Consider the following 56192-nt stretch of genomic DNA (forward strand, 5'->3'; position numbering starts at 1 on the left):
TCGGCAGGTCTGGAATCGGGGTGAGTGCCTGTCTTGTCCTGTTTACCCGGTTCGCATACGATCCCGCCCTCGTGAGCACAAGCGCGACGCTGGAATCGCGTCGAACGAGATCGATCTGGGGGGCGGTGACCGCGCTCGGCGTGATCGCGGGCTACGCCGCGGTACTGCTGGCCGACCCGCGCCACTTCTACACCGACGACACCGAGGCGCAATACGCGCCCATGTGGGTGATGCTCGGCACCGAACTGCGCGAAGGACGATTCCCGGCCCTGGTCCCGTGGGAATGGATGGCGGGCAACTACTCCCTCGAGGAGGCGGGCCTCTACAACCCGCCGCAACTACTGGTGCACTTCCTCGCGCCGTCGATGGACAACATCGCGCTGTACGCGACCCTGGTGAAACTGGTCTTCTCGATCATCGCGGGCATCGGGGTGTACCGGATCTGCCTCGCCTACGGCGCCAAGGCGCCATGGTCGGCGCTGGCCGGTGTCGCCTTCCCGCTCAGCGGCTGGTTCCTGTTCTTCGACCAGGCCAGCTGGATGACCTCGCACACCGCGACCGCCTGGCTGGTCAACGCCTGGGCCTCTGCGGTGCTCTACGCGCGCGGACGCGGCGGGCCCATCCCGCTGTTCGTCTTCCTCTATCTCACCCTGACCGTGCAGTACGCGTTCCCGGCCGTACTGGCCGCACTGGTGATCCTCTCGGTCGCCGTGGGCGAATACCTCCACCAGCGCAGCGCCAATCCGTCGCTGCGACTGCTGCTCGCCGCGAGCTGCGCCGCACTCGCCGCGCTCGCCGCCAATCTGCCCGGCATCCTGTCCTCGCAGGTCACCTGGCGCGGCAACGCGAAGATCCACAACGACCCCTTCCTGACCGTGCCGTGGTCGGAATCGCTCAACGCCAGCCTGCCGAGCACCACACCCGCGTTCACGGCCTGGTGGGGTCACGTGCAGCCGCTGCCTATGGTCTACATCGCCTGGTTCCTGATTCCCGCGCTGGCCTTCATCGCCTGGCGGGCCGCCGCCGACTCGATCCGCGAATACAGCGGCATCGCCTTCTTCGCCGTCGCCGTGCTGATGTGGACGGCCGGGCCCGGCGCGATCGGACCGCTGCGCTGGCCCGCACGCGTGCTGCCGATGCTCGCCGTCGCCCTGCTGGTGCTGGTCTGCGTGCTGCTCAGCCGCCACGGCAGCTTCGCTTCGTCGCGGCGGCGGACACTGGCCGCGGCCACCCTCGTCGGCCTGCTGTTCATCCGATCCTTCTCGGCCGCACCGCAATTGGTGCTGCGCCATCTGCTCGCCGTCGCCGCGGTCGTCGCGATCGGCGCCGCCGCGGTGTGGCTGGCGCGCAACAGGGGCGCCGCGGCGGCCTGCGCACTCGGCGTCGCCGCCACGTTCCCCATCGCCTTCGCGCAGGTGCAGAGCGCGCCGACCACCCCGTTGTCCTACAACTATCCGACGAACCGGTCGGCGATGGCGGCCGCCTTCCCCGACTTCGACGGCCGCACACTGCAACTCGCCGACCGCGCACTGCTGCTGCCCGAGGACAGGAAACTCTCCGGCGCGTGGGGTTCGCTGGCGATCGGCAACTACGCCAAGCACCTCGGACTCGAATACGTGCACGGCTACACCCCCATCGGGCACGCCGCGTTCGCGGGCCTGCTGTGCATGGCGTGGGACGGCAGCACCTGCCCCGACGCCTACCGGCGCGCCTTCGAGACCGAGGCGATCACCGGACGGACCATCGTCGACCTCATGAAAGTCGACCGGGTGGTCCTGCACACGGCCCAATATCCGGGAGTGCGCGACCAGCCCGCCCCCTCGGGCTGGAAGTGGGTCGACTACCCGGGCCACGAACGCTACATCCGGGTGCTCGAGCGCGTCGACGGACTCCGCTCCACCCGCGACGGCATGATCGCCGACGCCGACGGCGTGCTCGCGACCTCCACCGCGAACAACACCTTCGGTTCCGCCGCGCGGGTCACCTCACCCGAGGGCGGGTGGGTCGTGCTGTCGAGGCTGAACTGGCCAGGTCACCGAATCACACTGAACGGCAGGGAATTACCGCTGAAGACCGTCGCGAAGACCTTCCTCGCGGTCGACATCCCGGCGGGCACCTCCGACGCCGAACTCGTGCTGAGCTGGCGACCGCCCGGCTGGGAGCTGAGCATCGCGGGCGCGTCGGCGGGACTGGCCGGAATCGGCTTGCTGCACTGGACATATCAGCGCAGGCGCCATCGCGACCTGGAGATCGCCCGGCCCGCCGCGGGCCTACCTCGCGACGACGACGCCTCCGAACGTCCGCTGGTCGGCGCCAGTTGAGGTCGGCTCAGGTCAGCATGCCGTCCACGCACAGTGCGTCCGTCCGCCAGGTCGGCGCGGGACGCGGGTCCTCGGACGCGAACCGCCACTGCGAGATCGGGGCGGCCGCCTTCCACAGTCGCGTGCCGTCGGACAGTGCGACGACCTGGTAGATGTCGTCCGATCCTGGGATCAGTTGGGCGCCGACGCAGTAGTCGGTGTAGCTGGTCCCCGGCTGTCGCGCGCCGGGGCTGAACCGGCCCTCGGGTGCGGCGTCGGCGCCGGGATTCGCGGCGACGGCATCGGCCGCCGCCGGGCCGCGCAACCAGTACGGCCCGGCGTGATCGACGCCGCAGGTGAAATTCGATCCGCCCGCGGCGACCGTCGTACCCCGCGGATACGGCGCGCCCGCCCAAAGGCAGGTCACCGGAAGGGCAGCGGTCCCGTGACGCGGTTCGGCGACGGATTCGGCCGCGCCGACCATCACCGCGCCCGCCGCCAGGACGGCCGCGGTCGCCGATCGGGCGAAGATCGCGCGGCCGGTCATCGTCCCTCCCGGCACCAGCTCGCCTGCGGTCGGCAGACCGTCCAACCGGAGTCGTCGGCGCGCGGCACCCCGGTCCATGTCGAGGCGCCGCCGTTGTCCCCGTGGTTGTTCGGCGGTTTCGGCTGGTTCGGTCCGCCGCGGTATTCGCGCAGCGCGTTCTGATGTTCGCGCTGCCGCAACGGATTCGGATCGCGGTGCCGGTAGCCGAACGGGTCGGTGTGATGCGCGCCGGTCGAGTCACCGCCCTGACCTGCCTTCGAATGACCGTTGCGTGCACCGGGATTCGCCTCGGCCGTACCGACGCCCGCCAGCAGCGCCGTGGTCAGCGCGCCGAGGGTCAGTACGGTCGCGCGTCTTCGCGAACGTCGTGATCCGGTAGGAAGAACACGGTCAGCCATGGCCTCGTTGCCTCGCTCTCGGGTGCTCCGGTCACCGAACCCCTCGATGACCATCTACTGATCTGAACAGTAGATGAACAACCTGAGACCATCACGTGCGTTTTCTCAGGAACGCATTACCACTACGAAGAACAGGTCACGATCGCGGTTGATTACGTAAGCACCACGTATTCAGTCGACCGAGACCGTGCTCCGCGCTCGACTCGCACCGGCATCGTCCGGCGACTCGACCGAAAGTCCCATTTCCGCGCATCCCACATCGACAGCGGATTCGTCGACGCCACGCTCGATCCGCCGCACCAGCACCGTGCACCCGATCATCAGCGCGAAGTAGACGATCACATAGATGTTCGTCAGAATCGGCGACACCGGCCACGACGGCGGCAACAGGAACACGCCGATGGAAACCCACGTGGCACTCCAGTGATACGCCCACGCACACGCCGCCAGATACAGCGCGCCCGCAGCCGCCCACCACAGCCGCCGATACTGCGCGCGATGCACCAGGTACACCAGCAGCGGCACGAACCAAACCCAATGATGTCCCCACGAATACGGCGAAACCACACACGCGGTGAGCCCGGTCAGGATCACCGCGAGCAGCCGCTCACCACAGCGCGACAACGCGAGCACCAGGCGCAGACTCGCCGCCACCACCGCGCCCGCCAGCAGCAGCCACAACCACATCGGCGCGGGCCCGCCGACCAGATGGGCGATCGTACCGCGCAAGGACTGATTCGCCGGATGGGTGTCGTCGGCGATCCGACTCGACTGGAAGAACGTGGAGGTCCAATACTTTCGCGAATCCGCGGGCAACACCACCCAGCTCACCACCACCGTCGCGGCGAACACCGCGACCGCCGTCGCCGCCGAACGCCACTGCCGCAGCGCGAGGAACTGGACAACGAAGTAGCCGGGCACCAACTTGATGCCCGCCGCGATCCCCACCCCGACACCGCGACCGACGGCACGCTCCCCGCGCGCGGAATCCCACAGCACCAACAACATCAAGACGAGATTGATCTGCCCGTAGTAGAGGGTCGTCCGCACCGGCTCCAGAAACAGGCAGGTCAGCGTGAGCAGCACACTGACGCCGACGAGCGAGCGAGTGCGGCGATAGCCGAGGATGCGCCAACTCATCAGCACACACCCGAACAGCACCGCCACATTCACCGCGAGCCAGGTGTCGGTGACCGCCGACCACGGCACCCGCTCGATCGGCAGGAACGCCAGCGCCGAGAACGGCGTATACGTGTAGAGCAGGCCGTAGAACGTCGGCTCGGTGTACAGCGGGCGGTCGTGCAGTATCCGCCACGCCCCGTCGCGATAGACGTGCACGTCCAACCCGCCGACGAGGATGCCCGACTTGTCCAGCCACGGATCCACGGTGGTGAACAACAGCGTCAACGCGAGGATTGCGCCCGATAACAGCACGAAAAACGTTGGCCTGGTTCCGGGAAAGTCCAGTGGCCGCGAATTACGCACGAACACTGAACTTACCCAGCGACCGGATCTCAAACCTGTGACGAACATCCCCCCGGACATAGCTCACATCACGTTTGCGCCCCCGACCTGGCTAACGTCCGAGCCGAGGACGTGTCACCGCTCCGGCGCGCCCAACTCGGGAAAACTGACACGCAGATTGTCCAGACATCGATGGACCTCGCGAAGTTCACGACGCAGCAACTGCGACTCCGTAGTCGCGCGCGGGGTGCCGCGACTGGTCACCCCCATGGCCCGGATCGCGGAATCGAGGGTCTCGGCTTCGGTGCGCAGCAGGTCGTAGAACACCCGCGCCTGTTCCACATCGGATAGATCCCGCACAAGTCCCTCACCGTCACGCAGCATCCGGTCGGCACCCCGTGCCCGGCGCACCGCATCACTGCCATTCATGGTTACGCGCAGGTGAATGATCGTCAAACGGCAGCGAAGCTGCACGCTGTCGGCGTCGCGCGATACCGAGTGTCACCCTCGGCACGCCGCGAGCGCTCACGACTGGCTGTCCGATACGTCCCATCCTCGATGACCTGCCACCGACCTCGCATACGCCAGCTAGCCTTGACCCCGAACCCGCCGAACCCGTGGAGGAATATTGCGCACCCTCGGTCGATTCCTGATCCTCGTCCTCGCGCTCACCGGCTGTTTCGCCCTCACCGGCCCCGCCGCCACCGCGGACCCGGTCACCATCGACGAGACCACCGCCCGGGAAATCGACGACATCCTCGCCCAGCGCGCCGCCACCCCCGGCCTCGGCAAAGCCGACCTCGTAGAACTGCTCTCCCGCAAATTCCTCGGCACCCCCTACGGCGCGAACATGCTCATCGGCTCCGCCTCCCGCCCCGAACAACTCGTCATCGACTTCCGCCGCGTCGACTGTTTCACCTACCTCGACTACGCGGCCGCACTGGCGGACTCCACCACCCGCGACGATTTCGTCGCCAACCTCATCCGCACCCGCTACACCGACGGCCGCGTCGAATTCACCCAACGCCGCCACTTCTTCACCGACTGGTCGCGAACCCCCAAACCCAACGCCACCGACATCACCGCGACCCTCACCCCCCGAGCGTCGACGATCACCAAGGACCTCAACGCCAAAGCCGACGGCAGCACCTACCTCCCCGGCCTCCCCGTAGTCCGCCGCGCGATCACCTACATCCCCAGCGAATCCGTGGACGCCGACGTCCTCGCCCAACTCCACAACGGCGACTACATCGGCGCCTACACCCCCCAACCCGGCCTCGACGTAACCCACGTGGGCATCTACACCACCACCCCCACGGGCCCCGCCCTCCGCAACGCCTCCTCCCTCACCGAAAACAACAAGGTAGTCGACTCCCCTTTCCTCGACTACCTCCGAACCATCCCCGGAATAGTCGTCCTCCGCGCCCAGTAACCCCACTCCTTGCACACATCCTGTCGGACACCCACGGCCGACAGAAGTTCCGCCACGACGGATCCATTCGCACGACACAGTCAGAGCTCGTGCGGCGGTAGATCGTAGGAATCTGAGAACAACTCACGGTCGCGCTTGCGAATCGCGCCTGACTTCCCCGTGCTCGGCGGCCCCTGATGGCCGTCATCTCACTGCCCAGCGCTTGTTCGACGGCTTGTCGCTGACGCTCGTCGAGGGTGCGGCCAAGCCAGTCCGCTGACGTGGTTTCGACCACCGCCCCCAGCGCCTTACCGTTGTGCCCCTACAACATAGCGTCCCGATACCTCGACGACTCCGGGGCGTTCGTCGTCGAGGACGAGTTCGCCCAAGCCGATCTTCTGTTGGATCTTCTTCATCCAGTTCGGCGCCCACCAGCAGCGGTCACCGAGCAGTTTCATCGTCGCGGGCACGACGAGCATGCGCAGCACGGTGGCGTCGATGAGCAGCGCGGCGATCATGCCGTAGGCGATGTACTGCATCAACACCAGATCGGAGAAGGCGAAGGCGCCGGTGACGACGAGCAGGATCAGTGCGGCGGCGGTGATGATGCGGCCGGTGTGCGCGGTGCCGACGCGGATCGCGTCGGTGGTCGACGCCCCTTTCGCGCGTGCTTCGACCATGCGGGAGAGCAGGAAGACCTCGTAGTCGGTGGACAGGCCGTAGATGAGGGCGACGATCAGGACCAGCACGTTCGCCTGGATGGGTTGGGGGGTGAAGTTCAGCAGCCCGGCGCCGTGGCCGTCGATGAAGATCCAGGTGAGGATGCCGAGGGTGGAGCCGAGTCCGAGCGCGCTCGTTATCGCCGCCTTGATCGGCAGGATCAGCGAGCCGAAGGTCAGGAACATCAGCAGGGTCGTGACGAGCAGGACGAGTCCGATCATCAGCGGTATGCGTTTCTTCAGCCCGTCGAGACTGTCCTTCTGAACAGCGGGCACCCCGCCGACGAACATCCGCACCCCGTCGGGACTGCGGATCGAGCGCAGGTACTCGATGGTGGCGCCCGCCCGGCGGGAGTCCGTCAGCAGCGCTCTGGTCCGGTAGATCTCCGGTCGTGCGGTCGATCGCTGTGGAACATCGAATTTCCCCGCCAGTCCCGGCGCGTCGTTCGCCTGCTTCCACGCGGCCCCGACCGCGAAGCTGTCGGCGGCGACGAAGACCAGTTCGATCGGGTCGGACCTGCGAACGGGGAACAACTCGTCGATCCGCTCCTGCGCGAGGCGAGTCTCGTTGTCCGGTGGCAGGTATCGCTCGCTGTATCCGCCGAAGGCCAGATTCCGCACGGGCAGGATCAACAACAGCAGCAGAACACACAGAGTGCCGCCGACTCGCAGCGGATACCGCATCACCCAGCGCGCGGTCCTGCCCCAGAAGCTGTTCTCGACCTCCGCCGCCGTCCTGGTTTTCCGCAATCGCCTCGAGCCCAACATATCCACGCGCGGACCGAGGATGGCCAGCAGCGCGGGCAAGACCGTGACCGCGGTGAACGCCGCCAACGACACGGCGGAAATAGCACCGTAGGCAATCGATTTCAGGAACCCCTGCGGGAAGATCAGCATGCCACCCGCACTCGCGATGATCATCGTCGCCGAGAACACCACCGTGCGCCCCGCGGTCAGCACCGTGCGCCGCACCGCCGCCGGGGTGTCGTATCCCTCGGCGAGTTCTTCCCGGAAGCGACTCACGACGAACAGGCCGTAGTCGATGGCCAAACCAAGGCCGATCATGGAGATAACCGGTGCCACAAAGGAATTGATCTCGGTGTATTCGGCTGCGAATCGGATGATCCCGTTCGCCCCGATCATCGTCAACCCGCCGACGACGAGCGGCAGCGCGGCGGCGACCAAGCCACCGAAGACGACGATCAGCAGCACCGCCACCAGGGGGAACGCGAGAAGTTCCATGCGCCGGATGTCGTCGGCCATGGTGTCGTTGAGCGTGCCCGCCACCGGCCGCAGACCACCGACCTGGACCACAACGCCGGGAATGTCGAAGGCGCCCTCGACCTCTCGATAGTTGCGGAGCATCTCGTTGTCGTTGTCGCCGCGAATGGCGATCGTCGCCACGGCGTACTTCTTGTCGGGCGTCGCGAACGGCGATCCGCTCGCCCTGCCGGTTTCGGTGCGCCAATAGGCGCCGTTGATCCCGGTGATCTGTCCGGGGTGTCGGCGCGGCAGGCTGTCGAGATGCTCGACGACCGTCCGACCGAACTCTGGATCGTCGACGGTCGACCCGTGCGGCGCGGTGTAGAGCACGACCACGTCGACATCGTGGCCCTGCGCGAATGCCGCGCCGATCAGTTGCGCGGCGCGCGTTGAGTCCGACCCCGGATCGTCGAGCCCCCCGGCACTGAGATGTTCTCCGAGACCGAGGCCGTACGCGCCCAACGCGAGCAGTCCGGCGACCACGGCGCCGAGCACGGCGAACCGCAGCCGATGCACCAGATCACCCCAGCGCGCGAACACCATTGGCCCCGTTTCGTTCCGCTCAGCGAGTAGGTCGAGTCGTGGCCTTGGGGTCGCGCCAGAGGCCGAGGTCGAAGTACAGCGTGGTCATCGAGTCCCACGCGACGGACCAGCGCTGCTTCGGCCCTCGACATTTCCAGACGGCGACCATGCGGTCGATACCGGGTATCCCCATGGGATCGTCGACCTGCGCCACCCGCTCCACCCGCTCGAAACGGTTTCGCAGTTCGGGCTCCGCGGTGTCCAACCCGACGTAGATCACCGATGTCGCCGAATCCGGTGGCGGGCCGAAGAATCCGAAACCACGGCTCGGACTGTAGGTGGCGGGCAGGTCGTATTGCCCGCCGAACTGCTCGACAGCGCCCGCCTGCCAATAACCTTGAGCGATGATGACGGCGTGCGCCTTCTCGGCGGGCGTCAAGGTGTCATATCCCGCATCGACGGCGGCGACCATCCGCGTCCAATTGGTGGTGCCCCAGAACGCCGACCGGAAGCCGAGATCGATGGCGTTCTCGGGCACGGTGCGCCAACCGGGCGGCAGCGGCAGGACGGTGAGCGAGGCGATGAACGTCAGCACCGTGAGCACGACGGTCGGGATCATCGCCAGGTTCATCCACCGCTTCCGGTCGTAGCGCCACAGGGCGACGGCGCCGAGAGCGAACATGGCCGGGAAGAAGCCCGTCGGATAGTACGGCCGACCGTGGGTGATGATGACGAACGTGGTCATGATCACCAGCGCGACCGCGATGAAGCGATACGGGCGCAGCGCCTCCTGCCTGCACACACCCCAGAACCCGACCGCGATCAGCAACGATCCGAGAAAGCCCGCCAAGCCGAGCCACTGCGGCAGGAACCCGATCGGACCGTAGCCCGTCGCGTCCTGCTCCGCGCCGATGATCGCGCCCATGGCCAACTGCGGCCAATTGTGTTGTGACTGCCAATACAGAATCGGGATCAAGGACGAGGCGAGGATTCCCGTCGACACCCACAGCGCCGGGCGGCGCAGCATTTCCCTCGGACCGCAGAGGATCACGCCGAGACCGAGGCAGGCCCAGACCAGCGGGATCATCCATTTCACCTGCATATCCAGGGCGGCGACCAGTCCGGCGATCACGATGAGCCGATCCTGGCGAGTACGAACCCAACGGATGAACAGCCATGTGATCACCGCCGTGAGCGTGGCGTCGAAGGAGAAAGTGCTCAACGCGACCTGGGTGGCCAGCAGGTAGGACGTGGCGTAGGTGCCCGCCGCGAGCAGCTGCACGCGACGACTGCCCCGGAGTTCGTAGGCGATCAACGCCGCGACCACGATCGCGCCGACGCCCATGATGACGGCCGGAAACCGCAGCGCCGTCACCGATCCCGGTGCGAGCAGGTCCGCGATCCGGGCGAAGAGCGGCACGATGACGCCCTGGTCCGCGTAGGTGTAGTCGAGCCGCCGTCCGGCTGAGAGGAAGTAGAGTTCGTCGCCGAAGAAGTCGTAGCGCCCGGCCGTGGCCGTGAGCGCGATCGTGGAAATCAGGGCCATCAGCGCGACACCGCGAACCGCGAACTCCGGATGCCCGTCCGAAATGGCCATCGGCTCGGTGCGCGCCGCAACGACCGCCGTCATGAACTGCCCCCAAGAAATTTCGACAGATGCGCCGAAGACACCGGGCGATTCCCCGCAGCCGACTTCAGCCGCGCGGGCCGTCGTGGTCGTGCTCGGCCTGTGTAACCGTGGGAATGCTAGCTTCGCATCACCGGAACTCGCAAATTCACCGGTAAATCTGCGATAGCGCATCGCTTTTAGTACCGGCAATTAATTGGCGATCGGCTGCCGCTACCGGCGTGAACAGGGTTCCTAAATGCGGATATCCAAGATACGTACCGGTAATTATCGACTTGCCGACCCGCTGCGGCAGGCACCGGACTCGGAAGCCTCTAGGCTGGTAATTCGAGTCACCCGAGAAGAAATCACCGGTTCCGAGTCACGCGATCTCGACACACTCGATACGAGTCATGCAAAGAGCAGGTCATCGCATGGATATACGCGAGCTGGAGTTGCGCGCCGAGTCCCCGCAGGCGGACCTCGGTCACCGCCGAGCATGGTCTCCTACTACCCACTTCGGGGACTCGCCGCGAGCCGATCGGACACCAACTATCGGGCATCGACCTTCCGCGGCATCGACTCGATCTGCGCCCGGGATCGGATCCGGCGGCGACCACCACATCCTACGAAGGCGATTATCGTTCCGGACAAGCCGAGCAACCGACGAGACACATATACCAATCCCGTACTCGCCGTTTAGCCTATCGGGAGTTGCCGGCGGATTTTCATACGTCATTCACTGCAACGAATTGAATCGACACACCGAACGCATCATGCAGCCTCAAGAAATTCGAATACGGGTACTAGAACCATCTTCGGAGGAGGCCGGACCTGAGCTTTTTTCGCCGTCTATTACGCCCGGTCGGGTCGAGCCAGCCAGGCAGCGGTTCTCGAGCGGCGAGCCATATGCCAGGTATTCCGGCGAGCGCGGACCGGTCACCGACACCGGTGTGAGCCGCGACGATACCGCCGACAATGGCGCCGGTGGTGTCGATATCTCCGTCCGCGGCGACACACGTGAGGATCGCGGTCGGGAAATCGCCCAGATGCGTTGCCGCGACCCACATGGTGAACGGCACCGTATTCTGCGCGGTGACCAACGACCCGTTGCCGAGTTCCGCCGCGGCTTCTTCGGCGGAGGCGCTGAGCATTCCGCGAGCGCGGCGTATCAGTCGGGCGGTCTCACCGTCGCCGAGGCGATCCAGGACCGCGGTGATGAACTCGCCTGGCGTAGGCCGAATCCCGGTGACCCGCGCGTGCGCGGCGAGACCAGCCGCCAAAGCCACCGCGACCGCCCCGCTCACCCCTTCCGGATGCAGATGCGTCACCTGCGCCGACCGGATCGCCTCGACGACAATCTTTTCCGGATCACCGGCGAAGAAGGCGCCTAACGGCGCGACCCGCATGGCCGCGCCGTTACCACACGATCCCTGGTCACCGAACGCGGCCGCGGCGGCCTTCCGCCAGTGCATACCGTCGCGCACCCGACGCAAGGTGTCGACCGTCGCGAAACCGTAGTCACGATGCGGCTGAAACCGCCGAGCGAACGCGACAGCCAGCCGATCCTGATCGATCCCGCCGTGCCCACACAGTTCGGCGACCACCGAGCAAGCCATCTCGGTGTCATCGGTCCACCCCAACGGCCCCGCCGTCGAATCCACCGTCCGCAGATCGGAAACCGACCGACCCATGATCGGAAAATGCTGCCCCAACGCATCCCCCACCGACAACCCATCCAAGGAATCGAACATCAAGTCGACGTGCACCCTCCCGACAGTAGCCGCGCCGAAACACCGCCCTTCGCCGAGCGCTGACACAGGTCGGCGCGCACGGTAGCCGCGCAAGGCGAGCCGGCCATCATCGCGAGTACGGTCTGTCGGATAGCCTGAGCGCTCGGGCCGAAGTCGAAGGGGGCTGCAAGTGGCAGAAGCGTCGTTGTCGATCGAGCTAGCGGAAGTCCAGGCGTTGGGGCGCTTGGCCTACACCATCGCGACGGAATGCAAGTCGGGGTATTCGACGCTGGTCGCCGATACCCGGTTCACGATCGACAGTTGGTCCGGGAACAACTCCGATACCTTCGCGGCAGGCTGGTCGGAGTTCCACGAGGGCGCCGATCAGGTATGGGATGCGTTGTTCGAGTTGGCGGAAAAGCTGGGCGTCACAGCTGAAACCCTGGCTACCACCGATCAGACCCGCGCGACGGGACTCAGTTCTCTCGACCTGCCCTGAACGGAATCCGGTCTTCATGACATCCGAAACACCCGCGTTCTCGGTCGATCTCGACCAACTCGACGATCTCGCCGCCCGAATGCGCGGCTATGCCGACGCGGTCGCCGAGCGGCTGAGCGAACTCGAGCAGAAAGCCAAGGAAGCCGAAGCCGTGTGGGCCGGGTCAGCGGCGGTCGCATATCGCCAGGCACACACCGAATGGGTCGCCGGAGTGACCGATATGCGGGAAGGTCTCGCGGCGTTGGAAGCTGCCGTGAAAACCGCGCACACGGGCTACACCGACGCTGTCACCGAGGGCCGAAGGATCCTCGGCATATGACGGTCGCGGTTGATCCCACCTCCTATTACAAGGCCGCCACCCTCTGCTTCGATTCGGCGGACGCGCTGTGGGACAGCTTCCGATACGTATTCAGCGAACTGTCCGGTTGCGGGGCGATGGCGGGTATCGATGAGGACGGCCGAAAGTGGGCGGCCTCCTACAACCAGTCCGCCGCCGAGGCCGTGACGTTCTTCGAATCCACCTACACCGCGCTGTATTCCTATGGCGTCGCGCTCAACGATCTCGGTTTCACCCATGCCCGATCCGACGCCACGCTGAAGGGCACCGCGCAGCCCGAACGGCCGAAAGATCCGGCAGGCAAAGCGTTCGGGCCCTACGCCGTCCCCGCCGCGGCGGGCGGGGCCGGGATCGGTCTGGCCGAGACCGCCGTCGAAGTCCTCGACGCCATCAACTGCCCACTGCCGGACGGCAACACCGACAAACTCGCCAAAGCAGCCGAAGCGTGGGATCGACTCGGCACGATCTATCAGAACACCAACGCCAAGGACAAGATCACCATCGCGGGCACGCTGTTCACCGACGTGCTGTCCGACGACGTGATCCAGGTCCGCGAAGACCTGAAAACGTTGGAGAACTCGATCGGTGAACTGCTCACCTCCTGCGTGACGATCAGCAAATCCTCCACCGATTACCGGGATTCGATCCAGGAACTGCGTAACCAGATCAAAGGCTTCATCGAGGCCATCATCACCGAGGCCGCGATCAATGTGGCGATCACCGTCGTCGCGTCGTGCCTGACCGGTGTCGGCGGTGTGATCGCCGGAGCCAAGGCCGTCGAATCCGCCCGCCGCTGGGCGGTGAAGATCCAGGAAGCCGTGAAGGGATGGCGAATACGCAAGGCGTTGCAGCTCAAAGGCGTGGACGAGAACTCGCTGGCCGCGATCGCCAAAAGCCGGAAAACCACCCAGGACCTCCGCGATCGGCTCGGCACACCCACCGGCGGCCGACAACCGAAAATCGTGCCGTCCAACACACGGGCACTGACCGACGAGGATCGGTGGGCGCTACTGCAAGGGCCGAGCGACCGCAGCGGCAGATCTTTGACCGAAATGCTGCGCCGCGGCGAAACCCTCACTCCCGACCAGCAGCGTCAGGTCGACGCGTTCAACGAGGCGCTGAGTAAGCTACCCGCACACGAGGGCCCGGTAACCCGACACACCAACCTCACCCAGCAGCAACTCGACCAATACGTTCCGGGACAGGCGCATTCCGAGGTCGGTTTCACCTCGACCAGCACCAGACCCCAAGGCTCGAACGAACTGCTGGTGAACGGCTCCAACGTCGAGTTCCAGATCGCATCCAAGACCGGCCGCGACTACACCGCATACGGAACCCCCGACGAGATCCTTTTCCCATCGGGCACGAACTTCTTCGTCAACAGCAAAACCATCGATCCGGCGACCGGCAAGGTTGTCATCCGAATGTCCGAGATGTGAGAGGGAACGATGCCGAAGAAAATCGGAGGCAAAATCTTCTACACCGCCGAGGAGACCGAGCAATTGGGCCTGCGACCCTCCGCGGAGGAAATCGCCCGCACCGAGCAGATGTTCGCGGAATGGGAGGAACGTAAACGCGCCGCAGGCCCGGCGCCGGAGGGCACGATTCCCGCCGGTTTCGGCGGCCGATTCTCCGACGATCTCGCAGGCACCGAATACGAAGGCTGGACCCGAGACCCCGGCACGAACCAGTGGTACGACAAGGAAGGTCGACCGGTCTACTACGACCAGAACCGTGGATGCTATCTCGACGAATCCGGTCGCCAGATCGACTCGAAACGCTAGCAACGCCCCGGGTTCGACGCCAGGACACAGTCAGTGCCGGAGGTGAGAAGGAAACCGGATGCTAGACTCCGAAAACTGTTCGCTGTTGTCATCAGTAACTGGGGGAGGGGGCCGCATGCCGTCGCAGTGGTGTGATCGAGGGGTGTCCAAGCCCGCGTTGGGGACGGGTTTTCGGTGAATCTCGAGCAACTCCGTCACGCCGATCCGGGAAAGTGGCAAGCAGCTGCGGATGATCTGCTCGCCGCTGCGAAGGACTGCGAAGAGGCGGTGGCCGAGATTCACGCCAATGGCACGAAACGGCTGGAGGAATCATGGCCGGATTACCTCGGCGATATCGTTCGCAGCCGGATCACCGAGGTGACAGGCAAACTGGAAGAGATCGGTGTTCTGCTGCGCGGAGCGGTAACCGCGCTCGACACGTTGGAAGATGCCGCGCGGATCGCTCAGTCACAAGCAGGCGCGGCTATTTCGGCCGCAGTGGTGGTGGGCCTCCAGGTGACAGGAGATTTGGTCTCGATACCCGCCGATCATCACGATCCGGATTCGGTGGTCGATGACAGGGATCGATGTGCCGCCCTGATCAAGGATGCCGTCGACGCCGCCACCAAGGCCGACGAGGAAGTGGCGGGCGCTCTCCGCAAACTCGCTATCAGTGTCGACAGCAGTTTGCTGGATGAGGCACGCAAGCAGCAGGCAGCGGCAGTCGAGGACGCGCTCGACGCGATCCGAGAGACACTACCGAAGGGACAGTCACCCGAGGCCGTGAAACAGTGGTGGAACTCGCTGCCAGTCGATCGACAGCAAGATCTTATGCTTGCGGTCCCGGTGGAGTTGCACGATCTCGACGGAGTGCCCGACAGTGTCAAGAAAGAACTGGAAGGATCCAACGGCTACAACGCGGTCAAGGCAGTCCAGTTCGCGCGAGAACACGCCAACGACACCTCGATCGATATCTTCGACAACAACTGCGCCAACTTCGTTTCCACCACCTTGGCCTCCGCCGGGCTGGAATACAAGGGCGGTTCGACGTTGGATTCGGACGGGTGGGGCCGAAGCAGAGCAGCCGGGATCAATTTCGATCCACCCGGCCCAGGATCACTGCAAGGTTTGAGCCATACCGATACCTGGATAAACGCCGAAAAACAGAAGAAATTTTTTCTCGATAACGGCGCCCAGGAAGTCGGTACCACCGGTGCGAAACCCGGAGATCTCGTCTATTGGGAGCACACACAGAACGTGGGCGACTACACGGCGGGACAAGCGCACCACACGGCCGTGGTCACCGCTGTGCTCCCGAACGGCGATGTCCTGTATTCCCAGCACACGACGAACGGCAAGGATCTGAGCCTCACCGACCGGGTCGGCTTCGCGAATCAAGACGGCGGCACACAGAATGTCCGGATCATTCGCCCGAAGGAGACATGGTAGGTGAAGCTCTCAACCCGCTCCGCCGTTGGCGTAGCGGTCGCCGCCATCGCGGGCGCGCTCATCGCGCTCGTCGTGGCCGACAGGCTACTCGACGACCGGAAGAAAGAACTGCTCGCCACCGGATGCAAAAAGGTGGTGGATGTTCCAAGTGCCGCGACCCTGCTCAATTATCTCGGTGTGACACTACTGGTTGTCGCGCTGGTATCGCTCGTGATCGTGGTAGTGACGGTAGCCAGGGGTACTGCTCGCTTCAGGGCGCTGTCGATCGTCGCAACGGCATTCGTCTTCGTCGTCGTGGGTCTGTATGCCGCCTTGGTCGCGGCGGGAACGGTTTCGCCGAGTTCAGACGAGCCGAGTGCCCGCCATTATCACCCCTGCGGCTCCGGTTTCTGAAAGGACAGGTCTGTAATGGGCGACATTTGTGTGGATCCTGATGGTGCTCGACAGGCCGGTGCTGCCATTTCTGCGAATACCGCCGATTCGAGAGCGCGGGTGGAGACGCAGTTCGATGAAGCAGCGCCTGCCGCGCAAGCGAACGAGGGCTGGAAAACCGGGCCCGCACTCGTCGACTTCGCCTACATTCGGAAAAGGGACATCCTGTCCTGCCTCGATGAGTTGGACAGTATCGGTCAGAAGATCATCGAGACGATCACGGTGCGGGTTCGGGTCGACCAGAGCTACGCGACAAGTCTGGATCGAGTCGGGAAAGCCGTCGATGCCATGTCGGAATAGGTTGTGTCAGCACGGTCATTGGTGGCCGACTTGCCGCACCGAGTGGCCACCGTGCGCCAGTTGCAGCGCCGAGGAGACGGAAACGAGGGCCTGCGCCGCACCGCATCACTCTCGATGACACCCGACGCCACCACATAGCCTGGAGCTCGGCGACGAGCGTGGCGTCGGAACAGCGGAGCGTTGTGCGTCAACGCTCAGAGTGTTCACGCAGTCCGATCCAGCTGGTACCCAACTGCTCCCAAATTCGTTGGTACGCATCGAAGGTTTCGCGGACTCGCTGAGGATCGAGCTGATCGGAGGCAGTTGTGGCGACATAGAACCCCAACTCGTCCCTGAGCCGATTGAATCGATATGAAGCTTCCTCCATGGCAACCCACAGGGGCCGCCACGCGAAGAACGACTCGAGCGCACTGAACGTAGTGACCACGGCTACCAGCGCGAAAGCCGTGCCGGTCCACGGATCGAGGTTTTGCAGCCCGAGGATGATCGTCGACGCAGCCGAGCAGCCGACCAGCACTACGCGCAGCACGACTGCTCGCCATCGGAATCCGCGCTTGCGACGCCTGGCGTACGCGTGACCGGCATCGATCTGAGCGTGGACGTAGGCAGCAAGTTCTAAAGGTGTTAGCCCAGAAGGCAAGTCGCTCACGCGCTGACAATAGCGGCAGCGGCTCGGTACGCTCGCCTCATTCGGGCCGGCCCACCCAAGCCAGGAGGTCCGGCGCCGGAATCCTCCGAGGGGGACGTGGGCCTATCGTTCCGCGGCCCGAGCCCGTCGACGGGCCTGCGATTCGGGTCCGTGCCGGCAGGTACCCGGCGGGGGTGAGCGGCCGCGCCCGGAGGTGCCGCACCGGCCGTCCTGCCGATCAGTCACTCAGTAGCGGAAGCGCGCATCGACATCTGCGTCGATGATCTACTCGAGCACGCGGGCGAGCAGGGTAGCCAGTTGCTTGCGATCGGTGGCCGACAAAGCGACGAGCAGGTCGTTCTGGACAGTCGAGAGTGTCGAGTCCAGTTCTTCGAGACGCTGTCGGCCCGAGGGGGTCACGGTGATCAGATTGCGGCGTCGATCGCTGGGATCCGAGGTCCGTGCGACGTGGCCCTGCGCGGTCAGCTCCCCGAGCATCGCGTGCATATCGCTCTGGTCGATTCCGCACCGTCGACCGATCCGCACCTGACTGTCCGGGCCGAACTCGTCGAGTGCGGCGAGGATCGCGAAGTGGTAGGCGCGACCGTCGACCGCGGCCATTGCCTCGCCGATGAGCCGGTGCGCCCGCACGGCCGCCTTACTGATCAGCCAGGTCGGCTTGTTGCGTAGGCGCGTTGGCGTCTCCTCCAGCTCCATGCGCGAAAGTCTAGCCAAACTCTTGGTCCGTCCCACGGAATCAGATATCCTTGGCACATCCAAGCTTGGTTGATCCAAGAGATTTGAAGGTGGAACGATGTCACTCACTTCGGAACAGGCGCGAGCCGTCAGCGCCCGGATACGCGCACATGCCACCGGACTCGGCGCGCGAGTCACGGTCGCGATCGTCGACGCGGGCGGACACGTGCTACTCGTCGATCGCATGGACGGCGCACCGCCGCTGTCGGCTCGAATCGCCCCGGCGAAAGCGTCCGGCGTGGCGCTGTTCCATCGCGACGGCAACGAACTGGTACGCCTACAGCAGGCATGGCCCGCACTATTCGCGCAGATGGATCAGGTTGCGGGCGCTCCCGTTATCGCAGGCGCGGGTTCTCGGCTGATCCGACGCGAGGACGCCGTCATCGGCGCGATCGCGGTCAGCGGAGGCATACCCGAACAGGACGACGCGTGCGCCGAAGTCGGCCTCGCCGCACTCGCAACCACCGCGACGGCATAACCGACGCCGACCACGTCGATCTTCCCTGCGATGGCGCTCGCCGAGAGTGTCATCGAGCAGCGTGAACAACCGAACGCCTCGCCGGGTGTCACCGCGACCTTATGGATTCCTGATCACGTACACTATTCTGTACTAGACAGGGTGGCAGTAAGGGAAGGGGGCTGCATGCGGGCTATGCACAGCACCGAGGCACGTCAGAACTGGTCCGAAGTACTGGACGCAGCCACCGAGGACAACGACCAAGTCGTGATCACTCGGTCCGGCGGCAAGGAGCCCGCCGTGGTGATCTCGCTGGCCGAATACAACTCCTTGAAAGAAACCGCCTATGTCCTGTCCACCAGGGCCAACACCCGCCGCTTGGTCGAGTCGATCGCCAACCTGGAATCAGGCAGGGTGGAAGCCCACGAGCTGATCGAACCCGCGGACAACGACGAGTGAGCCGCAAGGCGGTGTTCGACTCCAACGGGTGGGAGGACTACAGCGGATGGCTTGCCCGCGACCGTAGATTGCTCGGCAAAGTCAACCGCCTGATCGAGGACATCCGACGCAACGGCAACGCCGAGGGCATCGGCAAGCCGGAACCGTTGCGGCACAACCTGGCCGGACTGTGGTCACGGCGGATAACCGACGAACACCGGCTGATCTACGTGGCCGACGACGACCACGTGACGATCGTTGCCTGTCGCCACCACTACGACGATTGACCACAACCACAAAGGCACAGGGGAGAAAAGGGCCGCAGATCATTACTCGCCCCGCGCCCCTTCCGCTGTGGACCTCGCGAGAACCTACTACCCGAATCAGAGCCACTCGACGCAACCACGAGCCCAGGGTCCGCGAATCCGAGAAGTACTTTCAGAGCAGTGAGGGATACAACGGCACCGACGACCGCCGCGACGCGTGCAGGCATTGCATCTGGATGGGGATGATGACCGCGTGGGGCACCGCGGGAATTCGCCCGCGACATTGCCGATACACATGAGACAGATTCGCCCGCCGCGCCCAACGATCCGCAATACAGCGCGGCGTCGAAGCGAATGGACCTGTACAACAACGAGACCGGCATCGCGGTCGGACTCCGCCACGACGACGATACCGAAAGCATTGTCAGCGAATGTGTTTCCATCGCGCCCAACGACCAGGACACCCCCAGGGCGCGGTCCCCGACGCGTCACAGAATTCCGGTAAAACACCCTTATCTACTTCAGCGGCCCCGACTGAATGGAGGACAATTCCACCGTGCCACCGCGCGACAGCCGAACCCCGATCGCCCGCACCGTCGAGAGCGCAGTCCAGATCGTGCTGGGTTTCGCCGCGGGCGGACTCCTGTACTGGGCTGCTCTACTGATCGTCTTGTGGGCCGAGACCAGCGTCTTCGACGCCGATCTCCCCTTCGGCATCGATGTCTGGTTCTTTCCCGTCTTCCCGATCCTGGCCCTGGGCGCCTACCTGCGCTACGCACTACCAAGATTCGCGATCGCCTGGATCGCCCTCATCACGGGATGCCTATTAGTCGGCGCGGGATTCTCGGTCCTACTCCTCACCTGGAGCACACCTTCGGACTGATCAGCCACTCCCTTGAAGCGCGGTCGTGGCGCGATTCTTCGCGAGCCACCGTCACGGGCGACGCCTACACCGACCTCGTCACCGCCGGTCCGGAGTTCGTGATCAGCGTCTACCACCAGCTCTGGCACATCGAGAAAAGTTTCCGCATGTCCAAGAGCGACCTCGCCGCCCGGCCCATCTACCACCACAATCGCGAATCGATCGACGCCCACCTCGCCATCGTGTTCGCCGCCTTGGCCGTCTCCCGCTGGATCGAACACCGAACCGGCTGGAGCACGGATCGTGGATGGTTCAGACTCGCCAACCAGAACCACGGATTCTGGACGAACCGACGTATCGATACACCTACTGTTCAAGATCTCTGCGCCCACACGGTCGATCCCCGTCGAGACTGAGTGCAGTCTGAGTGCATTCCGATATCATTGACTTCATGGCGACCATCAAGACACCGAAGACCCAGAAGGCGCGTAGGACGACCACCAAAGATGCCGCGGCCCGCAAAGCGACACCGACCAACCTGAACGTTCGCAACCTCGATCCCGTCATCAAGGCGACCATCCAACGCCGGGCCACTCGTCATGGCAGATCCATGGAAGCCGAGGTACGAGACATCCTCACTCGCGCCGCCACCGAGGACGACACCCCGACAACCAACCCTCTGTCCGGGGCTGCCCTGTTCACCCGGCTGGCCGAGCTTCGACAAGCCCTCGATGGCGACGTGCCGGAAATCGATGTACGCCATGAAAATTCGAAACAGTGATCATTCTCGACACCAATGTCATCGCCGCTGCGATGACACCTGAGAAGTATCCGATCGTCGCCGCCTGGTTGCTCACCCAACCGACCGTCTACACGACTTCCGTCACAGTCATGGAGACCCTCAACGGCATCTACGCGCTCGACACAGGCAAGAAGCGCGCCGCGCTCGACATCGCGGCCGATGCCGTGTTCGCCCCTCTCCAGGCAGCCGGGCGGGTACTGACGTTCGACTACACCGCCGCCTTCTACTACGCGACCTTGATGGTGAAGCGCCCCAAACCCACGGCCGGGGAAGTCCTCGACGCACAGATCGCGGCTATCGCCCTGGCCCACGACGCGACCGTGGCAACCCAGAACGTGAAGGACTTCGCAGGCAAGGGCGTGAAGCTGCTCGACCCGTCCACAGGCACACACCACGGATAGACACACCTCGACTCTTCGATATCGAGTCGACCACCAGCAGGAGGACAGGCCACCATCAAGCTGAGCTTCCACCACCGGAGACTCCGTGATCACTTGACCCATGACCGACCCTCGTGAACGACCGACCACGAGCGCGGTGTTCGCGCAACGCCACACAACAGCGAAGCCGCAGATCCATGACCTGCGGCTTCGCTGTGAAGTGGAGCTAAGGGGAATCGAACCCCTGACCTTCTCGATGCGAACGAGACGCGCTACCAACTGCGCTATAGCCCCGCGGGGCTCCCGGGGGAACCGCGCTGGGTAACTGTAGCAAAGGTTGCGTCCGGAGTCCGAATCGGCTGGTCGGAGGCAGTTTTGTCAGGCGCCTGCGGCGCGACGGAGATCGTTGGCGGCGGCTCGGCGCAGGGCGCGGGCGGTGGCGGGGTCGAAGGGGTCCAGGTGGTGGAAGGACGGGTCTTCGTCGTCGGGTTCCAGGAGGGTGGAGCGGCGGCGTAGGGCGCGGGCGGTGTCGCGGTCCATGTCGCGGCGGGCTTGTTGTTCGGTGTAGCGGGTGTGTTCGGCTTCGGCTTCGTCGCGGTGGCCGCGGTGTAGGCGGGCGGCGCGGCGGCGGCGGATCTCCTCTTCCATGCGGACCTGTTTGCGCAGATACGCGAGGTAGGTGCCGAGGATGAGGAGGGCAAGGCCGCAGGACCACCAGAAGGCGGGGGTGACGGCGATGCCGAGGCCGCCCGCGAGGATGGCGGCGAGGACGAGGGTGAGGACGGCGCGTTGCCGGAAGGTGTAGCGGGCGGCACGGGCCATGGCGTCGGCTTCGGGGTCGTAGCCGCCGCGGCCGCGTCGGGTCGGCACGAATTCGGGGTCGTCGCGGTATTCACCGGATTCGGGGAATTCGCCGGGGTATTCGTCGTCTTCGGGGAAATCGCCGGGTTCGGCGTCGTCGGCGACGCGGGCGGGCGCCATCGACCGAGCGGGCGGAATGCGGGCCGCGGTCGGATCGCGATACTCGTCGGCCACGTCGTCATCATCGGCCGGATCGGCGGAATCCGCAGCGGATCCGTCGGTTACCGCGTCGGTGTCGTCCGAATCGGTATGCCCGGAATCGTAATTCTCGTCGGACGGATCTGATTCGGGCGCTTCGGCGAGTTCGGCGTCGGCGATATCGTCGGCGGTTTCGACGGTGTCGGGCAGGTTTTTTCCCGCCTCGAGCGCGGGCAGACGCTCCAACTCCTGGTCGGCCTCGGTGACTTCCTCGTCGGCCGGTGTTCTCATCCGGTCCTCCGCATCATCGCTGTGTGAGAGCTTTCTCTGCGCTCGGGTCGGCCGATAGTCCGGATCGCTGTCATGTCCGGCGGCCGGTCCTTTCTTCGTGCGCCGCTTGGAACCGCCGCGGTGCAGGACGCGTGTTGCCAGTGCCACATCGGTGGTCTGCCGGATCCGGGGGTGCCGGTCGGCGAGTATCGGGAACAGCACGAAGACCCAGAGCATCACGAGGCCGATCCACAGCAGCGAATTCGGCATACCGTGTCAGCACCTCCGTCCCCGTGTGAATTCTCCGTTCGGCCCGCGAATTTCCGACCCCGTGCCCCCTCTGCCGTGCGTTCGCTCAGTGCAAAACGGACGGACGCGAGTCCGGTCGCCGGTCACCCAGCGGGCGCCTTGCCGGGGGTGCGGAACGCACCTCCGACGTCCGTAGATTAATTCCGGGCCGTGGGACTTTCCGGCAGGCGCGCCGTGCACACAAGTCACACTGGTAACAGAGTTCCCATGTTCGCGACACGTGTGGACACGGGATATCGCCCTCATCGCGGTGCGGCGCCTACGGGAGTACGGCCCGGCCGTCGCGGACCAGACGGTCCACCACGGTGCCACTCAGCTCTTCCACGGTCAGCCCGACCAGCACGTGATCTCGCCACGCGCCGTCGACATCCAGATATCGCTGCAACAGCCCCTCTTCGCGGAATCCGACATTGCGCAGTACGGCTTGGCTCGGGAGATTCTCCGGGCGCACGGTGGCCTCGACTCGATGCAGACCGACCGGCCCGAAACAATGGTCGAGGCCGAGCGCGAGCGCGGCGGTCGCGACGCCCTGGCCGCCGAGTTCCTTGGCCACCCAATATCCGATCCAGGCCGATCGCAGCGCGCCGCGCACGATATTGCCGATGGTCAATTGGCCGCTGAAATGCCCGTCCACCTCGATCACCAACGGAATCATCGAACCGCGCCTGGCTTCGGCTTTCAGACTCGACCACAGCGAAGGCCAGTTGCTCGCGTGATTGCGGGCCTCCCAGGCACCGCGGCCGGTGGGCTCCCACGGTTCCAGATGTTCCCTGTCGTGCAAGCGAATCCGGCTCCACGCCGAGGCGTCGCGCAGGCGCACGGGCCGCAGGGTGACCCGCCCCGCGGCGACGGTCAACGGTCCGAGGTGCGCGGGCCATCCGGGATGTTGGGTCACCCGGAAAACGTTCATAGTGTCCACGCCTCAGCCACGCTGCGCGAGAAAGGCGACTCTGACCTCGTCGCCGGTGCGGATCTCGGTGTCGTCGGGATCGATCACGATCAGGCTGTTCGCCTCGGCCAGGGTGGCGAGCAGATGCGACGACGAACCCGCGGCGCCGCCGAGCGGTTGCACGAGATAGTCGCCGGTGGCCTCGTCGCGCATCAGCTGAGCGCGCAGAAAACCCTTGCGACCGGCCATGGAGGTGATCGGCGTGATCGTCCTCGCACGGATGACCCGGCGCATGGGATGTCTGCGCCCGAGCGCTATGCGGATCAACGGTCGCACCATCACCTCGAAAACTACAAGGGCGCCAACGGGATTGGAAGGCAGCAGGAAGGTCGGCACCTCGTCGCGTCCCAGCCTGCCGAAACCCTGGACCGAACCCGGATGCATGGCGACACGGGCGATCTCCAACTCCCCCAGCCCTTCCAGGGCCTCCTTCACCTGTTCGGAGGCCCAGCCGCCGACCGCGCCCGCGATCACCACGACCTCCGAACGCACCAGTTGCCCCTCGACCACATCGCGCAGCCGACGCGGATCGTCGCTGACGATCCCGACGCGGTTCACATCGGCGCCCGCGTCGCGCGCGGCGGCGGCCAACGCGTAGGAGTTCACGTCGTAGACCTGGCCGGGGCCGGGCGTCCGATCGATATCGATGAGTTCGCCGCCGAGGGAGATGACCGAGAGCCGAGGGCGCGGATGCACGAGCACCTTGTCCTGGCCGACCGCGGCGAGCAGGCCGACCTGGGCGGGCCCGATGATGGTGCCCGCGCGCACCGCGACATCGCCGGGCTGCACGTCGTCGCCGATGCGGCGCACGTAGTCACCCGAGCGCACCGGCTCGTAGACCTTGATCCTGGCGCGGCCGCCGTCGGTGAAATCCAGCGGCAGCACCGCGTCGGCGAGGGTCGGCAGTGGCGCGCCGGTGTCGACGCGCACCGTCTGGCGCGGCTGCAACCGGATGGGCTGGCGCGAACCGGCCACCACCTCGCCGACCACCGGGAGGGTGAGGTCGACCAGATCGCCTTCCTCGTTGCGGATGTCCGAACCGGCCGCCGCGACATCGACGCTGCGCACCGCGTAGCCGTCGATGGCGGCCTGGTCGAATCCGGGCAGCGGCCGCTCGGTCACCACATCCTCGGCGCACAGCAGGCCCTGGGCCTCGGAGATCGCGACCCGGACCGGCCGCGGCGCGACCGCCGCCGCGGTCACCTTGATCTGCTGATCCTCAACCGAGCGCATCCAGCCCTTCCTCGATCCTCTCCACACCTCGACGGTTCACAGCCACCGACGCGGCCCCTCGCGCGTTGCGCGACGCACGCCGCCGCCGGGTGATTCGCACGCCCGTTGGCGGTGAACCAGTAATTCGTACCCGACGATTCACCGCGAGCGAAACCCGACCGCGACCGCTCAGTCGTAGGTCGTCAGCTGCGGATCCCAATCGGGACCGAGTCGATGCTGCAACCACTCCCGCAGGGCCGGGCCGTATTCCTCCCGCTCCAAGGCGAAATCGACCGCAGCACGAAGATAACCTCCGGGGTTGCCCAAATCGTGGCGCGACCCACGGTGCACGACCACGTGCACCGGATGCCCTTCCTCGATGAGCAGCGCGATCGCGTCGGTGAGTTGGAGTTCACCGCCCGCGCCGGGCTCGATGCGGCGCAGCGCGTCGAAGATGGCTCGGTCCAACAGGTATCGGCCCGCGGCCGCGTAGCTGGACGGCGCGTCCTGCAGGGCGGGCTTCTCCACCATGCCGTTGACCCGCATCACATTCGGGTTGACGGCGTCGGGCACGGTCGCCACGTCGAACACGCCGTAGGCGCTGACCTGATCCTTCGGAACGTCGATGGCGCACAGCACGGTTCCGCCGCGTTTGCGGCGCACCCGGCTCATGACGTCGAGCACGCCGACCGGCAGCACCAGATCGTCGGGCAGCAGCACCGCGATGGCGTCCTCGTCGTCGTCGAGCACGCTCTCGGCCTGGGCGACCGCGTGCCCGAGACCGAGCGGTTCCTCCTGCACCACCGAGGTCACCGCGAGCAGCGCGGGCGCCTTGCGCACCTTCTCGAGCAGCTGGAATTTGCCGCGTTCGGCGAGCGTGCTCTCCAGCACGAGATCCTCGACGAAATGCGCGACGACACCGTCCTTGCCCGGCGAGGTGACGATCACCAGCCGGTCGGCGCCGGAATCGGCGGCCTCGGCCGCGACCAGCTCGATACCGGGTGTGTCGACCACCGGCAGCAATTCCTTGGGCACCGTCTTGGTCGCGGGCAGGAACCGCGTCCCGAGTCCGGCCGCGGGGACGACGGCGGTGCGGAAACACGAAACCGGTGCGTCAGCCGCGGACTTTCCGGCCTTTGCTGTCATACGTCTACCCTATCCATCCAGTACTCGGCCCATCGCCGACGCGACAACCGGGCATCCCGGTGAGCTTATGGTGATAAGCATGGAGATGCCCGGTGAGGGCCGTAAAAATGCATGGCGGACGGAAATTCTCGCGCGCCGTGCCGCGGTGACCGACGACACACGCGCGAGCGAGGCCGCCGCGCTGGCCGAGGCGGTGCGCGGGCTCGACATCGTCGACTGGGTCTGCGCCTATGTTCCGGTGCGCGGGGAACCCGGTTCGCTCGCGATGCTGGACGCCCTGCGCGCGATGGGCACGCGGGTGCTGCTTCCGGTGACGGGCCCGGCGGGGCCGCTGCGGTGGGCCGAATACACCGGCGCGGACGGCCTGCGGGACGCGCGCTGGGGTCTGCGGGAGCCGAGCGGCCCCGCGCTGCCGCCCGAGACGGTCGTGCGGGCCGGGCTGATCCTGGTGCCCGCGCTCGCGGTGGATCGCCGTGGCGTGCGGCTCGGGCGCGGAGCCGGGTACTACGACCGCACGCTCGGCGCGGCGCGGGAGAAGGCCGCGCTGGTCGCGGTGGTTCGCGACGACGAAGTGCTCGATCGGCTTCCCGAGGAACCGCACGATATCCGCATGGGGTGGGCGCTCACGCCGGGCACGGGTCCGCTGCGGCTGGAGCACGATTCGCGCACGGAATGAACAGCCGATTGGCAATGTTGGCACTGTCGGCGGTAGAGTGCCAGTTTGACGAACCTTGCGGAGGATGCTGTGCCAACTTACTCGTATGCGTGCACCCAGTGTGACAACCGCTTCGATATCGTTCAGTCCTTCTCCGACGAAGCGCTGACCGTTTGCGACCAGTGCTCGGGCAAGTTGCGCAAGCTGTTCAACTCCGTCGGCATCGTCTTCAAGGGCAGCGGCTTCTACCGCACCGACAGCCGCAGCGGCGGCTCCGGCTCCACCGCGAGCGAGCCCGCGAAGTCGGAGAGTTCCAGCGCCTCGACCACCACGAGCTCGGATTCGAGTTCGTCGAGCTCCACGGGCAACAGCTCGACGTCGAGCAGCTCGACCAGTACCGCGGTCGCGAGCTGATCCGGTGCGCCCGAGCGGCGCACCCACCGATTCATCCACAGGCCGCGTGTTGTGCACAGACGCCCGATCGGCCGGTGACTCGATGGCTTCGTCGCCCATAGGCTGCGGCCATGATCCGATCCCGCACCGACCTCGGCCGAGGCAATACCCTGCGGGCGGCCTTCTGGAACAGGCCGCCCTGGGCCGATCAACTCCTCGCACGCCGCCTGCTCGCCGCCGCGCTCATCGTCGCGGCGATCGTCCTGTCGCTGCGCGGCGATCCTGGTGCGCGCCGCGCGCAAGTCGTGGTCGCCGGGCGCGATCTCGCACCGGGCACATCCCTGTCGGCCGAGGATCTGCGGCTGGCCGCACACGAATCCGGTGGATTGCCCGAAGGCGTGCTTCGAGAACAGGCTCCCCTACTCGGCGCGACGCTGACCGGCGCCATGCGCACCGGTGAGGTCTTCACGGATCTGCGTATCGTCGGCCCGCGATTGGCCGCGGTCGCGGGTGGCGCACGAGACGCGCGCATCGTCCCGCTGCGGCTCGCCGACACGGCCGTCGCCGACATCCTGCGCGCGGGCGACCGGGTCGATGTGATCTCGGCCGAGGAGACGACGGGTCCGGCGGTCCGCCCGGCGCGCACCCTGGCCACCGACGCCGCGGTGGTGTTGGTGTCGGAACCGGGCGAGCGGCGCGCGGCCGACCGGGTGGTGCTGGTCGCGATGGATTCCGACCACGCCACCGCCGTCGCGGCGGCCTCGCTGCGCACCGCGCTGACCGTGGTATTCCACTGACCTACTCCGTGGATGGCGCACCACGAGCGACGCCGAATAAGTTCACTGAACATTTGCCATCGCGGTCAACTAGCATTTCGACCACGGCACATATCCCCACCGCAGAGCGCAGCGAGTCAGCTCCCACCCGAAGGAGACAGCAGCCATGCTCAAAGGTTTCAAGGATTTCATGCTTCGCGGAAATGTCGTAGACCTGGCGGTTGCCGTCGTCATCGGCACCGCGTTCGTCTCGATTGTGACAGCGTTCACCACCGGACTCATCAATCCGATCCTCGCCGTATTCGGCGGAACAGACGAATTGGGGCTCGGTTTCCAGTTGGTTGCCGATAAGCCCGCGACATTTGTCCAGGTGGGTCCGATCATCACCGCGGCGATCAATTTCATCCTCATCGCGGCGGTCCTGTATTTCGTCCTGGTCCTGCCCGCGACACACGCGAAGAAACGTTTCGGCAAGCCCGAGGAGGAGAAGCTGAGCGACAACGACCTGCTCATCGAGATCCGCGACCTGCTCGCCGCGGCGCAGCACGACAGCGGCGGGAAGCACGAGTTCTGATGGCGCGCTTGCCCATCGGAGACTCGCGACGCGACGGCGGAACGAGAACGGGCCCGTCACCGAAGCGACGGGCCCGCTGTTCGGGAGATCGACTATCAGCCGAGGCTGAAGGGCTGGCCCCACAGGGTGACCCAGGTGATCACGCTGTCGGTCTCGACCTCGACGCTCACGAACGAACGCGCCTGGGCGTAGCCCGCGCAGCCGGTGAGGCCGATGGTCGAATCGGCCCAGGTGACCGAGCCGCTCGAGCCACTGAACTTGTTGCGCTTCTTGTGGCTTTCGCTACCGAAGTCGTCGGCCTCTTCGATGTCGAGGATGTAGAAGGAGGTCGCCTGGCCGGGGCCGAGCGACAGGTCGCCGCCGGAGCTGGCGCCGACGCCGGGCTTCACGTTCTGCCCGTCGCTCCAGTCAAGCGAGCCTTCGACGCCACCGCTGGCGCCGCCGCCCGCGATGTTCACCTGGCAGCCGACGGTGTAGCCGGGGTAGATCTTGCCGCCTACGTCGCCGCCGGTGCCGGACAGCTCGACCTGCGCGCTACCGGACACCCACGCGTTGCGGTGCACCGGGGTGGAACCGAGCGACGGGTTGATGTTGGCGGACTCGCCGACGAGGCGGACGGTCACCACGGTGCCGTCGGAGAGGGTCTTGACGATTTCGCCGCCCGGCAGCGGAACGAAGGTGTCGGCGTTGGCAGCGCCGGTGGAGAACAGGCCGAGGGCGACGGTGGCGGCGGCGCCCACGCCGGCCAGCCGTGCCAGGTTCTTGCGGTTGATCATTGGTTTGTACCCCTCGAGGGTTGTATTCGCTTCAGCGAGAAGAATGTTCGTGTTCAGGTGTGCGGCGTCGTCATCCGCGCGGTCGCGCGTGGCGACCGCGTTCGAACGCATCACACACGCGGTGTGAAGGCCCGACGGATATCAGCCGATGCTGAACGGCATCCCGTAGAGGGTGGTCTTCGAGTAGTGGTCACCGATGATCTCGACAACGGTGTACGACCGCGCCTGGGCGTAGCCCGCGCAACCCTGGATCTCGATCTCGGCGTCCTGGTACTCGACCGAGTAGACGCCCGGCTTGGTGATGTCCTTGTAGTTGATCTGCACGAACTTCACTTCACCGGGGCCGAGCTGCAGGCCGATGGAACCACCGAGGCTGCCGCCGTCGAGGGTGATGCCACCGGAAATGCCCGCGGAGACCGCGTCATCCGCGATGCTCACCTGGCAACCGACGATGTAGCCGGTATTCAGCTGCGACGCACCGTGAGTGGACGAGTTGTTGCTGCCCGAACCACCCGCGGGGCCGTTGTTCGGACCGACCTCGCCTTCGGGGGTGACAGTCACGTCGGCGGTGGCGTTACCCGAAACCCACACGACGCGGCCCGCGCCGTTGGCGGCGAGCGACGGCGAAACCAGGGCGCGTTCCCCGGTGCGAGTGATGGTAACGCCGGGTCCAACCTTCTGACCGTCCGGCAACGGTACGAAGGTGTCGGCATTGGCAGCACCGGTCGAAAGCAGGCCCATGGCAACGGCCGCGGCGGCCCCGACGCCCGCGACGCGGACACCGCGGCGCAGACCGTTGGTGCGGTTCTCGCTCATACTTCCCCTCATCAGGTTCAAACAGTCAACCTCGACCATCGAGGTGGACATTGGTCCTCTCAGGCCCAGCTCAGTTTGTCGCCCCTTTGTTGCCGATATGTAACCGGCTGTTATTTCGGCGCAACGGCACGAGCCGGCAATCGGAACCGAGCCCTGTGTTCCGCCGAGTCCGTCACGTACGTGACATCGTCGGGCCCGCGGTCCAGCGTTGGTTGGCTCAGGCGAAGATTAAACCTTCGGTAACAGCCTGGCAACGCGAGCATTCACAGATAGGTGTTGTGACGAGAATCACTAGGCACAGGGGTGGACGTCACTTGAAGTGCGGAAACAATGCGCTGGAAGTGGAAGATTCGACCGTCCGAAACATTCTGTTCGCAAAATATCCATCCGGTATTACTGCGCGAGCCCGGATATGTGACACCCGAATCACCGATGAATCGCGAAAGATGTGAGGTTGAGTACGTACCCGGTAAGTACTGAGCTACCAAGTAGATACGTAGATGGGGGTCAGCCGTGATGGGGTGGAACCTGCGAGCGAAACCACTCGTCAGGGTCGGAATCGGCCCGAACGTCGGTCTCGCGCTCGTCGGAGGTGGTGTCGGGCAGCGCCGTGCCGAAGATTCGGTCCAGTCGCGCGGCATCCCCCGCCCGGCGCGCGGCCGGGCGGGGGTCGTCGGAAGAAGCGGAGGCGGAGATCTACTCGACCAATCCCGAGAGTTCGCCGATCACCTTGCTGGCGAGCGGCCCGAGGGTTGCCATACCGTCGCGGATCGCCGCGCGGGTACCCGGCAGATTCACCACGAGGGTGCTGCCGGACACGCCCGCCAGGCCGCGCGACAGGCCCGCGTCGAGCGATCCGGCGACCCGGCCCGACGCGCGCAACGCCTCGCTGATGCCCTGCAATTCGCGGTCGAGTACCTGCGAGGTGGCCTCGGGTGTGACATCGCGCGGGGACATGCCGGTGCCGCCGACCGAGATCACCAGGTCGACGCCGCCGATCACGGCCGTGTTGAGGGCGTTGCGAATCTCGACCTCGTCGGCCTGCACCGACACCGAGGCGTCGACAAGGAAACCCGCCTCGGTGAGCAGCTCGGTCACCAGCGGACCCAGCGAATCCTCACCTCCATGCGCCGTTCGATCATCGACGACCACAACCAGTGCACGCCCCGCGACCGGAGCATCGATTTCCATGGTGCTCACCGTAGCGCCTGCGCCGAGGAGTTCGACCGCAGCGCTGGTCAACCCCGTTCCGGACCACAGCGAATCGACGCCGTCGACGAGCACCGGGACGCCGTCGCGCCCTCCGGCCCGCATCACCGGCCACCGTCCGCGGGCGCGCCGGACAGGGTGACTTCGACGGTCTTGGGGTTGTTGCCCTGCGCGTCGGTGTAGGTGATCTTCACCTTGTCGCCGGGCTGATGCGAGCGGACCGCCGCGATGAGCGCGTTACCGGAGTCGATGGGCCGGTCGTCGAGCCGGGTGATCACGGCGCCCTCCGGAATGCCCGCCTTGGCGGCCGGGCCGTCCGGCGTGGATTCCAGCACCCGCGCCGCGGTGTCCTGCGGGCGCAGCTTGATGCCGACCTGGGCGTAGGTGGCCCGACCGGTCTTGACGAGTTCGTCGGCGACGCGGCGAGCCTGGTCGACCGGGATCGCGAAGCCGAGACCGATGGACCCGCTCTGCGCGTTCGCGCCGTCGCCCGCGCCGAGGCTGGCGATGGCGGTGTTGATGCCGATGAGCTTGCCCGCGCCGTCGACCAACGCGCCGCCGGAGTTGCCCGGATTGATGGCCGCGTCGGTCTGGATGGCGTCGATGACCGGATTGACCTGGCTGGAGGCGGATTCGCCCTGGGTGGAGACCGGCCGGTTCAGCGCGGAGACGATGCCGGTGGTGACGGTGCCCGCCAGCCCGAGCGGCGAGCCGATGGCGATGACCGGCTGGCCGACCTGAAGACCTTGGGACGCGCCGAGTTCGATGGGCGTGAGGTTGGTCTTGCCCTGCACTCTGACCACCGCGAGATCGGAAACCGGATCGGCGCCGACCAGCGTCGCTGGAGCCGTGGTGCCGTCGGAGAAGACCACCTCCATCTTCGTGCCCGCACCGCCGCCCGCCGCGACATGGTTGTTGGTGAGGATCAACCCGTCCGACGACAGGATCACCCCCGACCCCTCACCTTCGGCACGCGAACTGGCGACCTTGATCATCACCACACTCGGCAGCACCTTCTGCGCCACCGCCTGCGTCGAGCCCGCGGGCGCGTTGGAGACATTGTTGACATTGGGCTTCGGCGCGTCGAGAGCGTTGACGACCGGCACCCGCCCATCGTCACCGCCCGCAACGAGAGCGCCGACCGCGCCACCGACACCACCGCTGACCAACGCCAGCGCCACCGCACCCGCGATCAGCCCGGTGCGAATCGGACGCCGCGGCGCAGGCGGCGCGGCCACGGCCGTACCGGTTCCGGTCGGCGGCACGGGCGGATACGCAGGCCCGCCATAGGCATTCCGCGCCTCGTGCGGACCGTAGGCATGCACCGCACCGGGGGCACCGTAAGCCTGCCCCACACCCGGCTCACCCGAAGCCCCGGCCGCACCGTAAGCCTGCCCGGCACCGGACACGCCAGGCGTCCGGCCCACCCCGAGTCCACTCGGGGACCCGGGCGCACCGTAAGCCTGCCCCGAACCGGGCGCGCCGTGCGTCTGACCGACACCGGGTCCACCCGAAGCCCCACCCGCACCGGGTCCGTCGTTGGCCTGCCCAACGTCTAACGCTCCCGAAGCCCCACCGGACGCACCGTAGGTCTGCCCCGCACCGTGCCCGCTCGATGAATGCGCCGAACCGGACGCACCGTGTGCCTGAGCGGCGCCGGGGCCGCCGTGAGCCTGTGCCGCACCGAACGCACCCTTGGCCTGCTCTGCCCGGGAAGGCTCGGCGCCCGAGGACTGCTGATCGCCGCCGGATGGGACGGCGGGGTTCGCACCGGTGACACTCGGCCCGCCGAAGTGGTCGCCGGGTGCGCTACCCGGTCTGCCCCACACCGAATGCTCGGGTGCGCCCCCGGTCGGGAGTCGCGACGTGGGATCGTGGCCCGCTGTCGCCGGTTCCCCCTGGCGGTTCTGGAAATCCTCGGTCATCGCTTCTCTCGATTCTCCTCAACGTCTGTTCCAAGCTTGGCGACGACGGCTTAGAGCGGACTGAGACCGTGCTTGCAGTTTTCCGAGATGTCAGGCGGGATCATCGACGGGGACGTCGATGGGGACCGCGGCGGCCTCGCCGGGCAGCACCATGCGCATCAGGGTGCCGCCGCGGGCCGAGGTGTCGAGGGTGATGGTGCCGCCGTGTTTGGTGACAACCTGTTTGACGATGGCGAGCCCGAGTCCCGAACCCGGCATGGAACGCGAGACGGTGGTGCGATAGAAGCGTTCGAAGACGAGTTCGCGTTCGGCTATCGGAATACCGGGTCCCGCGTCGTCGACCGATAATTCCAGTAGTCCGCGTCCGGTTTCGCGCATGGTGACGAATACCTGTGCCCCGGATGGACTCCATTTCGCCGCGTTGTCGAGGATATTCAGGACCGCGCGTTCGAGTCCGGCGTCGTGGCCGTAGACGAACCACGGGCGCAATTCCGCGACGAAGTCGATTCCGGCTCGCCGCCTGCGCACTCGCTCGAGTGCGCGTTCGGTGACCTCGCCGAGGTCGACGCGCTCGTAGATGGCTTCCGGCGCGTCCTCGCGGGCGAGGTCGACCAGATCGCCGACCAGCGTCGACAATTCCTCGATCTGGGCCATGACGTCGGAACGCAGTTCGGCCATGTCCTCGTCGGGCACATGCGGCGCGCCGGGCCTGCTGGAGGCGATGAGCAGTTCCATGTTGGTGCGCAGCGAGGTCAGCGGGGTGCGCAGTTCGTGGCCCGCGTCGGCGATGAGCCTGCTCTGCCGGTCCCTGGATTCGGCCAGTGCGCGCAGCATGGTGTTGAAACTCTCGGTGAGTCTGGCCAGTTCGTCGTCACCGCTGACGGGGATGGGGGTGAGGTCGTCGGTGCGGGCGATGCGTTCGGTGGCGGCGGTGAGCCGGGCGACCGGGCGCAGGCTGGTGCGGCCGACCGCGGTGCCCATGGCGGCGGCGGCGATGACACCGCAGCCGCCGACCACGAACAGCAGCCAGGACAGCCGGTCGAGGACTTCGCGGGTTGGTTCGAGGCGCTGGGAGATGACCAGCGTCGGGCCGGTATTGGTGCTCACGGCGAGCACGCGCTGGTTGTCGGCGGTGCGCAGCGACGAGGTGCGCTCGCCGCGCGCGACCGCGAGTTCGGGTTCGCCCACCGGCGGCGTGGTGCGCTGCGGCGGCACGTAGGGCGGGTATTCCGGCCCGTAGATGAGCGCGATGCCGCTGTCGGTGTAGAAGGCGGCCGCGACCATCACGTTCAGCGTGTTGAAGCCGTAGGCGTTGCTCGCGATGACCGCGTTGGCGCGGTCGTGCAGTTGCTGGTCGACGTCGGCGTAGAGCGCACGCGCCACGAGTGCGTAGGCGGCGATGGAGGTGACGGCGACCGCGACCGCGACGAGGGATGCGGCCAGCAGGGTGACGCGCCAGCGCAGCGAGACCGAGCGGGTCAGCGGCATGGGCGGACGCATCTCGGCCGGTTCGGGCGCGAGGCTGAGGGTGGCGATGGTGGATCGTCGGGGGACGGTGCGCGCCATGATCACGGAGGTGTTTCGCGTAGGACGTATCCCACGCCGCGCACGGTGTGTATCAATCGCGGTTCGCCTTCTGCCTCGGTTTTGCGGCGCAGGTAGCCGATATAGACCTCGAGCGCGTTACCCGAGGTGGGGAAATCGTATCCCCAGACCTCTTCGAGAATGCGGCTGCGGGTGAGCACCCTGCGCGGATTCGCCATTAACATTTCCAACAGCGAGAACTCGGTTCGTGTGAGGCTGATGGATCGTTCGCCGCGCGAGACCTCCCTCGTGACCGGATCGAGGGAAAGGTCGGCGAACTGCATGGCTTCCGAGGTGTCGCCGGGATCGGCGGCGCGACGGCGGAGCAGGGCGCGCAGTCGGGCGAGCAACTCTTCCAGCGCGAAGGGTTTCGGTAGGTAGTCGTCGGCGCCGGCATCGAGCCCGGCAACTCTTTCCGAAACCGAATCCCGCGCGGTCAAAACCAGAATCGGAAGATCGTCACCGGTGCTACGCAGTCTTCGGCAAACTTCCAGCCCGTCGAGGCGCGGCATCATGACATCCAGGACGAGAGCATCGGGGCGCTGCACGGTGGCCTTCTCCAGTGCGTCGACCCCGTCCACCGCGAGGTCGACGGAGTAGCCGTTGAAGGTCAGCGACCGGCGCAGCGATTCCCGGACGGCCCGATCGTCGTCGACTACCAGAATGCGCATGCCAACAGTTTGACCGCACCGACTGAGAGCCTACTGAGAGGCGCACTTGCGACACGCCGCGACAAGATCCGCGCACCGTCGAACCGCGCTGGAACGGCGGTGACCAGCGCCTTTCTTATGAATCGTCCGATTCACGCCATGCAGCTAACCACATTGTGTACGAAACATGTTCTGCTCGGCCATATTCGAGGGTAATGCACGAGGGTGCCCCAGATTGCCGTTGCCCAGCTAGCACGGTATGTTCCCAGCGGTAAAAAGAAGACCTCGAGTTGGTTCTCAGCAGGTTCATCCCACACTTATGTTGAACAGCCACAAGCCACCGGGGACCCCGCGCGGAGTGGAGGCGACGGAAGCGGATGGAATCAGCACCGCGTTCCAGGCAATTCAGGCTGTCCAACTGGTCCGTCACCCGCAAGGTCGGCGTTGTACTGCTGCTACCGGTGATACTGGCCTCGACGTTCGCGGTGTTGCGCATCAACGACGAGCTCGGCATGATCTCGCAGCTCGACCGTGCCGCCGAACAGGCACGGCTGCTGCGCCCGATGCTCGGCTACGGCATCGCCGCCGAACAGTTGGCCGTCACGGCGGTCACGACCGGCGGAGCGGGCCCCGACATCGACAGCGCGGGCGCGAAGTTCGATCAGTCCGCGGCGGACCTGGAAACCGCCCTGCGCGCGGTCGAACCTAGTAACGTCACCAAGGAACTCGGCGCATCCCTAGCCGCGGGCCGCAACCTGCGCAACGGACTTCGCACCAGTTCCCCACTGACCATCGCCGAGCAGGTCGGCGAAGTGGGCACCCGAATCATCACCGCGACATCGGTGTCGTCCTCGATCGAGGAGGTCGCCATCCAGAGGTACTTTCTGCAGCTGGGTCTGCTGGCGAACGCGAGTCGCATGCTCACCCAGGAACACCTCATGGTCGCGACCATGGACGCGGCGGGCAACCAGACCGCGCGGCTGAATCTGCTGACCACCCTCGGCGCCGAGATCGTCGTCGTCAACATCTACGCGCAGCTGAGCCCCGATTCCGCGGCCAACGCCACCGCCCTCATCGAGGCGGTGCAGACCCGCATCGGCGCGATGGGCCAGAACGCCGCCTCGGACAACCCGGCCATCCAGAACGCGCTCGCCGCCAGCCAGACCGGCTACGGCGACGCCAAATCGGCGTTGCTCGACCTGATCGACGTCAAACTCGCCGAGAAGACCTCCGATCTGCGCAGCGTGGTGCTGCGCGATATCGCGATCGTGATCGCGACCCTGCTCGCGGGCCTCGTGCTCGCCCTCGCGGTCGCCCGCTCGCTCGTCGTGCCGATTCGGCGCCTGCGCCACGGCGCGCTCCAGGTCGCCCACGTCGACCTGCCCAACGAGATCGAGGTCGTGCGCTCCGGTGGCAGCACCCCCGAAGGCAGTCAGATCGACATCGACACCACCGAGGAAATCGGTCAGCTGGCCCGCGCCGTCGACGACATCCACCACGCCGCGCTCTATCTCGCCGGTGAACAGGCCCGCCTGCGCCTGCAGATCGGCAGCATGTTCGAAACCCTGTCGCGGCGCAGCCAGTCCCTCGTCGAACAGCAGTTGACCCTCATCGAGGAACTCGAGCACGACGAGGACGACTCGGAGCGGTTGCAGAGCTTGTTCCGCCTCGACCACCTCGCCACCCGCATGCGCCGCAACGGCGACAACCTGCTCGTCCTCGCGGGCACCGCGCTGCGCCGCGGCCACCTGCCCCCGGTTCCGCTGTCCGACATGCTCTGGAGCGCGGTCTCGCAGGTCGAGGATTACCAGCGCGTCGAGATCGGCACCGCGCCCGACGGCATCGTGCCCGGTGAACCCGCCGTCGACATCGAACACCTGCTCGCCGAACTGATCGACAACGCGCTGCGGTACTCGCCGCCGACCACGCCGGTCGCGGTGTCGGTGGCGCGCGCGGTGGACGGCGGCTACCTCATCGAGATCGTCGACCGCGGCCTCGGTATGTCCGCCGACGACCTCCAGACCACCAACGAACACCTCGCCTCCGGTGGTGAGGTCACCGTCGAAACCGCCCGCCGCATGGGTCTGTTCGTCGTCGGCCGACTCGCCAAACGCCACAACATCACGGTCAACCTGCGCCGCACCTCGGCGATGGCCCAGCAGCCCGGCATCACCTCGAGCGTGCACCTGCCAGGCACCCTGGTCTCGCCGGTGCCCATCTCCCCCGAGGCGGGCCCGCAGCCGCCGCTGCAACTGGCCTCGCCGCCGAACACCGCGCCGCAGCCGCGCATGTTGGTCCCGGTGCCGAGTCCGTCGCTGCCCGAACACACCTCGGGCTACGAGGTGAGCGGCACCTCCTCGCTGCCGCAGCGCAGGCCCGCGATCCGGGTCGCGGGACCGGCCGACCGCGACTCCGGGCCGACGCCGGTGGTCGATGTCGAAGCTACCGATCCCGGTCGCCGTTCCCGCCCCTTCGGCGACCGCCGCGACGACGGACGGCGACCAGCCGAACCGCTGGCTCTGCCGTCGGCGAACGAGTCGGGGCTGCCGCAGCGCAAGCCGGGCGCCGAGGCGCGCAACACCGAACCGGCGCCGGTCGACGTGTGGGCCGAGACCACGACCTACGAACCGATAACCACCCCGAAGGCCCCCGAGCCCGAGACACTCTCGGGTGTGGTGTCCCCGACGACCACCGCGACCGGCCTGCGACCGGTCACCGCCGAAACGCCGACCCCGATCTATCAGCGCATGGTCTCCGAATGGCTGGTCGAGCCCGCCTCGACCGCCGAGGGCAGCGACGAGGTCACCCCGTGGACTTCACCGGCCGACGCGGGCTGGGCCGCGGCCGCCGAGGCGAGCCACCCGACGACTTCGAATCGCACCTCCGGCGGGCTGCCGATCCGCCAGCCCGGCGCCCAGTTGGTACCCGGCGGGCTCTCCCCCGTCGAAGAGGCCAACACCCGGAATCCGGAAGAAATTCGTAACAGCCTGACCAGGCATCTCACCGGGGTTCGCAGTGGTCGGGCCGACGCCCAGTACAACGATGGAGGGCTTGCATGAGCGAGAAAACGAGCACGACGACGGACGAGAACCTGAACTGGCTTGTCACCCGCTTCACACGGGATGTCCCCGGTGTGACCCACGCGGTCCTCGTCTCGGCCGACGGCCTGCTCCAGGCGACCAGTCCGCACCTGCCCAGTGACCGCGCCGAACAGTTGGCCGCCGTGACGGCAGGCCTCGCCAGCCTGGCCAGCGGTGCGGCGCAACTGTTCAACGGCGGCAAGGTCATGCAGTCGATCGTGGACATGCAGCGCGGCTACCTACTGGTGATGACGGTCGGCAACGGTTCGCATCTGGCCGTGCTCGCGAACAAGACGCACGACATCGGCCGCATCGGATACGAGATGGCACTGCTCGTCGACCGGGTGGGGTCGGTGGTCTCGGCCACCGCCCGTACGGCTGTCTGAGCGTGCGATGTCCAATCCTTCCGGCGGGGGGCCGGGAACACCCCCGACTCGCGTCCGCCCGTACGCGCTGACCTCGGGACGTACCGAACCGGCGGTCGACCTCCCGTTGGAGGCGGTCATCGAGACCATCTCCTACACTGCCCATTTCGAATGGCCGGTCGGCGATCTGCGCACCGACATCGTGCGGCTCGGCACCGCGCGACTCTCGGTCGCCGAGATCTCCGCCAAGTTGCAGCGACCCCTCGGCCTGGTCCGGGTCGTGATCGGTGATCTGGTCGTCGCAGGCACGCTTCGGGTGCATTCGACGCTCAGCGACCAGGCGAGTTATGACGAGCGCCGCATATTGATGGAGAGGACATTGCGTGGACTCCGCGCCCTATAACGCCCAGCCGTACGGCTCGGCCCCGATGGACAACCGCACCGCCTCGACGAAAATCGTTGTCGCAGGCGGTTTCGGCGCGGGCAAGACGACTTTCGTCGGTGCGGTCTCGGAGATCGTCCCGCTGCGCACCGAGGCCATGGTGACCGGTTTCTCCGACGGCATCGACGACCTCGCGGCGACGCCGGGCAAGCAGACCACAACGGTCGCTATGGATTTCGGACGTATCGTGCTGCCGGGCAACCTGGTGCTCTACCTGTTCGGCACGCCGGGACAGCGCCGGTTCTGGTTCATGTGGGACGACCTGATCCGCGGCGCGATCGGCGCCGTGGTGCTGGTCGACACCCGCAGGATCGAGGACAGCTTCGCCGCGGTCGACTTCTTCGAGGCGCGCGGGCTGCCGTTCCTGGTGGCGGTCAACCGTTTTCCGGACACGCCGCGCTTCCCGGTCGCCGAACTGCGCGAGGCGCTTTCGGTCCGCTCCGGGGTGCCGATCGTCGACATCGACGCGCGCAACGCGATGGAGGTGCGCCAATCACTCGCGGCCGTCACCGAATACGCGATTCAGCGCCTCGCGGAACTGCAACGCGAACAGCCCGTCGGCCAGGGGTAGCAGAGGAAACCTGGCGTGAGCTATTTCGCTATGGGCTATTGGGTGCTCGGTCTTTCGGTGCTGGTCGCGGCCGCGGGCGCGCTGGTCGGGTTCACGTGCGTCAGGCAGTCCAAGAAGTCGGTGACCTCACGGTTCCGTACGGTCTGGCTGATCGCGGCGGCGATCTCGATCGGTGCGATCGGGGTCTGGCTCGCTGTTTTCGTGTCGATGCTCGGGGTCAGGGGGCCAGGTGGCGCGACGTTCCGCTACGACGTGCCTCGCATGCTCGGCGCGGCCGTGCTCGCGGGTCTCGCGGTGTTCGCGGGCTTGATCTTCCTCGGGCAGCGACTCCAGTGGACGCGGCTGGCAGGCAGTTCGCTGGCCATGACGGTGGGGTTGGCGCTGGCGATGTATGTCGGCATGGACGCCGTACAGGTCAGGGGCACTGTCGAATTGAATTGGGCGCCGATCGTCGGATCGATCGCGCTGCTCGGCCTCACCGCGGTCATCGCACTCTGGTTCGTGCTGCACAGTTGGCCGATGCCCGCGCTCGCGGGCGGTGCGGTGGTGTTCGGGCTCGCCGTGATCGGTGCGCACTATCTGTGGCTGGCCGGCCTGGATATCCGTGTGGATTCCCGGATCTCGGTTCCCGACGGCGAGGATCTGTTCACCTTCCTCGTCCCGATGTTCGTGGTCGGCACGCTGTCGCTCGCGGTTCCGATCACCGCGGTGCTCGTCGCACCCGACCGGCGCGCGGTCGCCACAGTCACGGTGACACGCCCGGTGGAACCGGGATCGCTACGCTGATTCGTTCGGGCCGCGGCATTTTCGCCGCGGCCCGAATTATTGTGGGGGGCAGCCGGTTCGACGTGGCCGGATCGGACGAAGTTGTCGTGGAAGAGGAGTCGGGCGTGACGCCGGAGCAAGAGGCAGTGCTGCGTGACATCCAGGCGCAGCTGCGCGGGCCGGATCTCACGGGGTGGCCGCAGCTCGGCGCGGATGCCGACGGCCACGACCGCAGCCTGGTCGACGGTGTCGCGGCGGCGCTGCGGCGCATCGAGGAGCTCGAGGGCCAAGCGGCGGCGCTGCGCGGGCAGGTGGTGGAGTTGCGAACGGAGATCAGCGAATTGGAGGTGACGGCGGCCGATCTGGCCGAGGAGGTGCGCAGGCTCGAGGAACGCAGGCTGCCGTGGCCGCTGTCGCTGCTGGAGGGGCCGGTGGAATTCCTCGGCACGCAACTGAATCGGCTGGAGGGGCTGCTGCCGGAACTGCCCGGCGTACCGGGACGCGACAGCGCGGCGCGGGAGAAGCCTTCGACGGTGTGGCCGAAGGGGTGATAGAGCCCCGAAGGACGGGACCGCCTTTCGCCATGGTAGGCGCGGCGTGCGGCTCGATGACACGTCCGATGCGTTGGCACGCACCGAATTCCGGGATTCATCTTCCTGGATTCATCGGCCGAGCGGCCTTGACCTTGGCGATGAGCGGGCTCTCTCGGAAACCGGGAGAGCCCGCCCTCCCGCACGAGAGTACCGGCCCGCGAAGGCAATTTCACCGTTTCCGAAAGACTTTTATAGAGCCCTGAATCAAACTCTTAGTATGTATTTCAGATGACAGTTACTCGAGCGCAAGCTTTATTCCAGAATAACAGCAAGTGACTCGTATCACACTGTTTGCCAACAGGTTGCTTTCATCTCCGCAACCTTCGTCCTATCAGCGCCGATCGGGGTCGTACAGGCCGAGCCGCACAGCCTTCACCAGCCTGCGCGGCACCCGGTGTGCCACGCCCGCGACCGTCACCGTGACGAGATCCGGCGCCTTCGCCTTCCACTGCGATCGACGGCTGCGGGTATTCGACCGTGACATCCGCCGCTTCGGCACCGCCATGTCAGCCCTCCTCTCGGCGCGGGCGCCTGCCGTATTTACGCTCGAACTTCTCTACCCGGCCCTGGGTGTCGAGCACGCGATGCGCACCGGTCCAGAACGGGTGCGAGTCGGCGGTCACATCGACGGTGAGCAACGGGTAGGTGCTGCCGTCCGACCATTCGACGGTGCGCGTGCTCACCGCCGTCGACCTGGTCAGGAACCGCTTTCCGGTGCTCGCGTCCTCGAATACCACCGGGTGGTACTCCGGGTGTATCCCTGCTTTCACTGCCCTTCTCCTCTCGTGTGTCGCGGCCGCGCCGCCTCCGTCGGCTCGCCGTCCCCGCAGGGATCGGCGTGCCAGTCGCCGAACGGGTCGTCCCACCGCGCGACCCGTTCGGGCGCGCGATCGACCAGTCGCAGTTCGTCGTCCTCGACCAGCGCCCAGTGCAGCGCCTCGCGGATCTCCACCGGATCCGCGTCGTAGGCGAGGATCACCAGGGAGATGTCGCGATCGCCGAAGCGCTCGTCCCAGCGCAGCGCCGCGAGCGCGCGCCGCTGCGGATCCACCTCGGCGAGTTCGGATTCGTCCATCGCGGCCAGCCAGCGTCCGGCGCCGCCGACCCGCAGACCGCCGCCCGCGGACTCCAGCCACACCACCTCGTCGGGCTGGGTAGCCAGCCACAACCTGCCGCGCGCGGTGACCACGCCGTCGAACAGCACGTCGAGCGCCCCGTGCAGGCGCGCCGGATGGAACGGCCGCGCCGCGGCGAATTCGATGAGCGTGACGCCGCATTCCGGGCCGAGCGGGGGCTGACCGCGCAGCAGTGGTGCGTGCGCGTCGAAGATCCGACCACGGCGCGCGTCGGCGGGGATCCGCGCGAGCAGCGCCTCGACCTCGGCCGCGCCGAAGGCCACCACGTCCTCGGACGGACCGCAAGCAACCGCGGCCTCGAACGCGCCCGGAGCCACCGCGTCAACGAACGCGTCCGAAGTCGCCGCATCCTTCGACTCGCACGTCGCCACCGCGTCATCGATCCAGGCGACCGGCGCCTGCGCGGCCAATCGCGCCAGGACCGCGCCGAGCCGTTCCCGCTCCAGCGGGTCGGATGTGCCGGTGACGAGGACGGCGTCGGCGAAGTCGACCTGCCCGACCGCGACCTGCGCGACCGTCCTGTCGTCGTCGGCGGTGGCGAGCCCGCGTTCGGCGAGGGTGTCATCGCCGGTGGCGTCGCCGAGCCAGCGCGCGCCGTCGACGCAGGCCAGCACGGCCTCGATGCGCACGTCACGGCCCGCGGGTCCGTCGACGCGCCCGATCACGCCGGTGATCACCGTGTCGTGAATGGCCCGGCACACCGCTTCGGCCTCGAAGGCGGGGTCGAGCGGGAGCACGATCCGGCGCACCGAGTCGCGGGCCGCGAGCGTGACGAGCAGCGGCAGTAGGTCCGCGCGCAGGGTACAGGAGACGCAGCCGTGCGCGAGTTCGAGCATTGTCGCGGTGCTGCCGGTGTGGGTGCGCACGGTTCTGCGGACCACGCCTTCGGCCAGTTCGGCCAGGTCGTGGTGGACCACGACGGTGCCTTTCGCGGCGAGCGCCGCGCGCGCGACGCGGTCGGCCTGCGCCCTCGCGACCTCGGAGAAGCCCGTGACCAGCACGACCGGCGTGCGGCGGTCGGGCGGGAGCGGGCCGGGACCGAGCACAACCACCGGAACTCCTTTCGATAATGATTTTCATTTGCTGCCAGCTGAGGGTACAGTCTCGAACCTGCGTTGTCGAAAATGATTGTCAACTACCGAAGGAGTCGCATGTCGGCGCACTGCCAGGTCACCGGGCGCAGGCCCGGCTTCGGCAAGTCCGTCTCGCATTCACACAAGCGGACCAACCGCCGCTGGAACCCCAACATCCAGCGCAAGACCTACTACCTGCCGAGCGAGGACCGGCGCATCACGCTTCGGGTCTCCGCCAAGGGCATCAAGACCATCGACCGGGACGGGATCGAGGCCGTCGTGGCCCGCATCCGCGCTCGCGGCGACAAGATCTAGGAGGCCACCGTGGCGTCGAAATCGACCGAGATCAGGCCCATCGTCAAGCTGGAGTCCACCGCGGGCACCGGGTACACCTACGTGACCCGCAAGAATCGCCGCAACGACCCGGACCGGATGGTGCTGCGCAAATACGATCCGATCGTGCGCAGGCACGTCGACTTCAGGGAGACCCGCTGATGGCGAAGAAGTCGAAGATCACACGCAACGAGCAGCGGGCGCGGGTCGTCGCGCGCTACGCCGAACGACGTGCCGAACTGAAGGAGATCATCCGCGATCCGAGCACCACGGCGGCCGACCGGGAGGCGGCGCAGCGCGCCCTGCGCCGACAGCCGCGCGACGCAAGTCCGGTACGATTGCGCAACCGGGACGCCGCGGACGGACGTCCGCGCGGCCACCTCCGAAAGTTCGGACTGTCCCGTGTGCGTGTGCGCGAGATGGCCCACCGTGGCGAGTTGCCCGGTGTGCGCAAGTCGAGCTGGTAAGACCTACCGATCCCGCAGAAGGAATTGCTGATATGGCAGTCAAGCGAGCACCGTCGAAGAAGGTCCGCGCCGAACAGGCCCGTCGCCCGAAGAAGAACCCGTTGATCGCCGCGGGAATCGAGACGGTCGACTACAAGGACGTGAATCTGCTGCGCACCTTCATCTCCGATCGCGGCAAGATCCGCAGCCGACGTGTGACGGGGCTCACACCGCAGCAGCAGCGCCAGGTCGCCGTCGCCGTGAAGAACGCCCGCGAGATGGCCCTGCTGCCCTTTACCAGCCGGTAACCGGAGCGCGCGCAACCGACGAATTCACTACGGCGGGAGCACGGGTGTTCGACACCCGCGCTCCCGCCGTTGTCATGTCCGGCCATCCCGATAGCTGCGAGAACCCCTACCCGGCGGTAGCAATCCTGTGGCGAACTCAGATGAGTCTCTGACACTCGCGGAATCAGACGAAGAAATAGCGCATCCAGTCGTGATAATCACGCCACATCGAGCGCGGACATTTCGAGCCGTACGGCCGTTTTGCTATCGCGTAGCAACCGTTTGCTACCAGCGCTGAAGTGCAGCAATGTCAATAGCGCATCAAAAAACGTGACCTTCGTCACACTTGACCGTTATACAGGCTTTATAGCCATGTGATCTGATTCAGGAAATGAATTGCAGTGATACATTGATTCATACATAATTCGCACATAGCACCTCTCGGGGGTGAAAATATGACGGCGACATCCGCCGGAATTTTGACGATCGGCACCTACCGGCCCGATCGAATAGTTTCCAATTCCGAACTCATTCCCGAACTGGGAGTGGACGAAGAGTGGATATTAACGCGAACCGGAATTTCCGAAAGACGGTTCGCGAACCCCGATGAAACAGTTATTTCCATGGCGGTGGAATCGGCCCGCGCCGCATTGGTCGCCGCCGATATCCCGCCCGATCAGGTCGACGTCGTCATCCTCGCCACCTCGACCTACACCGACCAGACTCCCGCAGCCGCCCCCGCCGTCGCCGCCCAGCTCGGCTGCGACCACCCCGCGGCCTTCGACCTCACCGCCGGATGCTCGGGATACGCACACGGCATCGGGCAGGCCGCCGCGCTGATCAACGCGGGACAGGCCGACAACGTACTGGTCATCGGTTCGGAGAAGCTCAGCCCCTACCTCGATCGCACCGAACGCGGCGTCGCGCCGATCTTCGGCGACGGCGCGGGCGCGGCACTGGTCACCCGCACCGAGACCGGCCACATCCGCAAGACCGTATGGGGCAGTGACGGTTCGCGTTCCCGGCTCATCCGCCAGGAGCCGCACTGGGAGGATCTGCTCGCTCCGCCCGGCGCGGGTCTCCCGAACCTGAGGATGGAAGGCACCGAGGTGTTCCGCTGGGCCACAACGACGGTGCCGAGGATCGTGACGGAGATCGCCGCGGCCGCGGATATTCCGCTGTCCGACGTCGAGGTCTTCATACCGCACCAAGCCAATTTGCGAATTATCGACGGAGTCGCTCGGAAATTGGGCTGGAACAACGAATCCGTGGTCGTCGCCGATGATATCCGGCATACCGGCAACACATCGGCCGCAGCGCTCCCTCTGGCCATCGACGATCTGGTGAAATCGGGTCGCGCGAAACCGGGGCAACTCGCCTTGCAGGTTTCCTTCGGCGCCGGACTCTCCTACGCGGGTCAGGTTTTCGACCTGCCCAAGGTCGCTTGATCGGTTACATTCCGTTTCTCGAAAGTTGCACGCGATGGCCACTGTGTTCTCCAGTTACGACGAACCTCTCGGACCGCGGTCCGATCGATATTTCGGCGATGGGTACAAGAAAGTCAGTCCGGACCTGACGACCCTGCGTATCGCCCGCTCCACCGGTCCCGGCGCCGAGCACCGGGGAGTCGCTCGGCTCAGTTATCCCGCGGCGTGGTCTCGCAAGCAGCACGGCGAGCTCGTGCCGCATGTGAGCAGCGTCGATACCATCATGCTCGCGGCCGCCCTCTGCGACGCGGCGATAACCCACACCCGCGACCTGAATTCCGAAGAAGCGGGCCGAATGTGGGTGCGGCACGCGTCGGTCCGCTCCGGGGCGAGTCCGCATATCGACCTCGACAATATTCCGGTCACCGCGGCGGTCACCGCGACCGCCGAATCCGAGGACGACGAATCCGAGACCACGTTCGCTTTCCGGGTCGGCAACCTATCCGGCTCGATGACGATCGTGCACCCGATCGGCATCGGACCGCTGACCGTTCCCGGATACGACCGGATAGAAACACTCCACGAAATTCATGGGCCCCGACCGCATTACTACCTCGACGGGGTGAAGGACCACACGCTGAGTGCCACCCATATCGTCGTCGACGATCAGGCGACCCGGATCACCGGCCGTCATCGGGTCAATGCCGGGGTGGAGGGCGGTTACAGCGGCGCGGAATCCGCGCACTGGAATTCGGTATCGCCGATCGACCTCATCGTCGGCGCCGCGCAGCTCTCGCAGATCCTGTTGTATCGGATGGACGGCCTGAACCGCGCGAAGAGCAATACGCTGTGGATGCGCAAACTCGAATTCGTCACGGACGGACCGCATCGCCTCGCGGACGACGAATTCGACGGCACCGTAGAAATTCGACGGGCCCCGGTGATCGACCGCGGCGGTCAACGCTGGCGCAGCGCGGATCTGCTCATCAAGGAATTCCGAGGTCTGACCGGTTCCTGCCTGCTGGCCCACCAGATTCCGGACTAGTGTCATCCGAATCCTCGAAATCGCAGCTACCCAGCGCGCAGTCCGCCAACGCGGCCAGCGCCGGGTCGTCGGCGACGTGGCCCGGTGCGTTCATCGCGAGCAACGCGTTGAGCAGCATGCCCCGTGCGATGAACTCGCGGGCCCGCTCCGGCTCACAGCCGGTGCGCTCGACCAGCAACGCGTACAGCGACGCGACGAATCGCCTTGCGGCGGCGGCGATCTGATGGTGCCCAGCGGCGGCGCTGAAGCCTTGCAGCAGTACAACGAGCACCTCACGGTCCCCGACCATCGTGTCGTAGACGGCGCTCAGGCGCGACCACACGCGCGGCGACGCGCTCTGTCCCGGATCGGCGAGCACTTCGTCGAACGCGTTCAACAGCGTGCGCGCCGCCCTGTCGAAAACCTCCTGGAAGAGATCGGCTTTGCTGCCGAACATCCTGACCACATACGGCTGGGATACCCCGGCCTCCAATGCGACCAGGTCGGTACTGGTGCCCGCATAGCCGCCCCGCGAAAACGCCCGCGCCGCTGCCACGAGAATCATCTCGCGGCGCTGCACTGCGCTCAGTCTGACCATATTGACAAGTTATCACCCGATTACTAGGTTCACCATCAGTGTACGGCTGGTAGCGAAGCATGTATTCAGTTGGCTCCAAGCCGGATCGGTGCGAAGGCGCACCCTCGACGCAAGGATCCCGATGAAGGACACACCAACGCTACGACTGGCGGTCACCGGTGCACCGCGAACCGGGAAAACCGCCGTGTGCACGGCGCTGTCGCTCGTCACCGGAATGGATTACGCCACCATCTCCGATCACCTGGCCGCACCGACCGGTGAACGCCGACTCGCCTACACCGTCGAAGCGCCCGTCCGCGCGTTCGAACACCGCATGGACACCGAGGCCAGGCTCAGCGCGTTCATATCCGACGGGTCCGTTCTGCACGAATGGGCGGCCGCGGAGGCATTGCGCCGTACACGCAGGATGTCGCACTGGATCCGCAATCCGCGCGACCTGCCGTACCGCACATTCGAGAAACGTTTTCTCGGCGCACTGGGGGAAATCGTCCACCGTCGCGCCCGCACCACCTATCACGGATTCGTCCATCTCCGTTTGGATCCGGCCTCGGTCGACGACGATGTCGACACCTTCCGCACCACCACCGATCAGGTGATACGCGAGGCAATCCACGCCACGTCGGTTCCGTACGTGGTCACCGCGGGCACCGTCGAGGAAATAGTCACCGGTGTCGCCGGAATGTTCCAGCTGCCCCTGCTGATGCCGGTCGACGACGCGGTCAACGCAGCGCTGCATGCCGCGTAGCAAATCTGCCACAGCGAAATCCGAAGGACCCCATCCCCTATGGCAACCCACCGCTATCACACTCCACCGCAGCGATCCGAGAATCCGATATGGACGCTCGTGGTCGTGGCGCTCGCCACATTCATGCTCATGCTCGACCTGACGGTCGTCAATGTCGCGCTGCCCGACATCAGGTCGGCATTCGATTCCAGTTTCTCCTCGCTGCAATGGATTCTGGACGCCTACGCGCTCGGCCTCGCCGCGGTGCTGCTGGCCGCCGGATCGCTGGCCGACCGCATCGGCCGCAAGAAGGTCTTCGACGTCGGCCTCGTGGTCTTCGTCCTGTCCTCGCTGGCCTGCGGACTCGCGCAGAACGACCTCACGCTCATCCTGGCGCGATTCGTGCAGGGCTTGGGCGGCGCGATCCTGTTCGCGGTCGGCCCCGCGCTGCTCGGCCACGAGTTCCGCGGCAAGGAACGCGGCATGGCCTTCGGCGTCTTCGGCGGCGTCGCGGGCCTCGCGATCGCGTTCGGCCCGCTGATCGGCGGCGGCCTCACCCAGAGCCTCGGCTGGCGGTGGATCTTCCTCGTCAACGTGCCGGTTACCGTCGTCGCGCTGATCGTCGGCTACCTGAAGATGCGCGAATCCCGCAGCGACACCCCGCCGCCGCTGGACTGGCCGGGCATGGCCACCTTCTCCGCGGGCCTGTTCCTGCTCGTGCTCGGTTTCATGCGCGGACAGCAGGACGGCTGGGGCAGCGCACGGATCATCGGCTGCTTCGCCCTCGCGCTTATCCTGCTCGCGGTGTTCGCGGCACTGCAGGTCACCAGGCCCGGCCGCGCCATGTTCGACCTGACCCTGTTCCGCAGCCGCACCTTCAACGGCCTCTCGGTGGTCACGGCGCTGTGCGCGCTCTCGGTGATGCCAGGCATCTTCCTGCTGATCTCCTACGTGCAGAACCTGCTCGGCTACTCCGCCTTCGCCAGCGGCCTGCGGTTCCTGCCGCTGACGCTGCTGCTGTTCGTGGCCGCCGCCGTCGCGGGCAGTCTGGTCGTCAAGCTGCCGCCCGCCGGGCTGGTCGGCGCGTCGCAGCTGCTGATCGCCGCGGGCCTGGCCGCGATCCTGCTGGTCGACGTCGGATCGAGTTGGACGGCACTGATCCCTGGCATGGTCATCATCGGGCTCGGCATGGGCATCTTCAACCCGCCGCGCGCCGCCTTCTCCATCGCGGTGACCACACCCGAGAAGGCCGGTATGGCCTCCGGCATCAACGAGACCTTCCAGCAGGCGGGCCTCGCCATCGGCATCGCCGCAGTCGGCGCCTTCTTCCAGAACCGCGTCGGCGGCTCTTTCGCCGAATCCGAGGCCGCGCGCACGGTTTTCGGCGACAAGGCGGGCGAAGCGGGTGACGCGGTGGCCGCGGGCGGGCCGTCGGTGGTGCTCACCGGGGTTCCCGACGCCGCGGCGGGCGCCGTGCGCGAGGCCGCGGAGAGCGCGTTCGTCAGCGGCCTGCACAACGCCATGCTGCTCGCGGCGGTGATCGCCGCGATCTCCGGCGTGGTCGCCCTGCTGACGCTGCGCCGCGACGACCTCGACCCGGCCGCGCTGGAGAACCCGGGCGTGCCGACCGAAGCGGTCGAACTCGAAGACGAACGGACCGGGGCGTACCGGTAGCGGACGCGTCCAACGAAATCCCATCGGCGGAGGGCGGATACATGTACCTGGTCGGCGGACAGCACCGCGATCACATCAGGCTCGCGATCTCGGGCACCTACGGCACCGGCAAGTCGACGACCACCGAGGCGCTGTCGCTGGCGACCGGTATCCCGCGCACCCACGCCATGACGGCGCGGCAGCTGCTGATGGACATCGCACCGGGCAAGACGCTCAACGAGTTGAACTCGGTCGAACTGTTGCAACTCGGCCTGCGCCGCTTCGAGGAGCGGCTCAACAACGAGTCAGGCACCGAGTCGTTCGTCTCGGACGGCTCGGTGGTGCACGAATGGGTCTACGGCACAGCGCGTTTGAAGATCGGCATCAATCCGGGCGCAGGTCGCCTGACCAAGGCCGTCAAATCGATCGCGGGTCTGGCGGGCAAAGCGCCGGTGAGCGAATACATCGACCTGTTCGGCGACATCGTGAAGGCGCGCGCCGCGCACCTCTACGACGCGTACATCCATCTGCCGGTGGAGTTCCCGCTGCCCGCCGACGGGCACCGCCCGGTATCCGAACCATTCCGGAAGGTGTCCGACGAAACCCTGCTCGCGGTGATCCGCGGGCTCGGCGTGCACTACGAGGTGGTCGGCGGCACCGTGCACGAACGGCTCGCGAAGATCATTCACATCTTCGATCTCGACACCGTCATGCCGATCGACGAGGCGATCGAGGAAGCGCACCGTCGCGTCGGCAAGACCATCACCGCGATCGAACAGGACGCGAGATACAAAGAAGCACAACGCAAGAAGTCTCTCAAGCGCAGGCTGAGCTACGCGCTGCGCTACTGAGCGGACCGCCGAACGACGTGGGACCCCGAAACTTCCGGGGTCCCACGTCGCGTTCCGGGGTTACGGAATGGTCAGCACCTGACCGACATCGATGACATCCGGGTTCTCGATGCCGCTGGCGTTCGCGATCTCGTGGTAGCGGTTCCCGTCACCGTAGAAGCGTTCGGCGATGGCCCACAGGGTGTCGCCGGGCTCGACGACGTGCGTCTGCGCGGCGGGCGGCGGGGGCGGCACCTCCTCGGCCGGTGCGGGCTGCTCCTCGGCGATGTGCTCGGCGACGGGCTCTTCCTCGATGGCCTCGATCACCGGTTCGGCCACCGGCTCGGCCACCGGTTGCGGTGCGGACAGCGGGTTTTCGGTGTCGGTGCCCGACGCCCACGCGGCGCCGCCGTCGGGCGCGTACAGGACCACGTTGCGGTCGGCCTGTACGACGAGGCGGTCGACGGCCTGGCCGTCGGTCTCGGTCGACCACGCGGCGCCGTCGGCCTTGTAGAGCACGAAATTGCCGTCCGTCTGCAGGGTCGCGCGTTCGACGCCCTGATCGTGAGTCAGGGTGGACCACACCACATTTCCGTCGGGCTCCGACAGCACCAGATTGCCGTCGTGCTGGAGGGTGAGGGTGTAAGCACCGCCGGTGAGGGACTGGCCGAGTCCCAGTTCTTCGCCTACGCGCAGCGTGTCGCCCACGTCGTTCCTTTCGAAGAGATGTGCAGAACATTCCGACAACAGGTGCGCACCGAAAGATCTTGGCGTGCACCGGAGCCGACCATACTGGCCGCCGGGCCGGCGCGAAAGGATTATGTTCATGGTTCGCGGAAAGTTCACTGTCCGAATCGCCCGGAACGTGTTCTATTGCTGTGCAAACCCGCACGCGCGATGGCGGGGTTAGCTGCGGGGAGGCGTGCCGGTCCGTCGTGTCTGCACTAGGGTGGGGCCATGGATCGGGCACCGAGCGCACGGATCGCGGCCGTCGTCACCGCGTTCGCCCTTGCGGCGGCCGCAGGCGGCTGCGGGTCCGGAGAGGAGAGCGGCCCGACGAGTTCGGCCGCCACGACCACACCCGCGAGCACCCCGTCGCGGGATCCGGAGGCGGCGGCCGGGCGCATGTTCACCGCCGATACCACGATCGTCGGCGCGCGACCGATCCCGTTCACGACGTGGACACTCGCGGCGCCCGACCGGGTCGCCGTCGGATTCCAGACCGGGTCGCCGGAATGCTACGGCGTGGACGCGCGGGTCACCGAGAGCGACAAGGCGGTGACGATCGAAATCCGTTCCGGCACAAAAGCGAACGCCGTAGGGCGGATGTGCACCATGGTCGCGGTGTTCGGCACGCTCGAAGTGCCGCTGAAGGCGCCGCTCGGCGATCGAATGCTGCTCAGCGCGACTTGAGCCACGCACCAGCCGATTTCGGCATCTGAAGCTCTGAAATGATTGTCGGGCAATCACATTCGGATAGCGATGCGGAAACGCCACGCACCGGATGGGGCGTGGCGTTCTCCCGCAGGGCGGCGTGAACCCTTCCGACACCGTCCGCGATTCGACGCGCTCAGTGCGCGAAGTGCCGCGAACCCGTCAGATACAGCGTGACCCCCGCCTCGCGTGCGAGATCGATGGTCTCCTGGTCACGCACCGAACCGCCGGGCTGCACGATCGCGCGCACACCCGCCTGCACGAGCTGCTGCGGACCGTCCGGGAACGGGAAAAAGGCATCCGAAGCCGCGACCGACCCCTGTACGCGATCACCGGCGCGCTGCACCGCGAGCCGCACCGCGTCCACCCGGTTCACCTGCCCCATGCCGACACCGACCGAAGCGCCGTCGGCGGCGAGCAGGATCGCATTGGACTTCACGGCACGACATGCGCGCCAAGCGAATTCGAGATCGGCGAGGGTGTCGGCGTCGGCCGCCGCACCTGCCGCCAGCGTCCAGTTCGCCGGATCGTCACCGTCGGCGTCGAGCACATCGCGCTGCTGCAACAGCACACCGCCGCTGATCGGACGCAACTCGACACCGGCGCGGCGCGGCGGCTCGGCCACCAGGATGCGCACGTTCTTCTTGCGCTGCAACACCTCGACCGCGCCGTCGGCATAGGACGGCGCGACGATGACCTCGGTGAAGATCTCCGCGACCTGCTGCGCCATCTCCACCGTGACCTCGCGATTGGCCGCGATGACACCGCCGAACGCGCTCACCGGATCACAAGCGTGCGCCTTGCGATGCGCCTGCGCGATATCCGCGCCGATCGCGATGCCGCACGGATTGGCGTGCTTGATGACGGCCACCGCGGGCGCCTCGTGATCGAAAGCGGCGCGCCACGCGGCATCGGCGTCGGTGTAGTTGTTGTAGGACATCTCCTTGCCGTGCAGCCGCTGTGCCTGCGCGAGGCCGACACTGTCGCCCGCGGTGTACAGCGCCGCCGCCTGATGCGGATTCTCGCCGTAGCGCAGCACATCCGCGCGCCGCCACGTCGCGCCGACCCAATCCGGGAACCGCGTCGCGGGCGGGGTCTGCGCCGCGGCGGGCGCGAGCACACTCGTCATCCAGCTCGCCACCGCGACATCGTAGGCAGCGGTGTGCTGAAAAGCCTTGGCCGCCAACGCAGTACGTTCCGCGAGCGTGAAACCGCCGGACTTCACGGCGGAGAGCACCTCGTCGTAGTCGCCGGTGTCGACCACAACGGCGACCGACGGGTGATTCTTCGCCGCCGCCCTGACCATGGACGGGCCGCCGATATCGATCTGCTCCACGCATTCGTCGGAGCTCGCGCCGCTCGCGACCGTCTCGGTGAACGGATACAGGTTCACCACGACCAGCTCGAACGCCGCGACACCCAACTCGACCAGCTGATCCACATGCTCGGCCTTGCGGGTATCGGCCAAGATGCCCGCGTGCACCCGCGGATGCAAGGTCTTGACGCGGCCGTCCAAGGTCTCGGGGAAACCGGTCAGATCCTCGACCTTGGTGACCGGGATACCGGCATCGGCGATCCTGGCCGCGGTGGAACCGGTCGAGACCAGCTCGATCCCGGCGGCATGCAGACCGGTCGCGAACTCGACGAGTCCCGACTTGTCGTACACGCTCACCAGCGCACGGCCGATCGGCTTGCGCTCACCCGTCGCGTTCGAACGCTCGTTGCCCTCAGTCACCGGCATACTCGCTCATCGGTATAACCGCCTTTCGTCCATCGGAGACAATGCCTCGCGTCGCGACGGCGGCGACGATCTCCGCCAACAACCGTCGCTCGACAACCTTGATGCGCTCGTGCAGGGTGGCCTCGTCGTCGTCCGGCCGCACCGAAACGGCCTCCTGCGCCAGAATCGGGCCGGTATCGACGCCCGCGTCAACCAGATGCACCGTCGAACCGGTGACCCTGACACCGTAGGCCAGCGCGTCGCGGACACCGTACGCGCCGGGGAAGGACGGCAGCAGCGCGGGATGAGTGTTGACGATGCGGCCGCCGAAACGCTCGAGGAACACCGGTCCGAGCAGTTTCATGAAGCCGGCGCAGACCACGAAATCCGGGTCGTATGCGGCGACCGCCTCGGTGAGCGCGGCATCCCAGGCGGACCGGTCGGCGAAATCACCGAGGGCGATCTTGAAATGCGGGATGCTTGCCGCGTCCGCGTGCGCCGTCGCGGGGCAGTCCCGGTCGACGCCGACGGCGCGGATCTGGGCGGGGTACTCCGGGGAGGAGGCGGCGTCGAGCAGGGCGCGTAACAGCGAACCGGTACCCGAGGCGAGTACCACCACACCCGCCGGATGTGCGGCGGGGCTCCATTTGGCGTTGGAGGAACTCAGAGCTCCACTCCTGGGACTAGGTCGGAACGGCGACCGAACGGGCGCACAGGTAAGCGTAGTGGTGTCGGTTGGGTCACTTTCGACCGGTAGGAGGGCTGTGTTTATTGGCGGCGACTCCGTCGCCGCGGGTTCGCGGCCCTGGGAGTCTCGCGTCCCAGCGGTCGATACTTGCTCCTGCGTCGCATCGTCTCGACCGCTGGGACGCGAGACGGCCGCGAACCGTCGCTCGTCGGGCTCGCTCCCGACGGGGCTGGGTGGGTAGGGATGTTGCGGGTTTGGGTGTACCGGGCGAGTGGGGATGATGCCAGGCGACGTGGACTGTCACTGGTTGGGCTCGCTCCCGGCGGCGCTGGGTAAGTGGGGATGGAGCGGTTGGGGTGTACCGGTCGGGGTCAGTGGTGGGGATGTTTTGCGAGACGGCGCGGGCTGTCGCTCATCGGGCTCACCCCCGACTGGGCGGGGTGAGTGGGGTGTTGCAGGTGGGGTTTAGCGGGCGGGGCTGGTGAGTGGGGTGTTGCGAGGCCGCGCGGACCGTGTGGGTCAGCGGTTGCGTCTTGGGGTGGGTTCTTCGGAGTAGGTCTCGACTATCTCGGCGTCCAGGATTTCGGGGAGGGGGGCGGATCTTGGGGGGCGGACCGGGAGGGTGGTTTGCTCGTCCAGGAGTTCGGCGTCGAAGGGGACGCTGTCGTGGTCGTCGAGGTAGGGGTTCGCCTCGGTGGCGTGGGTGCGTGTGTCGTCCCGAGAGTGGGGTCGGTCCGGGTGTGGGCGGCTGTCGGAGAAGTGGCTCTGGGTTTCGGGGTTCGCTTCGCGGTCTGTGTGGTCGCTGTCCGCGTAGGCGTCGTCGTGGTCGCCGAAATCGTCGTCGTATTCGTAGTTGTCGGCGTAGCCGTCGTGGTCGTCGTATGTTTCGTAGCCTTCGTCGTCCTCGTAGTCGTCGTCCTCATAGCTGTGGTCGTCGTAGTCGTGGTCGTCGTAGTCGTGGTCGTCGTAGTCGTGGTCGTCGTAGCCTTCGAGTTCCTCGTAGTCGTCGCGTCGGTCCGCGTACCCGTAGTCCTCGTGGTCTGCCTGGTCTTCGTACTCGTCGGGCGCGGCGTCGATGTCGCGGGTGGGCAGTCCGCCGACGGGGACGACGAACCAGCGGCCGAACAGCAGGCCCGCGTAGCCTGCGATCGCCAGCCAGGCGAAGGTCACCACCGCGAAGATCGGCAGATCGATACCGACGTGGCCGAACGAGCCGAGGTCGCCGCCCGCGACGCCGGCGAGCAGTAGGAGGGCGAGGGTGGCGAGTGCGGCGGAGGTGAGTGTGGCCCACGGGGTGCGGGGTTGGTCGGGTGCGGTGCGGGCGGCGTCGAGTCCGCCGAGTACGCCGACGGTGGCGGGAATCAGCAGCAGCGCCGCCCACCATGCGGCGGCGGGGCCTGCCGGGATCACCGCCGACAGCGGCACCGC

Annotated in this window: 62 protein-coding genes, 1 tRNA gene and 2 pseudogenes (1 of these 65 only partly in view); 37 read left to right on the plus strand and 28 right to left on the minus strand. The window is 66.4% G+C overall.

The window, feature by feature from the left end; translation table 11 throughout:
* The first annotated feature begins 71 nt into the window (after positions 1-71).
* Complete coding sequence (locus IT779_RS07475; RefSeq protein ID WP_332838700.1) at positions 72-2321, plus strand: hypothetical protein; 2250 nt, start codon at positions 72-74, stop codon at positions 2319-2321.
* Positions 2322-2328: 7 nt separating this feature from the next.
* Here IT779_RS07475 and IT779_RS07480 read toward each other — a convergent pair whose 3' ends face one another.
* The 4 genes from IT779_RS07480 to IT779_RS07495 form a co-directional block, all read right to left on the minus strand.
* Positions 2329-2847, minus strand: coding sequence for a hypothetical protein (locus IT779_RS07480; RefSeq protein ID WP_196148394.1), 519 nt, complete (start codon positions 2845-2847; stop codon positions 2329-2331).
* The gene (locus tag IT779_RS07485) at positions 2844-3245 is read right to left on the minus strand and encodes a hypothetical protein (RefSeq protein ID WP_196148395.1); all 402 of its coding nucleotides are present in this window, start codon (positions 3243-3245) and stop codon (positions 2844-2846) included. Before IT779_RS07485 ends, IT779_RS07480 begins: the two co-directional genes overlap by 4 nt.
* 171 nt (positions 3246-3416) lie before the next feature.
* Entirely contained in the window at positions 3417-4679 is a 1263-nt protein-coding gene (locus IT779_RS07490; protein WP_332838701.1) for a glycosyltransferase 87 family protein, read from the minus strand.
* A gap of 165 nt (positions 4680-4844) precedes the next feature.
* A complete protein-coding gene (locus tag IT779_RS07495) occupies positions 4845-5093 on the minus strand; it encodes a hypothetical protein (RefSeq protein WP_232541479.1) in 249 nt (82 codons plus the stop codon).
* Positions 5094-5337: 244 nt separating this feature from the next.
* Between IT779_RS07495 and IT779_RS07500 the strand changes: the two genes are divergently transcribed.
* The gene (locus IT779_RS07500; protein WP_196148397.1) at positions 5338-6141 is read left to right on the plus strand and encodes a DUF1460 domain-containing protein; all 804 of its coding nucleotides are present in this window, start codon (positions 5338-5340) and stop codon (positions 6139-6141) included.
* 287 nt (positions 6142-6428) lie between these two features.
* On the opposite strand, the gene IT779_RS07505 is transcribed toward IT779_RS07500, so the two are convergent.
* From IT779_RS07505 to IT779_RS07515, 3 genes are all read right to left on the minus strand, one after another.
* The gene (locus tag IT779_RS07505; RefSeq protein WP_196148579.1) at positions 6429-8642 is read right to left on the minus strand and encodes an MMPL family transporter; all 2214 of its coding nucleotides are present in this window, start codon (positions 8640-8642) and stop codon (positions 6429-6431) included.
* A 22-nt stretch (positions 8643-8664) separates the two neighbouring features.
* On the minus strand, positions 8665-10254 hold the full coding sequence (locus IT779_RS07510) for an ArnT family glycosyltransferase (RefSeq protein ID WP_196148398.1): 1590 nt from the start codon (positions 10252-10254) through the stop codon (positions 8665-8667).
* A 782-nt stretch (positions 10255-11036) separates the two neighbouring features.
* On the minus strand, positions 11037-11984 hold the full coding sequence (locus IT779_RS07515; RefSeq protein ID WP_196148580.1) for an ADP-ribosylglycohydrolase family protein: 948 nt from the start codon (positions 11982-11984) through the stop codon (positions 11037-11039).
* 169 nt (positions 11985-12153) lie between these two features.
* On the opposite strand from IT779_RS07515, the gene IT779_RS07520 reads away from it, so the two are divergent.
* The 7 genes from IT779_RS07520 (at position 12154) to IT779_RS07550 (ending at position 16743) form a co-directional block, all read left to right on the plus strand.
* Entirely contained in the window at positions 12154-12462 is a 309-nt protein-coding gene (locus IT779_RS07520; RefSeq protein ID WP_196148399.1) for a WXG100 family type VII secretion target, read from the plus strand.
* 16 nt (positions 12463-12478) lie between these two features.
* Positions 12479-12781, plus strand: a complete 303-nt coding sequence (locus IT779_RS07525; protein ID WP_196148400.1) for a WXG100 family type VII secretion target — start codon at positions 12479-12481, stop codon at positions 12779-12781.
* Positions 12778-14238 (plus strand): WXG100-like domain-containing protein, encoded by a 1461-nt coding sequence (locus IT779_RS07530; RefSeq protein WP_196148401.1) that lies wholly within the window; start codon positions 12778-12780, stop codon positions 14236-14238. Before IT779_RS07525 ends, IT779_RS07530 begins: the two co-directional genes overlap by 4 nt.
* A 9-nt stretch (positions 14239-14247) precedes the next feature.
* Positions 14248-14583, plus strand: coding sequence for a hypothetical protein (locus IT779_RS07535; protein WP_196148402.1), 336 nt, complete (start codon positions 14248-14250; stop codon positions 14581-14583).
* Positions 14584-14757: 174 nt separating this feature from the next.
* Positions 14758-16011, plus strand: a complete 1254-nt coding sequence (locus IT779_RS38715; RefSeq protein WP_196148403.1) for an amidase domain-containing protein — start codon at positions 14758-14760, stop codon at positions 16009-16011.
* Positions 16012-16404: a hypothetical protein gene (locus tag IT779_RS07545; protein ID WP_196148404.1), complete on the plus strand. Its 393-nt coding sequence runs from the start codon at positions 16012-16014 to the stop codon at positions 16402-16404. It abuts the gene before it with no gap.
* 15 nt (positions 16405-16419) lie between these two features.
* Positions 16420-16743 carry a hypothetical protein gene (locus IT779_RS07550; protein WP_196148405.1) on the plus strand — a complete coding sequence of 108 codons (324 nt, stop codon included), beginning with the start codon at positions 16420-16422 and terminating at the stop codon, positions 16741-16743.
* Positions 16744-16930: 187 nt separating this feature from the next.
* On the opposite strand, the gene IT779_RS07555 is transcribed toward IT779_RS07550, so the two are convergent.
* Both IT779_RS07555 and IT779_RS07560 read right to left on the minus strand, forming a co-directional pair.
* A complete protein-coding gene (locus IT779_RS07555) occupies positions 16931-17392 on the minus strand; it encodes an SLATT domain-containing protein (protein WP_196148406.1) in 462 nt (153 codons plus the stop codon).
* Positions 17393-17656: 264 nt separating this feature from the next.
* Positions 17657-18088 carry a MarR family winged helix-turn-helix transcriptional regulator gene (locus IT779_RS07560; RefSeq protein ID WP_196148407.1) on the minus strand — a complete coding sequence of 144 codons (432 nt, stop codon included), beginning with the start codon at positions 18086-18088 and terminating at the stop codon, positions 17657-17659.
* Between the two features lie 97 nt (positions 18089-18185).
* Here IT779_RS07560 and IT779_RS07565 point away from each other — a divergent pair, with 97 nt between their 5' ends.
* The 8 genes and pseudogenes from IT779_RS07565 (at position 18186) to IT779_RS07595 (ending at position 21353) form a co-directional block, all read left to right on the plus strand.
* Positions 18186-18605: a GlcG/HbpS family heme-binding protein gene (locus tag IT779_RS07565; RefSeq protein WP_196148408.1), complete on the plus strand. Its 420-nt coding sequence runs from the start codon at positions 18186-18188 to the stop codon at positions 18603-18605.
* Positions 18606-18770: 165 nt separating this feature from the next.
* Positions 18771-19043 (plus strand): type II toxin-antitoxin system Phd/YefM family antitoxin, encoded by a 273-nt coding sequence (locus tag IT779_RS07570; RefSeq protein ID WP_196148409.1) that lies wholly within the window; start codon positions 18771-18773, stop codon positions 19041-19043.
* Positions 19040-19309 carry a Txe/YoeB family addiction module toxin gene (locus IT779_RS07575; protein WP_332838702.1) on the plus strand — a complete coding sequence of 90 codons (270 nt, stop codon included), beginning with the start codon at positions 19040-19042 and terminating at the stop codon, positions 19307-19309. Before IT779_RS07570 ends, IT779_RS07575 begins: the two co-directional genes overlap by 4 nt.
* A 258-nt stretch (positions 19310-19567) precedes the next feature.
* A pseudogene (locus IT779_RS39035) lies at positions 19568-19702 on the plus strand (hypothetical protein); the annotation flags it as partial.
* Positions 19703-19844: 142 nt separating this feature from the next.
* A complete protein-coding gene (locus tag IT779_RS07580) occupies positions 19845-20171 on the plus strand; it encodes a hypothetical protein (protein WP_196148410.1) in 327 nt (108 codons plus the stop codon).
* A gap of 98 nt (positions 20172-20269) precedes the next feature.
* A pseudogene (locus IT779_RS07585) lies at positions 20270-20446 on the plus strand (IS1634 family transposase); the annotation flags it as partial.
* Between the two features lie 155 nt (positions 20447-20601).
* On the plus strand, positions 20602-20931 hold the full coding sequence (locus IT779_RS07590) for a FitA-like ribbon-helix-helix domain-containing protein (RefSeq protein WP_196148411.1): 330 nt from the start codon (positions 20602-20604) through the stop codon (positions 20929-20931).
* Entirely contained in the window at positions 20928-21353 is a 426-nt protein-coding gene (locus tag IT779_RS07595) for a type II toxin-antitoxin system VapC family toxin (protein ID WP_196148412.1), read from the plus strand. The genes IT779_RS07590 and IT779_RS07595 overlap by 4 nt, the downstream gene beginning before the upstream one ends.
* A gap of 200 nt (positions 21354-21553) precedes the next feature.
* Here IT779_RS07595 and IT779_RS07600 read toward each other — a convergent pair.
* The 5 genes from IT779_RS07600 to IT779_RS07620 form a co-directional block, all read right to left on the minus strand.
* A tRNA-Ala gene (locus tag IT779_RS07600) sits at positions 21554-21626 on the minus strand.
* Between the two features lie 84 nt (positions 21627-21710).
* On the minus strand, positions 21711-22871 hold the full coding sequence (gene sepX, locus IT779_RS07605; protein WP_196148413.1) for a divisome protein SepX/GlpR: 1161 nt from the start codon (positions 22869-22871) through the stop codon (positions 21711-21713).
* Between the two features lie 298 nt (positions 22872-23169).
* The gene (locus IT779_RS07610) at positions 23170-23820 is read right to left on the minus strand and encodes a GNAT family N-acetyltransferase (RefSeq protein ID WP_196148414.1); all 651 of its coding nucleotides are present in this window, start codon (positions 23818-23820) and stop codon (positions 23170-23172) included.
* Between the two features lie 12 nt (positions 23821-23832).
* Positions 23833-25092 (minus strand): molybdotransferase-like divisome protein Glp, encoded by a 1260-nt coding sequence (glp, locus tag IT779_RS07615; protein WP_196148415.1) that lies wholly within the window; start codon positions 25090-25092, stop codon positions 23833-23835.
* 168 nt (positions 25093-25260) lie between these two features.
* Positions 25261-26217, minus strand: coding sequence for a UTP--glucose-1-phosphate uridylyltransferase (locus IT779_RS07620; RefSeq protein WP_196148416.1), 957 nt, complete (start codon positions 26215-26217; stop codon positions 25261-25263).
* Positions 26218-26284: 67 nt separating this feature from the next.
* On the opposite strand from IT779_RS07620, the gene IT779_RS07625 reads away from it, so the two are divergent.
* From IT779_RS07625 to mscL, 4 genes are all read left to right on the plus strand, one after another.
* Complete coding sequence (locus IT779_RS07625; RefSeq protein ID WP_196148417.1) at positions 26285-26893, plus strand: 5-formyltetrahydrofolate cyclo-ligase; 609 nt, start codon at positions 26285-26287, stop codon at positions 26891-26893.
* A gap of 69 nt (positions 26894-26962) precedes the next feature.
* Entirely contained in the window at positions 26963-27286 is a 324-nt protein-coding gene (locus tag IT779_RS07630) for an FmdB family zinc ribbon protein (protein WP_196148582.1), read from the plus strand.
* A gap of 110 nt (positions 27287-27396) precedes the next feature.
* Positions 27397-28062, plus strand: a complete 666-nt coding sequence (locus IT779_RS07635; protein ID WP_196148418.1) for an SAF domain-containing protein — start codon at positions 27397-27399, stop codon at positions 28060-28062.
* 145 nt (positions 28063-28207) lie between these two features.
* On the plus strand, positions 28208-28615 hold the full coding sequence (gene mscL / locus IT779_RS07640; protein WP_196148419.1) for a large conductance mechanosensitive channel protein MscL: 408 nt from the start codon (positions 28208-28210) through the stop codon (positions 28613-28615).
* 95 nt (positions 28616-28710) lie between these two features.
* Here the strand turns inward: mscL and IT779_RS07645 are convergent, their stop codons facing one another.
* From IT779_RS07645 to IT779_RS07670, 6 genes are all read right to left on the minus strand, one after another.
* A complete protein-coding gene (locus IT779_RS07645; protein WP_196148583.1) occupies positions 28711-29391 on the minus strand; it encodes an MspA family porin in 681 nt (226 codons plus the stop codon).
* Positions 29392-29532: 141 nt separating this feature from the next.
* Entirely contained in the window at positions 29533-30207 is a 675-nt protein-coding gene (locus IT779_RS07650; RefSeq protein ID WP_196148420.1) for an MspA family porin, read from the minus strand.
* A gap of 696 nt (positions 30208-30903) precedes the next feature.
* Complete coding sequence (locus tag IT779_RS07655) at positions 30904-31398, minus strand: MogA/MoaB family molybdenum cofactor biosynthesis protein (RefSeq protein ID WP_196148584.1); 495 nt, start codon at positions 31396-31398, stop codon at positions 30904-30906.
* Between the two features lie 122 nt (positions 31399-31520).
* On the minus strand, positions 31521-32825 hold the full coding sequence (locus IT779_RS37540; RefSeq protein WP_408637738.1) for a S1C family serine protease: 1305 nt from the start codon (positions 32823-32825) through the stop codon (positions 31521-31523).
* Positions 32826-33431: 606 nt separating this feature from the next.
* Entirely contained in the window at positions 33432-34907 is a 1476-nt protein-coding gene (locus IT779_RS07665; protein ID WP_196148421.1) for an ATP-binding protein, read from the minus strand.
* 2 nt (positions 34908-34909) lie between these two features.
* Positions 34910-35596, minus strand: a complete 687-nt coding sequence (locus IT779_RS07670) for a response regulator transcription factor (protein ID WP_196148422.1) — start codon at positions 35594-35596, stop codon at positions 34910-34912.
* A 356-nt stretch (positions 35597-35952) separates the two neighbouring features.
* Here IT779_RS07670 and IT779_RS07675 point away from each other — a divergent pair, with 356 nt between their 5' ends.
* From IT779_RS07675 to IT779_RS07700, 6 genes are all read left to right on the plus strand, one after another.
* The gene (locus IT779_RS07675) at positions 35953-38634 is read left to right on the plus strand and encodes an ATP-binding protein (RefSeq protein WP_196148423.1); all 2682 of its coding nucleotides are present in this window, start codon (positions 35953-35955) and stop codon (positions 38632-38634) included.
* Entirely contained in the window at positions 38631-39041 is a 411-nt protein-coding gene (locus tag IT779_RS07680; RefSeq protein WP_196148424.1) for a roadblock/LC7 domain-containing protein, read from the plus strand. The genes IT779_RS07675 and IT779_RS07680 overlap by 4 nt, the downstream gene beginning before the upstream one ends.
* A gap of 7 nt (positions 39042-39048) precedes the next feature.
* Positions 39049-39423 carry a DUF742 domain-containing protein gene (locus IT779_RS07685; protein ID WP_054816146.1) on the plus strand — a complete coding sequence of 125 codons (375 nt, stop codon included), beginning with the start codon at positions 39049-39051 and terminating at the stop codon, positions 39421-39423.
* A 25-nt stretch (positions 39424-39448) separates the two neighbouring features.
* Positions 39449-40033 carry a GTP-binding protein gene (locus IT779_RS07690; protein ID WP_196148586.1) on the plus strand — a complete coding sequence of 195 codons (585 nt, stop codon included), beginning with the start codon at positions 39449-39451 and terminating at the stop codon, positions 40031-40033.
* 15 nt (positions 40034-40048) lie between these two features.
* Positions 40049-40819 carry an MHYT domain-containing protein gene (locus tag IT779_RS07695; protein WP_196148425.1) on the plus strand — a complete coding sequence of 257 codons (771 nt, stop codon included), beginning with the start codon at positions 40049-40051 and terminating at the stop codon, positions 40817-40819.
* 104 nt (positions 40820-40923) lie between these two features.
* Positions 40924-41349, plus strand: a complete 426-nt coding sequence (locus IT779_RS07700; RefSeq protein WP_196148426.1) for a hypothetical protein — start codon at positions 40924-40926, stop codon at positions 41347-41349.
* A gap of 373 nt (positions 41350-41722) precedes the next feature.
* Here IT779_RS07700 and rpmF read toward each other — a convergent pair whose 3' ends face one another.
* The 3 genes from rpmF to mrf are packed head-to-tail and all read right to left on the minus strand — an operon-like array spanning position 41723 to position 43573.
* Positions 41723-41896: a 50S ribosomal protein L32 gene (gene rpmF, locus IT779_RS07705; protein ID WP_196148427.1), complete on the minus strand. Its 174-nt coding sequence runs from the start codon at positions 41894-41896 to the stop codon at positions 41723-41725.
* A gap of 1 nt (position 41897) precedes the next feature.
* Positions 41898-42161: a type B 50S ribosomal protein L31 gene (locus IT779_RS07710; RefSeq protein ID WP_196148428.1), complete on the minus strand. Its 264-nt coding sequence runs from the start codon at positions 42159-42161 to the stop codon at positions 41898-41900.
* The gene (mrf, locus tag IT779_RS07715; protein ID WP_408637739.1) at positions 42158-43573 is read right to left on the minus strand and encodes a ribosome hibernation factor-recruiting GTPase MRF; all 1416 of its coding nucleotides are present in this window, start codon (positions 43571-43573) and stop codon (positions 42158-42160) included. The genes IT779_RS07710 and mrf overlap by 4 nt, the downstream gene beginning before the upstream one ends.
* A 105-nt stretch (positions 43574-43678) precedes the next feature.
* Here mrf and rpmB point away from each other — a divergent pair, with 105 nt between their 5' ends.
* The 6 genes from rpmB to IT779_RS07745 all read left to right on the plus strand — a co-directional run bounded on the left by rpmB (position 43679) and on the right by IT779_RS07745 (position 47138).
* Entirely contained in the window at positions 43679-43915 is a 237-nt protein-coding gene (gene rpmB / locus IT779_RS07720; protein WP_196148430.1) for a 50S ribosomal protein L28, read from the plus strand.
* Between the two features lie 9 nt (positions 43916-43924).
* Positions 43925-44095: a 50S ribosomal protein L33 gene (rpmG, locus tag IT779_RS07725; protein WP_196148431.1), complete on the plus strand. Its 171-nt coding sequence runs from the start codon at positions 43925-43927 to the stop codon at positions 44093-44095.
* Positions 44095-44400, plus strand: coding sequence for a 30S ribosomal protein S14 (rpsN, locus tag IT779_RS07730; RefSeq protein WP_196148432.1), 306 nt, complete (start codon positions 44095-44097; stop codon positions 44398-44400). Before rpmG ends, rpsN begins: the two co-directional genes overlap by 1 nt.
* A 32-nt stretch (positions 44401-44432) precedes the next feature.
* Entirely contained in the window at positions 44433-44687 is a 255-nt protein-coding gene (rpsR, locus tag IT779_RS07735) for a 30S ribosomal protein S18 (RefSeq protein WP_011211513.1), read from the plus strand.
* Positions 44688-45121: 434 nt separating this feature from the next.
* A complete protein-coding gene (locus tag IT779_RS07740) occupies positions 45122-46114 on the plus strand; it encodes a beta-ketoacyl-ACP synthase 3 (RefSeq protein WP_196148433.1) in 993 nt (330 codons plus the stop codon).
* A gap of 34 nt (positions 46115-46148) precedes the next feature.
* Positions 46149-47138, plus strand: coding sequence for an AvrD family protein (locus IT779_RS07745; RefSeq protein WP_196148434.1), 990 nt, complete (start codon positions 46149-46151; stop codon positions 47136-47138).
* On the opposite strand, the gene IT779_RS07750 is transcribed toward IT779_RS07745, so the two are convergent.
* A complete protein-coding gene (locus tag IT779_RS07750; RefSeq protein ID WP_196148435.1) occupies positions 47080-47715 on the minus strand; it encodes a TetR/AcrR family transcriptional regulator in 636 nt (211 codons plus the stop codon). The genes IT779_RS07745 and IT779_RS07750 overlap by 59 nt on opposite strands.
* A 121-nt stretch (positions 47716-47836) precedes the next feature.
* Here IT779_RS07750 and IT779_RS07755 point away from each other — a divergent pair, with 121 nt between their 5' ends.
* From IT779_RS07755 to IT779_RS07765, 3 genes are all read left to right on the plus strand, one after another.
* On the plus strand, positions 47837-48460 hold the full coding sequence (locus IT779_RS07755; protein ID WP_196148436.1) for a hypothetical protein: 624 nt from the start codon (positions 47837-47839) through the stop codon (positions 48458-48460).
* Positions 48461-48565: 105 nt separating this feature from the next.
* Complete coding sequence (locus IT779_RS07760) at positions 48566-50113, plus strand: MFS transporter (RefSeq protein ID WP_456299686.1); 1548 nt, start codon at positions 48566-48568, stop codon at positions 50111-50113.
* A 41-nt stretch (positions 50114-50154) separates the two neighbouring features.
* Complete coding sequence (locus IT779_RS07765; protein ID WP_196148438.1) at positions 50155-50943, plus strand: AAA family ATPase; 789 nt, start codon at positions 50155-50157, stop codon at positions 50941-50943.
* 60 nt (positions 50944-51003) lie between these two features.
* Here IT779_RS07765 and IT779_RS07770 read toward each other — a convergent pair whose 3' ends face one another.
* Complete coding sequence (locus tag IT779_RS07770; RefSeq protein ID WP_196148439.1) at positions 51004-51630, minus strand: LysM peptidoglycan-binding domain-containing protein; 627 nt, start codon at positions 51628-51630, stop codon at positions 51004-51006.
* 249 nt (positions 51631-51879) lie between these two features.
* Between IT779_RS07770 and IT779_RS07775 the strand changes: the two genes are divergently transcribed.
* Positions 51880-52335 (plus strand): hypothetical protein, encoded by a 456-nt coding sequence (locus IT779_RS07775; protein WP_196148440.1) that lies wholly within the window; start codon positions 51880-51882, stop codon positions 52333-52335.
* A gap of 157 nt (positions 52336-52492) precedes the next feature.
* Here the strand turns inward: IT779_RS07775 and purH are convergent, their stop codons facing one another.
* From purH to IT779_RS07790, 3 genes are all read right to left on the minus strand, one after another.
* Positions 52493-54097, minus strand: coding sequence for a bifunctional phosphoribosylaminoimidazolecarboxamide formyltransferase/IMP cyclohydrolase (gene purH / locus IT779_RS07780; RefSeq protein WP_196148441.1), 1605 nt, complete (start codon positions 54095-54097; stop codon positions 52493-52495).
* A complete protein-coding gene (gene purN / locus IT779_RS07785; RefSeq protein WP_196148587.1) occupies positions 54084-54743 on the minus strand; it encodes a phosphoribosylglycinamide formyltransferase in 660 nt (219 codons plus the stop codon). Before purN ends, purH begins: the two co-directional genes overlap by 14 nt.
* Positions 54744-55283: 540 nt before the next feature.
* Positions 55284-56192, minus strand: partial view of a cell division protein PerM gene (locus IT779_RS07790; RefSeq protein WP_196148442.1) — the end only. Its footprint extends 936 nt past the window's final position; the window shows 909 of its 1845 coding nt (coding positions 937-1845); its start codon lies off the right edge, out of view; its stop codon occupies positions 55284-55286.

This window comes from Nocardia bovistercoris (assembly GCF_015674855.1).
Taxonomy (GTDB): domain Bacteria; phylum Actinomycetota; class Actinomycetes; order Mycobacteriales; family Mycobacteriaceae; genus Nocardia; species Nocardia bovistercoris.

Bases quoted from the DNA above. Each gene is read 5' to 3' on its own strand.
- IT779_RS07750 (WP_196148435.1), bottom strand. From the start codon at position 47,715: ATGGTCAGACTGAGCGCAGTGCAGCGCCGCGAGATGATTCTCGTGGCA.
- rpsR (WP_011211513.1), top strand. From the start codon at position 44,433: ATGGCAGTCAAGCGAGCACCGTCGAAGAAGGTCCGCGCCGAACAGGCC.
- IT779_RS07565 (WP_196148408.1), top strand. From the start codon at position 18,186: ATGTCACTCACTTCGGAACAGGCGCGAGCCGTCAGCGCCCGGATACGC.
- rpmB (WP_196148430.1), top strand. From the start codon at position 43,679: ATGTCGGCGCACTGCCAGGTCACCGGGCGCAGGCCCGGCTTCGGCAAG.
- glp (WP_196148415.1), bottom strand. From the start codon at position 25,092: ATGCGCTCGGTTGAGGATCAGCAGATCAAGGTGACCGCGGCGGCGGTC.
- IT779_RS07495 (WP_232541479.1), bottom strand. From the start codon at position 5,093: ATGCTGCGTGACGGTGAGGGACTTGTGCGGGATCTATCCGATGTGGAA.
- IT779_RS07635 (WP_196148418.1), top strand. From the start codon at position 27,397: ATGATCCGATCCCGCACCGACCTCGGCCGAGGCAATACCCTGCGGGCG.
- IT779_RS07510 (WP_196148398.1), bottom strand. From the start codon at position 10,254: ATGACGGCGGTCGTTGCGGCGCGCACCGAGCCGATGGCCATTTCGGAC.
- IT779_RS07740 (WP_196148433.1), top strand. From the start codon at position 45,122: ATGACGGCGACATCCGCCGGAATTTTGACGATCGGCACCTACCGGCCC.
- IT779_RS07670 (WP_196148422.1), bottom strand. From the start codon at position 35,596: ATGCGCATTCTGGTAGTCGACGACGATCGGGCCGTCCGGGAATCGCTG.
- IT779_RS07480 (WP_196148394.1), bottom strand. From the start codon at position 2,847: ATGACCGGCCGCGCGATCTTCGCCCGATCGGCGACCGCGGCCGTCCTG.
- IT779_RS07515 (WP_196148580.1), bottom strand. From the start codon at position 11,984: ATGTTCGATTCCTTGGATGGGTTGTCGGTGGGGGATGCGTTGGGGCAG.
- IT779_RS07775 (WP_196148440.1), top strand. From the start codon at position 51,880: ATGGATCGGGCACCGAGCGCACGGATCGCGGCCGTCGTCACCGCGTTC.
- IT779_RS07680 (WP_196148424.1), top strand. From the start codon at position 38,631: ATGAGCGAGAAAACGAGCACGACGACGGACGAGAACCTGAACTGGCTT.
- rpmF (WP_196148427.1), bottom strand. From the start codon at position 41,896: ATGGCGGTGCCGAAGCGGCGGATGTCACGGTCGAATACCCGCAGCCGT.
- IT779_RS07625 (WP_196148417.1), top strand. From the start codon at position 26,285: ATGGTGATAAGCATGGAGATGCCCGGTGAGGGCCGTAAAAATGCATGG.
- IT779_RS07610 (WP_196148414.1), bottom strand. From the start codon at position 23,820: ATGAACGTTTTCCGGGTGACCCAACATCCCGGATGGCCCGCGCACCTC.
- IT779_RS07530 (WP_196148401.1), top strand. From the start codon at position 12,778: ATGACGGTCGCGGTTGATCCCACCTCCTATTACAAGGCCGCCACCCTC.
- IT779_RS07550 (WP_196148405.1), top strand. From the start codon at position 16,420: ATGGGCGACATTTGTGTGGATCCTGATGGTGCTCGACAGGCCGGTGCT.
- IT779_RS07535 (WP_196148402.1), top strand. From the start codon at position 14,248: ATGCCGAAGAAAATCGGAGGCAAAATCTTCTACACCGCCGAGGAGACC.
- IT779_RS07665 (WP_196148421.1), bottom strand. From the start codon at position 34,907: ATGGCGCGCACCGTCCCCCGACGATCCACCATCGCCACCCTCAGCCTC.
- IT779_RS07755 (WP_196148436.1), top strand. From the start codon at position 47,837: ATGAAGGACACACCAACGCTACGACTGGCGGTCACCGGTGCACCGCGA.
- IT779_RS07685 (WP_054816146.1), top strand. From the start codon at position 39,049: ATGTCCAATCCTTCCGGCGGGGGGCCGGGAACACCCCCGACTCGCGTC.
- IT779_RS07650 (WP_196148420.1), bottom strand. From the start codon at position 30,207: ATGAGCGAGAACCGCACCAACGGTCTGCGCCGCGGTGTCCGCGTCGCG.
- mscL (WP_196148419.1), top strand. From the start codon at position 28,208: ATGCTCAAAGGTTTCAAGGATTTCATGCTTCGCGGAAATGTCGTAGAC.
- IT779_RS07675 (WP_196148423.1), top strand. From the start codon at position 35,953: ATGGAATCAGCACCGCGTTCCAGGCAATTCAGGCTGTCCAACTGGTCC.
- sepX (WP_196148413.1), bottom strand. From the start codon at position 22,871: ATGCCGAATTCGCTGCTGTGGATCGGCCTCGTGATGCTCTGGGTCTTC.
- IT779_RS07690 (WP_196148586.1), top strand. From the start codon at position 39,449: ATGGACAACCGCACCGCCTCGACGAAAATCGTTGTCGCAGGCGGTTTC.
- rpsN (WP_196148432.1), top strand. From the start codon at position 44,095: ATGGCGAAGAAGTCGAAGATCACACGCAACGAGCAGCGGGCGCGGGTC.
- IT779_RS07485 (WP_196148395.1), bottom strand. From the start codon at position 3,245: ATGGCTGACCGTGTTCTTCCTACCGGATCACGACGTTCGCGAAGACGC.
- IT779_RS07590 (WP_196148411.1), top strand. From the start codon at position 20,602: ATGGCGACCATCAAGACACCGAAGACCCAGAAGGCGCGTAGGACGACC.
- IT779_RS07620 (WP_196148416.1), bottom strand. From the start codon at position 26,217: ATGACAGCAAAGGCCGGAAAGTCCGCGGCTGACGCACCGGTTTCGTGT.
- purH (WP_196148441.1), bottom strand. From the start codon at position 54,097: ATGCCGGTGACTGAGGGCAACGAGCGTTCGAACGCGACGGGTGAGCGC.
- IT779_RS07765 (WP_196148438.1), top strand. From the start codon at position 50,155: ATGTACCTGGTCGGCGGACAGCACCGCGATCACATCAGGCTCGCGATC.
- IT779_RS07655 (WP_196148584.1), bottom strand. From the start codon at position 31,398: ATGGAAATCGATGCTCCGGTCGCGGGGCGTGCACTGGTTGTGGTCGTC.
- IT779_RS07570 (WP_196148409.1), top strand. From the start codon at position 18,771: ATGCGGGCTATGCACAGCACCGAGGCACGTCAGAACTGGTCCGAAGTA.
- IT779_RS07525 (WP_196148400.1), top strand. From the start codon at position 12,479: ATGACATCCGAAACACCCGCGTTCTCGGTCGATCTCGACCAACTCGAC.
- IT779_RS07645 (WP_196148583.1), bottom strand. From the start codon at position 29,391: ATGATCAACCGCAAGAACCTGGCACGGCTGGCCGGCGTGGGCGCCGCC.
- IT779_RS07560 (WP_196148407.1), bottom strand. From the start codon at position 18,088: ATGGAGCTGGAGGAGACGCCAACGCGCCTACGCAACAAGCCGACCTGG.
- IT779_RS07745 (WP_196148434.1), top strand. From the start codon at position 46,149: ATGGCCACTGTGTTCTCCAGTTACGACGAACCTCTCGGACCGCGGTCC.